The 53,298-nt window shown below is 69.0% G+C and carries 45 protein-coding genes, 2 tRNA genes, 1 other RNA gene and 2 pseudogenes (1 of these 50 cut by a window edge); 35 read left to right on the forward strand and 15 right to left on the reverse strand.

The features are described 5' to 3' along the window. From nirB to ACQR3U_RS15405, 4 genes are all read left to right on the forward strand, one after another. Positions 1-1,811, forward strand: the 3' portion of a protein-coding gene (gene nirB / locus ACQR3U_RS15390) for a nitrite reductase large subunit NirB (RefSeq protein WP_230810817.1). Its footprint begins 706 nt before the window's first position; only the last 1,811 of its 2,517 coding nucleotides appear in the window; its start codon lies off the left edge, out of view; its stop codon occupies positions 1,809-1,811. An 89-nt stretch (positions 1,812-1,900) separates the two neighbouring features. After that, positions 1,901-2,335 (forward strand): nitrite reductase small subunit NirD, encoded by a 435-nt coding sequence (nirD, locus tag ACQR3U_RS15395; protein WP_006550251.1) that lies wholly within the window; start codon positions 1,901-1,903, stop codon positions 2,333-2,335. Beyond that, complete coding sequence (locus tag ACQR3U_RS15400; protein ID WP_230810816.1) at positions 2,332-3,471, forward strand: uroporphyrinogen-III synthase; 1,140 nt, start codon at positions 2,332-2,334, stop codon at positions 3,469-3,471. Before nirD ends, ACQR3U_RS15400 begins: the two co-directional genes overlap by 4 nt. Then, a complete protein-coding gene (locus tag ACQR3U_RS15405; protein WP_024101478.1) occupies positions 3,468-4,196 on the forward strand; it encodes a sirohydrochlorin chelatase in 729 nt (242 codons plus the stop codon). Before ACQR3U_RS15400 ends, ACQR3U_RS15405 begins: the two co-directional genes overlap by 4 nt. A gap of 1 nt (position 4,197) precedes the next feature. Here ACQR3U_RS15405 and ACQR3U_RS15410 read toward each other — a convergent pair whose 3' ends face one another. Continuing rightward, positions 4,198-5,934, reverse strand: coding sequence for an NTP transferase domain-containing protein (locus tag ACQR3U_RS15410; protein ID WP_230810815.1), 1,737 nt, complete (start codon positions 5,932-5,934; stop codon positions 4,198-4,200). Between the two features lie 143 nt (positions 5,935-6,077). Here ACQR3U_RS15410 and ACQR3U_RS15415 point away from each other — a divergent pair, with 143 nt between their 5' ends. From ACQR3U_RS15415 to ACQR3U_RS15425, 3 genes are read left to right on the forward strand one after another with little or no spacing between them, the layout of a single operon-like run. Next, positions 6,078-6,491, forward strand: a complete 414-nt coding sequence (locus ACQR3U_RS15415) for a DUF6412 domain-containing protein (RefSeq protein ID WP_006550255.1) — start codon at positions 6,078-6,080, stop codon at positions 6,489-6,491. Beyond that, positions 6,424-7,077: an ABC transporter ATP-binding protein gene (locus tag ACQR3U_RS15420; RefSeq protein ID WP_230810814.1), complete on the forward strand. Its 654-nt coding sequence runs from the start codon at positions 6,424-6,426 to the stop codon at positions 7,075-7,077. Before ACQR3U_RS15415 ends, ACQR3U_RS15420 begins: the two co-directional genes overlap by 68 nt. After that, complete coding sequence (locus ACQR3U_RS15425) at positions 7,068-8,432, forward strand: DUF6297 family protein (protein WP_230810813.1); 1,365 nt, start codon at positions 7,068-7,070, stop codon at positions 8,430-8,432. The genes ACQR3U_RS15420 and ACQR3U_RS15425 overlap by 10 nt, the downstream gene beginning before the upstream one ends. On the opposite strand, the gene ACQR3U_RS15430 is transcribed toward ACQR3U_RS15425, so the two are convergent. Both ACQR3U_RS15430 and ACQR3U_RS15435 read right to left on the reverse strand, forming a co-directional pair. Further along, entirely contained in the window at positions 8,391-8,732 is a 342-nt protein-coding gene (locus ACQR3U_RS15430; RefSeq protein ID WP_006550258.1) for an MGMT family protein, read from the reverse strand. The two genes, ACQR3U_RS15425 and ACQR3U_RS15430, sit on opposite strands and share 42 nt — an antisense overlap. A gap of 3 nt (positions 8,733-8,735) precedes the next feature. Next, positions 8,736-9,521 (reverse strand): alpha/beta fold hydrolase, encoded by a 786-nt coding sequence (locus ACQR3U_RS15435; RefSeq protein WP_006550259.1) that lies wholly within the window; start codon positions 9,519-9,521, stop codon positions 8,736-8,738. Between the two features lie 154 nt (positions 9,522-9,675). On the opposite strand from ACQR3U_RS15435, the gene ACQR3U_RS15440 reads away from it, so the two are divergent. Next, complete coding sequence (locus ACQR3U_RS15440; RefSeq protein WP_372477645.1) at positions 9,676-13,002, forward strand: ATP-dependent helicase; 3,327 nt, start codon at positions 9,676-9,678, stop codon at positions 13,000-13,002. Further along, positions 12,999-16,355 carry an ATP-dependent helicase gene (locus ACQR3U_RS15445; protein WP_071935395.1) on the forward strand — a complete coding sequence of 1,119 codons (3,357 nt, stop codon included), beginning with the start codon at positions 12,999-13,001 and terminating at the stop codon, positions 16,353-16,355. Before ACQR3U_RS15440 ends, ACQR3U_RS15445 begins: the two co-directional genes overlap by 4 nt. Positions 16,356-16,362: 7 nt before the next feature. On the opposite strand, the gene ACQR3U_RS15450 is transcribed toward ACQR3U_RS15445, so the two are convergent. Both ACQR3U_RS15450 and ACQR3U_RS15455 read right to left on the reverse strand, forming a co-directional pair. Then, positions 16,363-17,427, reverse strand: a complete 1,065-nt coding sequence (locus ACQR3U_RS15450; protein WP_230810811.1) for an NAD-dependent epimerase/dehydratase family protein — start codon at positions 17,425-17,427, stop codon at positions 16,363-16,365. Between the two features lie 49 nt (positions 17,428-17,476). Then, positions 17,477-17,866 (reverse strand): DoxX family protein, encoded by a 390-nt coding sequence (locus ACQR3U_RS15455; protein WP_033097208.1) that lies wholly within the window; start codon positions 17,864-17,866, stop codon positions 17,477-17,479. A 121-nt stretch (positions 17,867-17,987) separates the two neighbouring features. Between ACQR3U_RS15455 and ACQR3U_RS15460 the strand changes: the two genes are divergently transcribed. Next, positions 17,988-19,076 carry a potassium channel family protein gene (locus ACQR3U_RS15460; RefSeq protein WP_230810810.1) on the forward strand — a complete coding sequence of 363 codons (1,089 nt, stop codon included), beginning with the start codon at positions 17,988-17,990 and terminating at the stop codon, positions 19,074-19,076. Between the two features lie 9 nt (positions 19,077-19,085). Further along, complete coding sequence (gene nudC, locus ACQR3U_RS15465) at positions 19,086-19,985, forward strand: NAD(+) diphosphatase (protein ID WP_230810809.1); 900 nt, start codon at positions 19,086-19,088, stop codon at positions 19,983-19,985. Positions 19,986-20,111: 126 nt separating this feature from the next. Here the strand turns inward: nudC and ACQR3U_RS15470 are convergent, their stop codons facing one another. Next, positions 20,112-20,366: a mycoredoxin gene (locus ACQR3U_RS15470; RefSeq protein ID WP_024101470.1), complete on the reverse strand. Its 255-nt coding sequence runs from the start codon at positions 20,364-20,366 to the stop codon at positions 20,112-20,114. A 112-nt stretch (positions 20,367-20,478) separates the two neighbouring features. On the opposite strand from ACQR3U_RS15470, the gene ACQR3U_RS15475 reads away from it, so the two are divergent. Both ACQR3U_RS15475 and ACQR3U_RS15480 read left to right on the forward strand, forming a co-directional pair. Then, positions 20,479-22,620, forward strand: coding sequence for an ATP-dependent DNA helicase UvrD2 (locus tag ACQR3U_RS15475; RefSeq protein WP_230810833.1), 2,142 nt, complete (start codon positions 20,479-20,481; stop codon positions 22,618-22,620). Between the two features lie 661 nt (positions 22,621-23,281). Beyond that, entirely contained in the window at positions 23,282-23,602 is a 321-nt protein-coding gene (locus ACQR3U_RS15480; protein WP_230810808.1) for a WhiB family transcriptional regulator, read from the forward strand. Positions 23,603-23,621: 19 nt separating this feature from the next. Here ACQR3U_RS15480 and ACQR3U_RS15485 read toward each other — a convergent pair whose 3' ends face one another. The 3 genes from ACQR3U_RS15485 to ACQR3U_RS15495 form a co-directional block, all read right to left on the reverse strand. Then, on the reverse strand, positions 23,622-24,947 hold the full coding sequence (locus ACQR3U_RS15485) for an ABC1 kinase family protein (RefSeq protein ID WP_230810807.1): 1,326 nt from the start codon (positions 24,945-24,947) through the stop codon (positions 23,622-23,624). Beyond that, the gene (locus ACQR3U_RS15490) at positions 24,944-25,834 is read right to left on the reverse strand and encodes a hypothetical protein (protein WP_230810806.1); all 891 of its coding nucleotides are present in this window, start codon (positions 25,832-25,834) and stop codon (positions 24,944-24,946) included. The genes ACQR3U_RS15485 and ACQR3U_RS15490 overlap by 4 nt, the downstream gene beginning before the upstream one ends. 85 nt (positions 25,835-25,919) lie before the next feature. Continuing rightward, the gene (locus tag ACQR3U_RS15495) at positions 25,920-27,365 is read right to left on the reverse strand and encodes a zinc-dependent metalloprotease (protein WP_230810805.1); all 1,446 of its coding nucleotides are present in this window, start codon (positions 27,363-27,365) and stop codon (positions 25,920-25,922) included. Positions 27,366-27,480: 115 nt separating this feature from the next. Here ACQR3U_RS15495 and ACQR3U_RS15500 point away from each other — a divergent pair, with 115 nt between their 5' ends. Further along, positions 27,481-28,506 carry a YlbL family protein gene (locus tag ACQR3U_RS15500; RefSeq protein WP_230810804.1) on the forward strand — a complete coding sequence of 342 codons (1,026 nt, stop codon included), beginning with the start codon at positions 27,481-27,483 and terminating at the stop codon, positions 28,504-28,506. A 63-nt stretch (positions 28,507-28,569) separates the two neighbouring features. Here the strand turns inward: ACQR3U_RS15500 and ACQR3U_RS15505 are convergent, their stop codons facing one another. Further along, positions 28,570-29,175 carry a PPA1309 family protein gene (locus ACQR3U_RS15505; RefSeq protein ID WP_006550273.1) on the reverse strand — a complete coding sequence of 202 codons (606 nt, stop codon included), beginning with the start codon at positions 29,173-29,175 and terminating at the stop codon, positions 28,570-28,572. Between the two features lie 192 nt (positions 29,176-29,367). Here ACQR3U_RS15505 and ACQR3U_RS15510 point away from each other — a divergent pair, with 192 nt between their 5' ends. Then, the gene (locus ACQR3U_RS15510; RefSeq protein ID WP_230810803.1) at positions 29,368-32,382 is read left to right on the forward strand and encodes a UPF0182 family protein; all 3,015 of its coding nucleotides are present in this window, start codon (positions 29,368-29,370) and stop codon (positions 32,380-32,382) included. A 95-nt stretch (positions 32,383-32,477) separates the two neighbouring features. Here ACQR3U_RS15510 and ACQR3U_RS15515 read toward each other — a convergent pair whose 3' ends face one another. Further along, positions 32,478-33,002 (reverse strand): transglycosylase family protein, encoded by a 525-nt coding sequence (locus ACQR3U_RS15515; RefSeq protein WP_006550275.1) that lies wholly within the window; start codon positions 33,000-33,002, stop codon positions 32,478-32,480. A 465-nt stretch (positions 33,003-33,467) separates the two neighbouring features. Here ACQR3U_RS15515 and ACQR3U_RS15520 point away from each other — a divergent pair. Next, positions 33,468-33,544: transfer RNA gene (locus ACQR3U_RS15520), tRNA-Met, on the forward strand. A 50-nt stretch (positions 33,545-33,594) separates the two neighbouring features. Here the strand turns inward: ACQR3U_RS15520 and ACQR3U_RS15525 are convergent. The 3 genes from ACQR3U_RS15525 to ACQR3U_RS15535 all read right to left on the reverse strand — a co-directional run bounded on the left by ACQR3U_RS15525 (position 33,595) and on the right by ACQR3U_RS15535 (position 38,157). Further along, positions 33,595-35,298 carry an acyl-CoA synthetase gene (locus tag ACQR3U_RS15525; RefSeq protein WP_230810802.1) on the reverse strand — a complete coding sequence of 568 codons (1,704 nt, stop codon included), beginning with the start codon at positions 35,296-35,298 and terminating at the stop codon, positions 33,595-33,597. Positions 35,299-35,519: 221 nt separating this feature from the next. Beyond that, on the reverse strand, positions 35,520-36,734 hold the full coding sequence (locus ACQR3U_RS15530; RefSeq protein ID WP_230810801.1) for an acyl-CoA dehydrogenase family protein: 1,215 nt from the start codon (positions 36,732-36,734) through the stop codon (positions 35,520-35,522). A 28-nt stretch (positions 36,735-36,762) separates the two neighbouring features. Beyond that, on the reverse strand, positions 36,763-38,157 hold the full coding sequence (locus tag ACQR3U_RS15535; RefSeq protein WP_230810800.1) for an acyl-CoA dehydrogenase family protein: 1,395 nt from the start codon (positions 38,155-38,157) through the stop codon (positions 36,763-36,765). Positions 38,158-38,323: 166 nt separating this feature from the next. Here ACQR3U_RS15535 and ACQR3U_RS15540 point away from each other — a divergent pair, with 166 nt between their 5' ends. Then, positions 38,324-38,557: a MerR family DNA-binding transcriptional regulator gene (locus ACQR3U_RS15540; protein ID WP_230810799.1), complete on the forward strand. Its 234-nt coding sequence runs from the start codon at positions 38,324-38,326 to the stop codon at positions 38,555-38,557. Continuing rightward, the gene (locus ACQR3U_RS15545) at positions 38,484-38,948 is read left to right on the forward strand and encodes a GyrI-like domain-containing protein (RefSeq protein WP_230810798.1); all 465 of its coding nucleotides are present in this window, start codon (positions 38,484-38,486) and stop codon (positions 38,946-38,948) included. The genes ACQR3U_RS15540 and ACQR3U_RS15545 overlap by 74 nt, the downstream gene beginning before the upstream one ends. A 46-nt stretch (positions 38,949-38,994) precedes the next feature. Here ACQR3U_RS15545 and hisN read toward each other — a convergent pair whose 3' ends face one another. After that, entirely contained in the window at positions 38,995-39,780 is a 786-nt protein-coding gene (gene hisN / locus ACQR3U_RS15550; RefSeq protein ID WP_006550344.1) for a histidinol-phosphatase, read from the reverse strand. 145 nt (positions 39,781-39,925) lie between these two features. On the opposite strand from hisN, the gene prfB reads away from it, so the two are divergent. From prfB to ACQR3U_RS15635, 17 genes and pseudogenes are all read left to right on the forward strand, one after another. After that, positions 39,926-41,044: a peptide chain release factor 2 gene (gene prfB, locus ACQR3U_RS15555; protein ID WP_006550345.1), complete on the forward strand. Its 1,119-nt coding sequence runs from the start codon at positions 39,926-39,928 to the stop codon at positions 41,042-41,044. Positions 41,045-41,065: 21 nt separating this feature from the next. Continuing rightward, the gene (locus tag ACQR3U_RS15560; protein ID WP_024101460.1) at positions 41,066-41,953 is read left to right on the forward strand and encodes a mechanosensitive ion channel family protein; all 888 of its coding nucleotides are present in this window, start codon (positions 41,066-41,068) and stop codon (positions 41,951-41,953) included. Continuing rightward, positions 41,950-42,456 carry a hypothetical protein gene (locus ACQR3U_RS15565; RefSeq protein ID WP_019288450.1) on the forward strand — a complete coding sequence of 169 codons (507 nt, stop codon included), beginning with the start codon at positions 41,950-41,952 and terminating at the stop codon, positions 42,454-42,456. Before ACQR3U_RS15560 ends, ACQR3U_RS15565 begins: the two co-directional genes overlap by 4 nt. Positions 42,457-42,511: 55 nt before the next feature. Then, a complete protein-coding gene (gene ftsE / locus ACQR3U_RS15570) occupies positions 42,512-43,201 on the forward strand; it encodes a cell division ATP-binding protein FtsE (protein ID WP_033097116.1) in 690 nt (229 codons plus the stop codon). 49 nt (positions 43,202-43,250) lie between these two features. Beyond that, a complete protein-coding gene (ftsX, locus tag ACQR3U_RS15575; RefSeq protein WP_006550352.1) occupies positions 43,251-44,156 on the forward strand; it encodes a permease-like cell division protein FtsX in 906 nt (301 codons plus the stop codon). A 69-nt stretch (positions 44,157-44,225) separates the two neighbouring features. Continuing rightward, positions 44,226-44,702, forward strand: a complete 477-nt coding sequence (gene smpB, locus ACQR3U_RS15580) for an SsrA-binding protein SmpB (RefSeq protein ID WP_024101458.1) — start codon at positions 44,226-44,228, stop codon at positions 44,700-44,702. Then, complete coding sequence (locus ACQR3U_RS15585; protein WP_230810832.1) at positions 44,699-45,556, forward strand: DMT family transporter; 858 nt, start codon at positions 44,699-44,701, stop codon at positions 45,554-45,556. Before smpB ends, ACQR3U_RS15585 begins: the two co-directional genes overlap by 4 nt. Positions 45,557-45,811: 255 nt before the next feature. After that, positions 45,812-46,180: a transfer-messenger RNA gene (gene ssrA / locus ACQR3U_RS15590) on the forward strand. Between the two features lie 409 nt (positions 46,181-46,589). After that, positions 46,590-48,218, forward strand: coding sequence for a phosphoglucomutase (alpha-D-glucose-1,6-bisphosphate-dependent) (gene pgm, locus ACQR3U_RS15595; RefSeq protein ID WP_230810797.1), 1,629 nt, complete (start codon positions 46,590-46,592; stop codon positions 48,216-48,218). Positions 48,219-48,278: 60 nt separating this feature from the next. Further along, entirely contained in the window at positions 48,279-49,496 is a 1,218-nt protein-coding gene (locus ACQR3U_RS15600) for an MFS transporter (RefSeq protein WP_033097228.1), read from the forward strand. A 26-nt stretch (positions 49,497-49,522) separates the two neighbouring features. Beyond that, a complete protein-coding gene (locus ACQR3U_RS15605) occupies positions 49,523-50,014 on the forward strand; it encodes a MauE/DoxX family redox-associated membrane protein (protein WP_024101455.1) in 492 nt (163 codons plus the stop codon). Positions 50,015-50,055: 41 nt separating this feature from the next. Beyond that, positions 50,056-50,805 (forward strand): DsbA family protein, encoded by a 750-nt coding sequence (locus ACQR3U_RS15610; RefSeq protein WP_006550359.1) that lies wholly within the window; start codon positions 50,056-50,058, stop codon positions 50,803-50,805. 146 nt (positions 50,806-50,951) lie between these two features. Further along, positions 50,952-51,024 (forward strand) — tRNA-Ala (locus ACQR3U_RS15615). Positions 51,025-51,186: 162 nt separating this feature from the next. Further along, positions 51,187-51,327: pseudogene (locus tag ACQR3U_RS15620) on the forward strand (IS256 family transposase); the annotation flags it as partial. Between the two features lie 220 nt (positions 51,328-51,547). Next, a pseudogene (locus ACQR3U_RS15625) lies at positions 51,548-51,751 on the forward strand (IS1634 family transposase); the annotation flags it as partial. A gap of 156 nt (positions 51,752-51,907) precedes the next feature. Continuing rightward, entirely contained in the window at positions 51,908-52,309 is a 402-nt protein-coding gene (locus ACQR3U_RS15630) for a hypothetical protein (RefSeq protein ID WP_230810796.1), read from the forward strand. 27 nt (positions 52,310-52,336) lie between these two features. Further along, a complete protein-coding gene (locus tag ACQR3U_RS15635; protein WP_033097161.1) occupies positions 52,337-52,822 on the forward strand; it encodes a hypothetical protein in 486 nt (161 codons plus the stop codon). Positions 52,823-53,298: the final 476 nt, after the last annotated feature.

A 53,298-nucleotide genomic window follows, 5' to 3' on the forward strand; every position in this document is an offset into this window, starting at 1 on the left:
CCGGGCTCGTGATCTTCTCCGCCGGCATCCGTCCCCAGGACGAACTCGCCCGCGAGGCCGGACTCGAACTCGGCGGCCGCGGTGGTGTGCTCACCGACCGCACCTGTCGGAGCATCTCGGACGAGGCCGTCTACGCGATCGGTGAATGCGCGGCCGTCGAGGGCACCTGCTACGGACTCGTCGCCCCCGGCTACAGCACCGCCGAGGTCGTCGCCGACCGGCTCGTCGGCGGCACCGCCGAGTTCCCCGGCGCCGACCTGTCGACGAAGCTCAAACTGCTCGGCGTGGATGTCGCGAGCTTCGGCGATGCCCACGCGACGACGCCCGGCGCCCTCGAGGTCGTGCTGTCCGACTCCGCGAAGGGCACCTACGCCAAGCTCGTCGTCTCCGACGACGCGAAGACCCTGCTCGGTGGCATCCTCGTCGGCGACGCCTCCGCCTACGGCACGCTGCGACCGCTGGTGGGCCGCGAACTGCCGGGTGATCCGGCCACGCTGATCTCCCCGGTGGGGGAGAAGCCGGGCGCCGGCGCGCTGCCCGACGACGCCGAGGTGTGCTCGTGCAACGGTGTCACCAAGGGCGCGATCTGCGGCGCGATCTCCGAGGGCGCCTGCGACATCGCGCAGATCAAGTCGTGCACGAGTGCGGGCACCACCTGCGGCGGCTGCCTCCCGAGCATCAAGCAACTGCTCGCCCAGTCGGGTGTGCAGATGTCGAAGGCCCTGTGCGAGCACTTCGAGCAGTCGCGCGCCGAACTGTTCGAGATCGTCCAGGCCACCGGCATCCGCACCTTCTCCGTGCTCATCGCGCAGTACGGAACCGGACACGGCTGCGACATCTGCAAGCCGGTGGTCGCCTCGATCCTCGCGTCCACCGACTCCGACCACATCCTGCACCCGAAGCAGGCAGGTCTGCAGGACACGAACGACCACTTCCTCGCCAACATCCAGAAGAACGGCACCTACTCGGTAGTGCCGCGCATGCCCGGTGGCGAGTGCACCCCCGAGCAGCTCATCGTGATCGGTGAGGTGGCACGCGATTTCGGTCTCTACGTGAAGATGACCGGCGGTCAGCGCGTCGACCTGTTCGGTGCCCGCGTCGAACAGCTCCCGCAGATCTGGAAGCGTCTCGTCGACGCCGGCATGGAATCCGGCCAGGCGTACGGCAAGTCGCTGCGCACCGTCAAGAGCTGTGTCGGCTCCACCTGGTGCCGCTACGGCGTGCAGGACTCGGTCGGGATGGCCGTCGCCCTCGAATTGCGTTACCGCGGACTGCGATCGCCCCACAAGCTCAAGATGGGTGTGTCGGGTTGCGCCCGTGAATGCGCCGAGGCACGCGGCAAGGACGTCGGTGTCATCGCGACGGAGAACGGCTGGAACCTGTACGTGTGCGGCAACGGCGGCCAGTCGCCCAAGCACGCACAGCTCCTCGCCGGTGGTCTCGACGACGAGACCCTCGTCCGCTACATCGACCGGTTCCTGATGTTCTACATCCGCACCGCCGACCGGCTCCAGCGCACCGCGCCGTGGCTCGACGCACTCGAGGGCGGTCTCGCGCACCTCGAGGAGGTCGTGTGCGACGATGTCCTCGGCATCGCCGACGATCTCGAGGCCGCGATGGCCAAGCATGTCGAGGGCTACAAGGACGAGTGGGCCGGTGTCCTCGAGGATCCGGAGAAGCTGGCGCGGTTCGTCTCGTTCGTCAACGCGCCCGAGCAGCCCGACCCCACGGTCCGCTTCGACGACAGCGGCCCCCGCAAGGTCCCCGTCCTCGTGGGTATGCCGGGCATCGGACCCGGAACCGGGGCGTGACGACCGCTTACCCCGAGGGAACGAGCGGGTAACGCGCTCGAAACACCCGGCACCCACACTTCAGGACAGCAGTTTCAAGGAGGACAGCGATGACCGTCATCGAGACGCACACCGTAGGGGGATCGACGCGCGACAGCGTGTTCGACGGGCGACTGGAATGGACCTCGGCCTGTCCGCTCAGCCATCTCATTCCGGGCCGCGGCGTGGCCGTGCTGCTGCGCGGCGGCGAGCAGGTGGCCCTGTTCCTGCTCGACGACGGAACGCTGCGCGCAGTAAGCAACTTCGATCCGTTCGGCCGCGCCGCGGTGATGTCCCGCGGTATCGTGGGCGACCGGGGCGGAGAGCCCACCGTGGCGTCGCCGCTGCTCAAGCAGGTCTTCTCCCTCGACGACGGCCGGTACCTCGACGATCCGTCGGTGCGTCTGCCCGTCTACGAGGTGCGCGTATGGGCGGGAGTCGTCCAGATCCACAGCCTCGTCCCCCGTGACCAGCGGCACGAGGGGCCGACCGGAGAGGGTTCGTGAGCGACGACAACGTGCCGTTGCGGGGATTCACCATCGGCGTGACGGCAGCTCGGCGTGCCGACGAGTTCGCCACGCTCCTCACCAGGCGTGGGGCCGAGGTCGTGCACGCCCCCGCCATCCGCATCATTCCGCTGTCCGACGACGACGAGCTCGAGCGCGTCACCCGCTGCATCGTCGCGCAGCCCCCGGACATCACGATCGCCACCACGGCGATCGGATTCCGCGGGTGGATGGGTGCAGCGGAGGGCTGGGGATTCGCCGACGACCTCGCGCAGGCGCTCGGCTCGAGCCGGATCCTCGCCCGTGGCCCGAAGGTCACGGGCGCGATCCGGGCCGCCGAACTCCGCGAGGAGTGGTCTCCTTCCTCGGAATCGTCCGCCGAGGTGCTCGAACTTCTGCTGAAGGAGGGGGTCGCCGGCCGCCGCATCGCGGTGCAGTTGCACGGCGAGCGCACCGAATGGGAGCCTGGGACCGACATGTGCGATGCGCTGCGCGCTGCGGGCGCCGACGTCGTGCCCGTCCCGGTCTACCGATGGACGGCCCCCGAGGATCTCACCGCGCTCGACCGGATGATCGAGCAGATCGTCGAACGCGGACTCGACGCCGTGAGCTTCACCAGTGCACCGGCCGTCGCGTCGATGCTCATGCGGGCCAAGGAGACCGGCTGGCTCGAGCCGATGCTCCGGTCGCTGCGGACCGGCGTCACCGCGGTGTGCGTCGGTCCCGTCACCGCGGCACCGCTCACCGAACTCGACGTACCCGTCAGCATGCCCACCCGATCCCGGCTGGGTTCGCTGGCCCGGCACATCGCCGAGGAACTGCCCCGGCGGGCTGTGCGCATCGAGGCCGGCGGTCACGTACTCAGTCCGCGAGGGCGCTGCGTGATCGTCGACGGCACCGTGCGGTGCCTTCCCCCTACCGGGATGGCCCTGATGCGCACACTCGTCGCGCGCGCCGGTCTCGTCGTCTCCCGCGAGGAACTCCTCGCGGCCCTGCCCGGCGGTGGCGGCGACACTCACGCCGTCGAAACCGCGGTCGCCCGGGTGCGCTCGGCTCTCGGCGCACCGGCGATCGTGCAGACCGTCGTCAAGCGCGGCTACCGCCTCGCCGTCGACCCGGAAGGAATGCATCCATGACCGGTACACACGCCGACCCGGCGCTCCTGCTCGTTGCGCACGGCACCCGCAATCCGCGCGGTGTCGACATGATCGCGGCGCTCGCCGATGCCGTCTCCTCCCGCGTCGGCCCCACCCGTGTCGCCTTCGTCGACGTCCTCGGACCGTCGCCCTCGGAGGTCCTGCGCGACACCGGCCGTCCGACCGTGCTCGTCCCCGCCTTCCTCGCCTCCGGCTATCACGTGCACACCGACGTTCCGCGCGAGGTCGCGGCCGGCGGGAACGACGCGGTGACGATCACCCCCGCGCTCGGTCCCGATCCTGCTCTCGCCCGTGTCCTCGTCGAGCGGTTGCGGCAGGCCGGCTGGGTCGAGGGCGACGACGTCGTTCTCGCGGCCGCCGGCTCGTCCGACCCTCGCGCCCGCCACGACGTCCACGTGACGGCCCGCATGGTCTCGTCGCTCGTGCAGACCCCGGTGCGCGTCGGATGGATCGCCACCGGAGAACCGCGGGTCGCGACCGTCGTGGACGAGGTCCGCGCCGGCGGCGCACACCGGGTGTTCGTCGCGTCGTATCTTCTCGCCGACGGTCTGTTCCACCACCGCCTGGCGGAGGTCGGCGCCGACGGCGTCGCTGCGCCGATCGGTGTCGCCGAACCCGTCGTCGACCTCGTGGCCCGGCGCTACCGCTCCGCGGTCGACGCGTTGCGCCTCGCTCCCGTGGGAGCGGCTCGCCACCGCGCCTGAATCAGCGGGGGAGCGGCAGCAATTCGACGCGGTCGCCGTCCACCGCTCCCGGTGGCACCACGGCGATCGCGCTGCGCCCGATGAGGCCGGCGAGATGCGCGGTACGAATCGTGTTGTCGCACAACCATCGTCCCTGCACGTCCTGGCGGGCGGGGAGCAACCGCGTGATGTCGCCGACGACCTCCGAGGCGTTCGCCAGCGGAGCGGTCACAGGAGTCGCCGGTGTGCGGAGGGTGCGGCCGTCGACGATCGCAGGCAGCAGCACCAGCAGCGTCGACACCGCCGCCACCGGATTCCCGGGCAGTCCCAGCGCGGCACGGCCGTCCGGCAGCGTCGCCGCGACCTGTGATCCGCCGGGCTTGCACCGCACCCGTTCGACGACCACCTGCGCGCCGGCCCGCGCCAGCGCACCGCGCAACTGATCGGCGGCGCCACCGCCCGTCGCGCCCACGATGACGATCGCATCGGCATCGGTGCCCGTGAACAACGCATCGAATCCGTCGGCGGTGTCGCGGAGATGCCCTTCACCGACCACCGTGGCGCCGCACCAGCGGACGAAGTCCGGGAGTACCGGACCCAGCGAGTCGCGCGTCTGCCCCTCGCGCAGAGGGCCGGTGCGTCGGATCTCGTCGCCGGTGAGCACTATATGCACCCGTAGAGGACCTCGCACCCGGAGTTCGGTGACCTCACCGCTGGCGGCCGCGGAGGCGACCGCCGGGCTCACGGCGGTGCCGGCCTCGGCGAGGACCGTCCCCGACTCCCAGTCCTCCCCGCGGCGCCGCGCGTCGTCGCGCACGGGCGCATCGGGCAGTCGACTGACGAGACCGCCTTCCATGCGGACGAACTCGTCGCGCACGACGGCGGTCGCGCCGGCCGGCAGGTGGGCGCCCGTCGCAATCCGGGCCGCTTCCCCGTCGCCGAGCGTGAGCGAGCCTCCGTCGCCCGCGTAGCGGATCTCGTTGCGCAACAACCACGGTCCGTCGCCCGCCACCACGTAACCGTCCATCGCCGAGGTGCGGACGCGAGGCAACGCCTCCACCGCGACGAGCGGAGCCGCCAATGTGGCGCCCCGCGCCTCCTCGACCGGAACGGTGCGGGAAGGCAACGGCGACAACGCTTCCCGTAGGATTCTCCGCGCCCGGTCCGGATCGGCGGCCACACGGGCGGTCGCGGATTCGGCGCGCGCCGCCTCCAGATCGGCAGGGGTGTCGCAGTCGGTCGCCTCGGACACCGAGACGGTGACGTACCGCTCGGGCAACAACGCCTTCATGGGCCGGTTCGCGACGTCTCCACCGAGAGAGTCCAGACGCGCGGCCAGCGCCGGTGTCCGCCACGCGGCGAGCAGGAACTGCACCCGGCCGGTGTCGTCCACCGCGAAGGCGGCCTCGGCCGTCGCATCCTCGTTCAGGGCCTCCAGCAGGGCCGCAACCGTCGTCGGTGTGACGAACGGAAGGTCGGCGGCGAGAGTGACCACGAGATCGGCGACCGGATCCGCCGCTGCCAGCGCCGCGACCGGACCCGCGCCGGGCGGTGTCTCCTGGATCTGCAGCACGTGGAGGTCGAGATCGTCGCGGTGCGGACCCACCACCGTCACCCGCGCGCACCCCTCGACCGCGCCCAGGGCGGTGTCGAGCATCCTGCGGCCGCCGACGGTCAGAGCGGGCTTGTCGACGCCTCCCATGCGGGTCGCGCGGCCTCCCGCGACGATCACGGCTTCGACGTGGGTGAGCGTGCTCATGTCTTCATGCTGCCTCATCCGCCGCGCTCGTGATCGTCTGTACTCGCCGTGTCCGGCACCGATCGCACTGCCGTGTTCGGCACCGATCGCACTGCCGTGTTCGGCACCGATCGCACTACCGTGTCGCGGATAGACTGCCGGGTATGTTCTTCGGCTGGCGGAACGGCGCGGCGGTGTTCGTCGTCCTCATGTCCTGGCTCGTCGCCGCGGTCGTTCCGGTCACCGCGGTCTCCACCGGCGACACCGCCGGATTGCTCCTCGGCCTGCTGGTGGTGGTCGTCGCAGCACTCGCGTTCGTCGGCGCCGCGGAGGATCCGCTGTTCGCCTTCGGTCGCAGCATCCGGGGCCCGACCTCCGAGGAACGACGTCTGCGCGGCGGGTTCCGCCGCCACTCCCACCCCGACACCGCCGGACGGCCACGTCCGCGCTCACCCGGTTCCGTCCTCGCCCTCGACACTCCGTCCGACGAGGAACACCGGGAGATTTTCCATGTTCGATCCCTATCCGCACGGCACACCCGCCGTGTCCGTCCGCAACGCCCACCGCTCGTTCGGTGACCTGACCGTCTTCACCGGGGTGAACGTCGACGTCGCCCCCGGCCGATGTTGCGCCGTGATCGGCGCGAACGGCACCGGCAAGTCCACCCTGCTCGGATGCGTCGTCGGCGTCGACCGACTCGACGAGGGCGTTGTCGAGATCCACGGCGTCCCCGTCGACGAGAGCTCGCCGACGCTGCGACGGCAGGTCGCCGCAGTCCTCGGCGACGTGGCGACATTCGCGCATCTCACCGCGCACGAACACCTGCAACTCGTCGCCAGCGGTCACGGCGTGACCGACCCGTTCGACGCGGCGACACAGGTCCTCGAGACGGTCGGTCTCGCCGCGTCGGCCGATCGACTGCCGCTGACCTTCTCGAGCGGGCAACGCCGCCGGCTCGCGCTGGCCTCCGCGCTGGTACGGCCCCGGCGGTTGCTCGTCCTCGACGAACCCGAACAGCATCTCGACGACGCCGGTCGCCGGTGGTTGGCGTCCACACTGGAAGCCGAGAAGCGCGCGGGCGGCACCGTGCTGATGGTCTCGCACGATGTCGCGCTGGTGGACGCGGTCGCCGACCAGGTGGTGGAGGCGGACCGATGGAGCTGACCGGAACCGTCCCCAGCGCGCGCGACCTCCGCGCGCTCCGTCACGCCTTCGAGCGCCGGCGCGCGCCGCTGGTGGATCGTCCGGCCCTCGCTGTGCTGGTCGTCCTCGGCTTGTATGTCGGCGGGGGACTGGCGTGGTGGTTGTTCTCCCTTCCGGCGACGACCTTCGCGTGCGGGGACCCGATCGTGCGCGATTCGGGGTGCACCTCGGCGTGGGGATGGGCCGTCGTCGCGATCGCGGTCGCTGCGGGGACGGCGTCCACCCGGGCCGCAGGTCCGGTGACGTGCGGTACCGAGACGGAGTTCTGGCTGCTGTCCACACCGGTGGATCGCGGTGCGGCACTCCGCCCGAGAGTCGCGGCGCTCCTGATCTGCGGTGCAATCGCGGGTGCTCTCGCGGGACGGTTCGCGACGTTCGTGACCACCCCGGAGGGGCGCGTCGCGTTCACATGTCTCGCTGCCGCTCTCGGTGTCGGTGCCGTCGCCCTTCCGATGCTCGTGCAGTGCCGGGTACTCGTGCCCGCGGTCGTGCGGGTCGTGGTCGGGCTGTGCCTCGTCGCCGTTCCGGGCGTGGTGACGGTCGCCGCCGTCGGCGTCGCGGTGCCACCGCCGGGACCGTTGTTCGTGGTGGGGGCGTGGATCGCCGTTGCGGCACCGGCGGTCTCGGCGTTGCGTCGATGCGACAGGATCGCTGCACCGGAGTGGAGGGTGGGATCGGACACCGCGGTCGGTGTGTCGGCGTCGTTCACGGCACTCGATCCTTCGCTGCTGACAGGCGTGGTCGAACGGAAGGCCTGGTTGCGCATCGGATCCCGCCGCTCGCGGGCCCTGCCGCGCCGCCGGATCGCGGCACTCGTCCGTTCCGATCTGCTCCGCCATGTCCGTAGGCCCACACCCGTGCTCGTCGCGTGCGTGGCGCTGCTCGGTGTCGTGGTGCTGATGTCGGTCGTATCGCCGCCCGCCGCTGTCGTGGTGCAGCTCGTCGCCGTCTTCACCGTGGCGACGATCTTCGGTGCGGGTCTGCGCGACGTGAGCCGCGATCCCGATTTCGCCGTCCTGCTCGGTACGAGCGACACGTATCTGCGTCGCGCACTCTCGGCCGTCCCGGGGTCGGCCGCGGTCGTCGCCGGTGCCGTGACGGGATTCGCCGGGAGTGCGTCGGTGGCGGGCGTCGTGATCGTCATCGTCGGTGGGTGCGCGGCCGCCTATCGGATGCGCACGCGACCTCCGATCGGGTACGACGGTCTGATCCTCGAGACGGCCGTCGGGCAGATTCCGGTCGATCTGCTCCGGCAGTGGGCGCGGGGACCGGACCTACTCGTCGTCTGCGCGTGGCTCGCCGCCGTGCTCGCCTGAGCCCGGCGGGAACCGGTGTCGAGCACGGGTGAGATCGATCCGGTCGCCGGAGATCGGGACGCCCTCGAGTTCGAGACGCGCGAGTTGCCGGCGCGCGAGGTGCGAGGCCGGTCGCCCGGACGCCGGGACCACGCGGTGCCACGGCAGGTCGGCGGAATCGGTCCGCATGATCCATCCGACGGTGCGTGCACTCGACAGGCCCGCGGCACCGGCGATGTCGCCGTAGGTCGCGACCCGGCCTGCGGGCACGGAGGCCACGAGTTCGCGGACCCGCTCGATCTGCTCGTCCGTGGTGACCACCGGCTACACCATCCGGGCCACGAGTTCGGCGGTCTCGGCGGGACGCGCCTGGTCGATCATGTGGTCGCAGTCGAATTCGAGCAGGGTCAGGTCGTCGCCGAGTCGTTCCGCCAGGTCGCGACGGAAATTTGACGTGGTGTACGGGGGTTGCACCTTCCCGGCCTGCACGAAGATCGTCGGGATACCGGCCGGCGGCAGGACGGGTCCGCGGGCCAGCTCGCCCCACGAGGTCACCAGCGCAGGTACGCAGATCCGCCAGTTGACACGCCCCGAGTCGAGTTCGACGAGGTGCTCGGCGATCTCCTCGTCGAGCAACTCGGGGGCCACCTCGCCCCAGTCGCCGTGGACCTTCTCGGCCCGCGCCTCCGCCTCGTCCGTGTAGTCGGGGTTGTGGAGGGTGAGGTCGGCGATCTCGAGCATCCGGTCGGCCGGGAGGCCGATCGCCGGATCGAGGAGTACCAGCGCCCGCACCCTGTCGGGCACCGCGGCGGCGAGATGCAGCGCGAGGGCACCACCGAAGGAGTGGCCCACCACGGTGACGGGACCGGTGGTGTGTGCGTCCAGCACGGCCTTCAGGTCGGCGATGTGCGCCTCGCACGACCACGGGGGAGTCCACGGCGACCGGCCGTGACCCCGGAGGTCCGGAGCGACGAACCGCAGGTGGGGCAGGTGTCGTTCGGCGAGGTTCCGCCAGCGTCGGCCGTGACCGGTGAGTCCGTGCAGGGCGAGGACCTCCGGTCCGTCGACGGGGCCGAACAGATGGGTGTGCAGAAGATCCGTGGCACTCACGCCGACCACTATCCCAGTCGTGACTCCGCGGTGTGCCACGGACGCTGTCGTACCCGTCTGGTGGGATGGGGTCATGCTCGACGTCGATACCGGCATCCCCGACCTGCACCCACCACGGGCGCAGGTCACCGACCTGCCCGCCACCGTCTCGCGCATGTCCGAACCGCAGATCCCCGATCGCGTCCGCCGCCCGGCCGCGCGCCTCGTGCGCAGGCCCGCCGAGGCGCCGGTGGCCCGCGAGTGGCCCGACGACGTGCGCGTGCTGTTCGACGACGCCCCGCCCTCCCTCCGCTGGCGGCCGTGGCAGGTCCTCGGCGGTCCCGGCACGGGCAAGACGTCCCTGCTGGTCGACCTCGCGGTCCACCGCATCGCCTCCGGCGCCGATCCCGAGTCGGTGCTCATCCTCACGCATTCGCGGCGGGCCGCCACCGCCGTGCGCGAGGCGATCACGGCCGGTCTGATCGCGCTCGGCGACGGCGCAGTGCCCCGCGCCACCCGCGAGCCGCTCGTCCGTACCGTCCACTCCTACGCCTTCGCGGTGCTGCGGTTGCAGGCCTCGGCGCACGGCAATCCGCCGCCCCGTCTGATCACCGGCGCCGAACAGGACGCCGTGCTGCGCGAACTGCTGCGCGGCGACATCGATGACGGCGCCGGGATGTGGCCCGAGCGGTTGCGTCCGGCACTGGGCATGACGGGCTTCGCCGTCGAACTGCGCGACCTGATGTTGCGCGCCAACGAGCGCGGTCTCGGCCCGGAGGATCTGGTCGCGCTCGGGGAGCGCCGCAATCGGCCCGAATGGGTCGCGGCCGGGCGTTTCGCGGAGCGCTACGAGCAGGTGATGCTGCTTCGCGGTGCCGTCGGTCTCGAAGCTCCGGAGGCCACCGCTCCGGCACTCGACGCGGCCGAACTCGTCGGCGCGGCGCTCGCGGCGTTCGCGACCGATCCCGATCTGCTGGCCGCCGAGCGCGGCCGCATCCGCCACCTGCTCGTCGACGACGCCCAGCATCTCGATCCGCAGGCCGCCGACCTGGTCCGCGTGATCGGTACCGGCACCCGCACGAGCACGATCGCCGGCGACCCCGATCAGGCCGTCTTCGGCTTCCGCGGCGCCGACACCTCCTTCCTCGAGAGCCTCGGCGAGGCCGACGGATCGCGCCGCATCGTGTTGGGTGTCAACCATCGTGCCGCTCCCGAGGTGGCGTCCCTCGCCGACGGGATCACCCGCAGACTGCCGGGCCTGCCGCCGCACCGGGGTATGGCCGGGCACCGCGTCGAGGAGGGCGATCCGGGGCAGGTCCGCGTGGCGGTGTGCTCGTCGCAGGCCAAGGAGGCGGCACTGGTCGCCGACACCCTGCGCCGGTCCCATCTCGTCGACGGTGTGCCGTGGTCGCGCATGGCGATCGTTGTCCGGTCCGTGCCGCGGGTACTCGCGCCGCTGCGTCGCGCGCTGCTCGCGGCGGGCGTCCCGATGACGACCGCCGCCTCCGAACTCCCGCTGGCCCGCCAGCACAGCGTCGCGGGACTGCTGCTCGTGCTGCGCGCGGTATCCGACAGTGGCTTCGGCGGGGACGAAGCACTTGCCCTGCTGTCCGGGCCCATCGGCGGTGCCGAACCGGTCGCGCTGCGGAGACTGCGGCGTGGTCTGCGGCGGGTCGAGCTAGCATCGGGCAACGACCGCGACTCCGCCGAACTGCTGCGCATCCTGCTCACCGAGGGCGACGACACCGCCGGGAACTCGCATCTGATCCGCGGGCTGACCGACGTCGAGGCCGCACCGCTGAGGAAGGTGCTCGGTGTGCTGCGCAAGGCCCGCTCGGCGGCGCTGCGCGGGGGCGGTCTCGAGGACGTGCTGTGGGAGGCATGGCAGGCCACCGGACTCGAACGGCGATGGGCCGCCGCGTCGGCCTGGGGTGGGCCGATCGGGGCGCAGGCCGACCGCGATCTCGACGGCGTCGTCGCTCTGTTCGACGCCGCCGCCGACTACGTCGACCGTCTGCCCCGCGCACACATCGCCGGGTTCGTCGACTATCTCACCGAGCAGGAGATCCCTGCGACGGCTCGCACCCGTGTCGCCGCCGAATCCGAAGCGGTCACGGTCGTCAGCGCGCACTCCGCCGCCGGTCGCGAATGGGACGTCGTGGTGGTCGCCGGTGTCCAGGAAGGGCTGTGGCCGAGCCTGCGCGCCCGCGGCACCCTGCTCGGCATCGAGGCCCTGATCGACGCGGTCTCCGGTGCCGACGGCGGCGACGAGGCCGGTGCGCGGCTCTCCCGCACCGCACCGCTGCTCGCCGAGGAGCGGCGCCTGTTCCTGGTGGCGTGCAGTCGCGCCCGCACCCACCTTCTGGTGACCGCCGTCGATTCGGTGAGCGGCGACAGCGAACTGGTCCGGTCCCGTTTCGTCGACGAACTGCGCGGTGTCGGCACCGACGACCTCGACGCGCCCGACGACCTCCTGGCCGAACCGGTGCCCGACGAGGTCCGCACCCGCGTGCTGGCCCTGCCCGCCCTCGTCGCCGAACTGCGCAGCGTGGTCTGCGATCCCGAGATCGCCGAGACCGAACCCGAACGACAGCAGCGAGCCGCCCAGCAACTCGCGCGGCTCGCGCTCGCCGGGGTGCGCGGCGCCCACCCCGACGACTGGTACGGCACGGCCGATCCCAGCACCGCCGACCCGCTGTGGGATCCCGACGACGACGCGGTGCGATTGTCGCCGTCCACGGTCGAACAGCTCACGACGTGTCCGCTGCGGTGGATGTTCGAGCGCCACGGCGGTTCCGACGGCGAGAACAGCCATGCCGTCACCGGCACGCTGGTACATACCCTCGTCCAGGCGCTCGCCGGGCGGATCCCTCCCGACCGCATCGACCAGGCCCTCGAGAAGGCATGGGACTCGGTCGATCTGGGTGCCGAATGGTATGCCCGCCGCGAGCTCGAACGCACCCGCCGCATGCTCGACACCTTCTCGACGTGGCTGCAGGGCACACGCGGAGAGCTCACCGAGATCGGCGTCGAGATCAAGGTCGACGGCATCCTCGAACCCGATTCCGACGACAAGCCCCGCGTGCGGCTCCGTGGTCGCATCGACCGGCTCGAACGCGACGCCGAGGGCCGCCCGGTCGTCATCGACGTCAAGACCGCGAAGAACCCGGTGTCGAAGGACGCCGCGCGCGATCATGCCCAGCTCGCCGCCTACCAGGTGGCCGCGGCGGCCGGCGCGATCGAGGGCGAACCGGCATCGGAGCCCGGTGGCGCGCGCCTGGTCTTCGTGGCGAAGCCGCACAACAAGGAAGGCGCGACGCAGCGCGTGCAGCTGCCCCTCGACGAGGACGGTCTCGCGCAGTGGCGGGAGATCATCCACGACGCGGCGGCCGCGACCCGCGGCCCCCGCTTCGTTGCGAGGGTCAACGACGGGTGCCGGCACTGCCCGGTGCTGTCGAGCTGCCCGGCACACGACGAAGGCAGACAGGTGACAGGGGAATGAGTGCACCACGGGTGAGCGCGAAGCGCCTGGCGGAGGCACTGGGACAGTTGCCGCCGACGACCGAGCAGGCCGCCGTCATCGAGGCCCCGCCCGGCCCGATGCTGGTCGTCGCCGGGGCCGGTGCCGGCAAGACCGAGACGATGGCCGCGCGGGTGGTGTGGCTCGTCGCCAACGGTCTCGTCGAACCCGAGCAGGTGCTGGGCCTGACCTTCACGCGTAAGGCCGCGCAGCAGCTCACGGCCCGCATCCGGGCGCGCCTGGCCAAGCTCGCCGGATCGGCGCTCCTGCGCGACCTCGATCCGAGCGGCGGGTTGCGCGCACGGATCCTCGGCAGCGAACCCGAGGTGAGCACATACCACGCATACGCCGGTCGTCTGCTCACCGAGCACGGTCTGCTGCTGCCCATCGAACCGTCGGCGACGCTGCTGTCCGAGACCGAGCTGTGGCAGGTCGCGCACCGCGTGGTCAGCTCGTGGGACGGCGAACTCGACACCGACCGCAATCCCGCATCGGTGACCGAGGCCGTTCTCGCCCTGTCCGGCCAGCTCTCCGAGCACCTCGTCGAGCCGGATCTGCTGCGCGACGCCCACGTCGAACTCGAACAGCTGGTGCATACCCTCCCGCCCGGCCCGGGGCAGCGCGGAGCACCGTCGAAGACGCTGCTCGGCTACCTCGAGACCCAGCACGCGCGGTTGCAGTTGCTTCCGCTCGTCGAACGGCTGTCCGAGACACTGCGTCGCGAAGGTGCTCTCGACTTCGGGAGCCAGATGTCGCTCGCCGCGCGGGTCGCCCGCGATCACCGCGAGGTGGGAGCCGGGGAGCGGGAACGATTCCGGGCTGTGCTGCTCGACGAGTACCAGGACACCGGGCACGCCCAGCGCGTGTTACTCGCCGCCCTGTTCGGCGGTGGCGCCGATCCCGGTCTCGCGGTCACCGCGGTCGGCGATCCCATGCAGTCCATCTACGGCTGGCGCGGCGCGTCGGCCGCCAACCTGCCGCGGTTCGCGACCGACTTCCCGGCGGCCGACGGCGAGCCGGCACCCACCCGCGAACTGCTCACCAGCTGGCGCAATCCGCCGCAGGCCCTCGAACTGGCGAACGTCTCGTCCGAACCTCTGCGCGATCGCGGGGTGTCGGTCAGCCGGTTGCGTCCCCGCCCCGACGCGGCCGCCGGCGACGTCCGCCTCGCGTTGCACTCCGACGTCGCGGTGGAACGCGACTGGGTCGCCGACCGGATCGCCGACGAGTACGCCGCCGCCCGCGAGGCCGGACGCACACCGCCGACCGCTGCGGTCCTCGTCCGACGCAACGCCGACGCCGCTCCGATCGCCGAGGCGCTGCGCGCCCGCGACCTTCCGGTCGAGGTCGTCGGCATCGGCGGGTTGCTGCACACGCCCGAAGTCGCCGACGTGCTCGCGATGCTGCGCCTGGCGGCGGATCCGCTGGCCGGGAGCGCAGCTGTGCGGGTGCTCACCGGCGCCCGCTGGCAGCTCGGTGCCGCCGACCTGAAGGCACTGTGGGAGCGCGCCCAGGAACTGGCCATCGCGGGACGCTGGGGTGTCGCCGGGGCGGTGACCGATCCCGACGCGCTCGAGGACGCCCTCGATTCGGCGCTGCCCGGTGAATATGCCGACCAGGCCGGTCTCGCTGATGCGATCTCCGATCCCGGCGACAGCAGCCGCTATTCGAAGTTCGGCTACGCGCGCATCGTCGCGCTCGGTCGCGAGCTGACCTCCCTGCGCGAGCGGCTCGGCCAGCCGCTCACCGAACTCGTCGCCGAGGTCGAGCGTGTGCTCGGTATCGGCATCGAGACCGAGGCCCGCGTGGGCCGCCGACGCGGTGTCGCCGGCCGCGAGCATCTCGACGCCTTCGCCTCGGTCGTCGCGTCCTACGCGGGGCGGACCAACGCGACCCTGCCCGGTTTGCTGTCCTATCTCGCGGCGGCGGAGGAGATCGAGCAGGGGCTCGCGCCCGGTGAGGTGGAAGTCGACCCCGACCGCGTGCAGGTCCTCACCGTCCACTCCGCGAAAGGCCTCGAATGGGAGGTCGTCGCCGTCCCACATGTCGCTGCCGGGGTCTTCCCATCCTCCACCGCCGCCGCGACCTGGCTCGGTTCGACGACCGAACTTCCCCCGCACTTGCGGGGCGACCGGGTGCTACCCGCCGACGATCCGGGCAGCACCGACGGTGTGCCCGTGCTCGAGCTCGACGACCTCTCCGATCGCAAGATGCTCGAGCGGGCCATCGACTCCCACAAGGACGCGCTCAAGCGCCGCAAGCTCGACGAGGACCGTCGGCTGTTCTACGTCGCTCTCACCCGCACCGAACGAACACTGTTCGTCTCCGCCCACCACTGGGCAGACACCGGATCCGAACCGAAGGGACCCTCGCAGTTCCTCGAGGAACTGCACGAGATCGTCACGGCCCGGCCCGAACTCGGTGCGATCGACCACTGGGCTCCGGAACCCGAACCGGAGGAGGAGAACCCGCTCACGGCCTCACCGCGCAGCGCACTGTGGCCGCGCGACCCGCTCGGTGCCCGGCGCACCGAGGTCGAACGCGGCGCGGCACTGGTCCTCGCCGAGTTCGACCGGACCGACCTCCCGACCGAATACGACGACGATCCCGACGAGTGGGCCACCGACGTCGATGCGCTCCTGGCCGAACGCGAACAGCGCGCCGAGCAGAGCGCCGAGGTGGTGCTGCCCGCACAGCTGTCAGTCAGCCAACTCGTCGATCTCGCCACCGATCCCGACGCCCTCGCCGCGCGTCTGCGTCGTCCGTTGCCGTTCCGGCCCAATCCGCTCGCGCGTCGCGGCACTGCCTTCCACGCGTGGCTCGAGCGCAGATTCGGCGCGACGCGCCTGCTCGACCTCGACGAGCTTCCCGGTGCCGACGACGAGGACGGCGACGATTCGCACTTCGACCGGCTCCAGGAGGCATTCCTGCGGTCGAAGTGGGCGTCGCGCAACCCCGTCGAGGTCGAGGTGCCGTTCGAAACGGCCCTGGGCGGCACCGTGATCCGCGGACGTATCGACGCCGTCTTCGAGGATCCGGACGGCGGTTGGACGGTCATCGACTGGAAGACCGGCGCCGAACCGGAAGGCGAGAAGCTCGCCGCGGTGGGTGTGCAGCTCGCCGCCTACCGGCTCGCCTGGGCCCAGTTGATGGCAGCGCGGACCGAGCGGCTCACCGGCCGACCGGCCGAACTGCCGCTGCACAAGGTCCGAGCGGCCTTCCACTACGTCCGCACCGGACGCACCGTCGCGCCCGAGGAACTGCCGAATGCGGCGATGCTCGAACGCCTCGTGCTCGAGGCGGGGAATCTGCGAGGGCGTGCCGACGGCGAGTGACGCAACCTCAGGGGCGCTGCCCGATACCGGTGGCCACTTCGTGTGCCCGGCGTCCGGCGGTATCGGGTGCACGGGGAGCGGTGGGCATCCCGGCTCCCTCCCGCAGTCCCGACAGGAATTCCTCGAGGATCTCGGGCGGCGAATACTGCGGTTCCCAGCCCAGTTCTGTGCGGGCGCGCGTGCTGTCGAGCAATGGAAGTTGCAACACGGTGTCGAGCAGGCCGGGGGAGGCCGGAACGAGATGCGCGTGCCAGGCCGCCCGCACGGCCTTGCGGAGTGCTGCACGCGGTACGGGGATCTTCCTGGCGGAGAACATCTCTGCCAGGAACGCGCCGTCCACGGGCGGTTCCGTGGCGAGGTTGAACGCGCCGCGGACGGGCCGGACGGTCGCACGGACGAAGGCGTCGGCCACGTCGCTCGTGTGCAGTACCTGGGCACGCAGATCCTCGACCAGCGGCATCACGGGGAGCAGTCCGCTGCGCAGCAGGTTTCCCGGGAGCAGGGGGCCGACGAACAGGCGTCGCTGTGAGGTCGCCGATTCGCGCTTGAGGAGGAAGTAGGGCCGCATCCGTACGATGCGCATCTCCGGCGCCCGCAGTTCGAGGGTGTCGAGAAAACGTTCCAGATACGACTTCTCGCGGGGATAGGCGGCACCCGGCCACCCATGTGTGGGCCAGTCCTCGGTGACGCGATCCGTCGAGCGTCCGGGCGAATAGGCCGCGACCGACGACGAGTAGATCAGCGCGGGAACCTTCTCCGCGGCAGCCGCCTCGAAGACAGAGATCGCGCCGAGCACATTGTTCTCCCAGGTCACCTCCGGGCGGTGCGTGGGTTGGAACAGCCAGGACAGGTGGATCACCGCGTCCGCGCCCCGCACGATGGGGCGGAAGTCGTCGGTGGTGGTGTCGGCGACCGTGAAGGTCGCCTTGGGGGACGTCCATTCCGTCGGTCGTCGCGCGACGCCGACGATCTCGGCGACGTCGGGTTCGCGTCCGAGCGCCTCGACGATCCCGGTTCCCAGATTTCCGGTCGCGCCGACGACGACCACCTTCAGACCACGTGCGGTGTCCATACCGACGCATACCCGCTCGCTGTGACCTCACTCACCGCGTGTGGTCAGCTCAGCGGGAGGATGTGCGGCGGACCTTCAGTGCCTCGGTGACGAGCGGGACCTGCAGCGGAAGCCGGGCGAGCGACACCGCCTTGGCGGCGGGGGAGAGCTTCGGGCTGCGCAGCCACGTCACGGCCATCTGCACGTTGGCGGGGAAGACCGCCAGGAACAGCGCCGCGGCCAGGGAACCGCCGAGGCGCCGGGTGCGGGGCACGGCGAGCGCGCCGGCGACGGCGATCTCCGCGACCCCCGAGGCGTAGGTGTACGTGCGGGCATCACCCGGCAGGGCGCGGGGCACCATGCCGTCGAACGGTTCCGGTCGCACGAAGTGCAGGACCCCCACGCCGAGAAGTAGACCTGCCAGCCGGATCGCAGAGCGCTGCGACGCTTTCGTGGACATGCGTGCCACACTAGCGCGCCGCGGTACGCTGCGATCCGGTACCGGGCGCAGTTCGTTCGGTACCGCGACGACCGAGGGTGGCCACCAGTGGAGGCCGACAGCAGGAAGGTGGGACACCGCGATGCCCGGGAGGTTGCGTGCGCGGTTCAGCCGCTCCGATCAGCTCACCGAGCGCCCCGACTTCGCGCTCGTCGGTGTGCTGCGCGTACCCCAGGAACAGACGAGTCCCGGACTCGCGATCGCGCGTCGCATCGGCTACGCGTTCGCGGCGCTGTTCCTCGCGGTCGTCGTGGTCTACCTCGATCGCGATGGCTACCGCGACGCCCAGGGCGACGAACTGTCGCTGCTGGACTGCGTCTACTACGCCACGGTCTCGCTCTCGACCACCGGCTACGGCGACATCACCCCGTTCACACCCGAAGCGCGCCTGATCAACATCTTGCTGATCACCCCGCTCCGGGTGTTCTTCCTCATCGTGCTCGTCGGTACCACTCTGTCGGCACTGACCGAGAGTTCCCGGCAAGCATTCAAGATCCAGCGTTGGAGGCGCCGCGTGCGTAATCACACCGTCGTCATCGGTTACGGCACCAAGGGCCGTACCGCAGTCGACGCGATGCTCGGCGACGGGGTACCCCCGTCCGAGATCGTCGTGGTCGACACCGATCCGGTGGTTCTCGAGTCCGCGGCCGGCCAGGGCCTCGTGACGGTCCAGGGTTCGGCGACGAAGTCCGATGTGCTCCGGCTCGCCGGGGTGCAGCACGCGTCGGCGGTGATCGTCGCCGCGAACCGCGACGACACCGCGGTGCTCGTGACCCTCAGCGCCCGCGAGATCGCCCCGCGCGCGAAGATCGTCGCCGCCATCCGCGAGTCGGAGAACACCCACCTGCTGCGTCAGTCCGGTGCCGACTCGGTGGTCATCTCGTCGGAGACGGCGGGGCGACTGCTCGGCATCGCCACGACCACGCCGAACGTTGTCGAGATGATCGAGGACCTGCTCACCCCGGAAGCCGGGTTCGCCATCACCGAACGCGATGTCGACCCCAGCGAGGTCGGGGGATCCCCGCGGCATCTCAAGGACATCGTGCTCGCCGTCGTCCGCGACGGGCGGATGTGGCGGATCGGTTCGCCCGAGGTCGAGGCGCTCGAAGCGAACGACAAACTGCTCTACATCCGGCTGGTGGGTTCGTCGCCGGGCGCCATGCGTGGCTAGGGTGCTGATGTGACCGGTTTCGCTCTGTCGGGTACCCCGCTGCTCTCACGTACCGTCGTCGACCGGGCGGAGGAACTGCGTTCGGACGAGGACGCCCTGCGCGCCGGCTGGGCCGGTGCGAAACTCCTGCGGGTCGATCGTCGCAACCAGGTCCGTGTCTCCGACAACGCGCTCGTGCTCGGTGAGGCGTCCGAGCTCGGTCCCGAACCGGTCGAGGGCGCGATCTTCCTGGGTATCCGCGACGGACACCACGTCTGGGCGTCTCGCGTCCTGGCGCAGACGGGCACGGTGGCCGATCTGCGGCGCATCGGCGAGCGTCTCGACGATGCCGACGCCGATCTGATGGTCAGCGCGGTCGCGTTGCTGAACTGGCACGACAACGCCGGCTACAGCGCGGTCGACGGCTCGCCCACCCGTCCGACGATGTCCGGCTGGTCGCGGATCAGCACCGAGACCGGACACCAGGAGTTCCCTCGCACCGACCCGGCGATCATCTGCCTCGTACACGACGGACACGACCGGGTGCTGCTCGCCCGGCAACCGGTGTGGCCCGAGCGGCGCTTCTCCGTTCTCGCAGGCTTCGTCGAAGCCGGTGAGTCGCTCGAATCGTGCGTGGTGCGGGAGATCCGTGAAGAGGTCGGTATCGAGGTGCGCGACGTGCGGTATCTCGGCAGTCAGCCCTGGCCGTTCCCTCGATCGCTCATGCTCGGATTCGCGGCGATCGCCGATCCCGAGCAGGCGCTGGACTTCCGCGACGGGGAGATCACCGAGGCGCGGTGGTTCACTCGTGACGAGGTCCGTGCGGCGCTGGCGACTGGCGACTGGGCGTCCGCCGAGGACGCCCCGCTGTTGTTGCCCGGTTCGATCTCCATTGCGCGCGGGATGCTCGAGGGCTGGGCCAAGGAGTAGCAGGCCGTGCGGTAGAGGGCACTGCGGGAGAGGGCACTGCGGTAGAGGGCGCAGGATCGAGTCGGGCCCGGACACGGGAGAGGCCGGCCGCGACGAACGCGACCGGCCTTACCGGAAGAGCGGGAGCTACAGACCCAGAGCGCGCTGGACCTCGGCGAGCGACGGGTTGGTCGCGGTGCTGCCGTCGGCGAACTTGACGGTGGGCACCACGTGGTTGCCGTTGTTGACGCTGCCGACGAACTCCGCGGCGGCCGGATCCGACTCGATGTCGATCTCGGCGTATGGGATGCCGTTCTGGTCGAGCTGGGTCTTCAGCCGCCTGCAGTAACCGCACCAGGTGGTGGAGTAGACGGTGAGGGCGGGTGCGTCGGTGGGCGTCATGTCTTCGAGAACATCACAGCCGCCGAACATGTTCCACGACGGGGTGAGCTGTGGTCCTCACCACACCGGGTGATCTCGCCGGTGGGCTGCGCTGTCGGCGGTCGCTGTCATGATGGAGGCCATGTGTGCGGATGTGGTGGACGGTCTCGACCCCGAGCAGGCAGCAGCGGTGCTCGCCCCACGCGGGCCGGTCTGTGTACTCGCCGGCGCCGGTACCGGCAAGACCCGCACGATCACCCGCCGCATCGCCCATCTCGTCTCGGCCGGTCACGTCTCCGCGAGCCAAGTCCTCGCCGTCACCTTCACCGCCCGCGCGGCAGGGGAGATGCGTTCCCGCCTACGCGCCCTGGGCATCGGTGGCGTCGGTACGCAGGTGCAGGCCCGCACCTTCCACGCCGCTGCGCTGCGGCAGCTGCGGTACTTCTGGCCGCAGGTGGTCGGCGACACACCCTGGCAACTGCTCGATCGCAAGTTCGCGGCGGTCTCGCAGGCGGCGCACCGGTGCGGCTTCCCGACCGACACCGACACCGTGCGCGACCTGCTGTCCGAGATCGAATGGTCCAAGGGCACGCTCGTCGCGCCCGAGGACTATCCCGCCGCGGCCGCCCGCGCCCACCGCACCCCACCGGCCGATCCCGAGCGGGTCGCGCGTGTCTACGAGACGTACGAGCAGCTCAAGACCCGGTCGGGCGACGGGATGTATCTCGACTTCGACGACCTGCTGCTGCACACCGCCGCGGCCCTCGAGGACAACCTCGCGGTGGCCGAGGAGTTCCGCGACCGCTACCGCTGCTTCGTCGTCGACGAGTACCAGGACGTCACGCCGCTGCAGCAGCGCGTGCTCGACGCGTGGCTCGGCGCGCGCGACGACCTCACGGTGGTCGGCGACGCCAACCAGACCATCTACTCGTTCACGGGCGCCACCCCGAAGCATCTGCTCGACTTCTCCCGCCGGTTCCCCGACGCCACGGTCGTGCGCCTCGAACGCGACTACCGCTCCACGCCGGAGGTGGTCGACCTCGCCAACCGCGTGATCGGTGCGGCGCGGGGCCGCATCGCCGGCACCCGGCTCAAGCTCATCGGTCAGCGTCCGTCCGGGCCGGAGCCCACCTTCGCCGAGTTCGACGACGAACCCGCCGAAGCGCAGGCGGTCGCCAAGGCCGTCGCGAAGCTGATGGGCAAGGGGGTCCCGGCGGCCGAGATCGCGGTGCTCTACCGCATCAACGCCCAGTCCGAGGCCTACGAGCAGGCGTTCACGCAGGCGGGTATCCCGTACCAGGTGCGCGGCGGTGAAGGTTTCTTCAACCGCGCGGAGGTCCGGCAGGCGGTCAACGCCCTGCGTCAGGTGGGTACGCGCGACGACCTGCCGGAGGATGCCGGTCGCGGTGCCGGGCTGCGCAGCCTCGTCCGGGCCACCTTGGTGCCGCTGGGCCTGACCGACACCGAACCGGTGGGTGCGCAGGCACGCGAGCGCTGGGCGTCGCTCGTCGCGCTCGTGCAGCTCACCGAGGAACTGCTCGAGCACGAACCCGATCTCGATCTGCAGGGTCTGTTGCGCGATCTCGCGGCCCGTGCCGAGGCGCGCCAGCCACCGACGGTCCAGGGCGTCACCCTCGCGTCGCTGCATGCGGCGAAGGGCCTCGAATGGGACGCCGTCTTCCTCGTCGGACTCACCGACGGCACCCTGCCGATCACTCATGTCACCGGCGACAAGGACACACCGCCCGACGAGGCCGGCATCGAGGAGGAACGGCGGCTGCTCTATGTCGGTGTCACCCGAGCCCGTGTGCACCTGCAACTGTCGTGGGCGTTGTCCCGCACGGCGGGCGGACGTCGGTCGCGGCGACGCTCTCGATTCCTTCACGGGCTCATCCCCGACAGTTCACCCGCGTCGAAGATCGCCGAACCGTCCTCCCCGCGGAAGAAGCGCCCGCAATGCCGCGTCTGTGGCAAGCCGCTCATGGGCACCACCTCGACCATGCTCGGCCGCTGCGAGGGTTGCCCATCCGATCTCGACGAGAATCTGCTGGTCGCGCTCAAGGAATGGCGCCGGGAGCGTTCGAAGGAGATGAAGGTTCCGGCCTACGTCGTCTTCAGCGACAACACCCTCGTCGCGATCGCCGAACAGCAGCCGCGCGACGATCGTGCGCTGGTCGCCATCCCGGGGATCGGGGCGAAGAAGCTCGAGCAGTACGGTGCCGACGTGCTCGCCCTCGTGCGGGGGGAGCGCACCGTCGACACCCTCGACCTCTGACGACTACCCGACCGTGTTCATTCGGCGCACAGGCAGAAGTAGTGCCCGGCCGGTCGCGGAACACCCGGAAGGTGCTTTTGTTCGAGCCGTCGTCGGCGCGCAACGCATCGAGCCCGAGGACGAGGCGTTCGGCCTCGTCGAGGTCGGGCAGGAGTCTCGTGGTCGCGAGGGACATGCCCTCCGGCTTTGGTGCGGGGACGAAGAACGCGGCACGAAACCGCAGGTAGAAAATAACTTGTGCCGATCGTGCTCACGAATCTAGTCTGGATGACGATGTCACGGGAGACGGTCCGTGCGCGACGAGAAAGTGAGGTGGCCCCGATGCTCGGTTTCGATGCTTTTGCAGCGGCAGCGGCCCCTCGTGTCGCTGGGGCCGCCGCTACCACTCGCACCGCCACATCTGTGGCACCCGCAGTGGCAGCCGCGCCGCGTGCACGCCGACGTGTGCACGCCGCCGCCGTCTCGTCCGTGGTCGGAAGTGGATCGGGAGCTGTTTCCCGGTAGACCTTTCGTCTCCTCCAGGCCACGGACCCCGCCCAGCGGACCGTGGCCTTTCTCGTTCTCCGGCCGGGTTCGCATCGCATTCCACCGAACCAACGAAGGAGCTCACGTGCCGAGCGAATACCCGTCGAGCCTGCCGAACCGAACGGAAGGAGACGAGATGCGTTGTACCGACATCCTGTCGCGCAGCGACACTTTCGCGGTCTCCCGCAACGACCGCGACACGCTGCCGTGCCACGACAACGACCCCGATCTCTGGTTCGCTGAGACCCCGGCCGATCTCGAGTACGCCAAGACGCTGTGTGCGGGCTGCCCGGTGCGTGCCCAGTGTCTCGACGCCGCTCTCGAGCGGGAGGAACCCTGGGGCGTGTGGGGCGGGGAGATCATCGACCGTGGTGTCGTCGTGGCCCGCAAGCGGCCGCGGGGCCGGCCGCGGAAGAATCCGCTGCCCGAACCCCGCAAGGAACTGGTCTGTGCGTGAATACGGTTGCCCGGCTTTGTCACTCCTCGACGAAGCCGGGTAGCCATTCACTGAGGATGCGCATGTACGGTGCCTCGGCGTCGAGCTGAGCGCAGATGCCGACCGAGCCGAGCAGCACCCGGAACACACTCACGTACTCGGGCGGAAGATTCAGCGTCCGAGCCGTCTTGAAGGTCGAACTCGAGAAGTCCGTGGCCGTGCCCGCCACCCGCTGCAGCCATGTGCGGGTGAAGTGGAACGACTCGGTGTGGATCGGGTCGGTGAACGGCCGGAGGTAGTCGGCGATCTCCTCGTCGGTGACCGTGCGGCCGGGCAGGACGAACTTGTTGTCGTAGAGCAGCCGGGTGAGTTCGTCGAAACGTTCCTCGAGGGCGAGTCGGACCATCCGTCCGAGCACCGGCGGGAAGCCGTCGGGCATCGACGCCGTGGCCCCGAAGTCGATGACTCCGAGACGGCCGTCGTCGAGAAGCATGAAATTGCCCGGATGCGGGTCGCTGTGGAGCAGACCGGCGCGCGCGGGCGAACAGAAGTGGAACTCCGCGAGCAGCGCACCGGCCCGGTTGCGCTGCTCCCGCGTGCCACCGCTGATGATCACAGACAGCGGAGTGGCCGAAAGCCATTCGGTCAGGACGACTTTCGGGGCGCTCGCGACGACACGCGGGATCACGAACTTCTCGTCGCCGGCGAAGGCCTTCGCGAAGGCTCGCTGGTTGTCGGCCTCGATCCGGTAGTCGAGCTCTTCCTCGGTGCTTGCGGACAACTCGTCGAGCAGCGCACGCACATCGGCACCCGGCATCATCGTGGCGAACAATCCGGCGAACCGGGACAGCGTGCGCATGTCGGCGCGCAGAGCCTCGTCGGCGCCCGGGTACTGGACCTTCACCGCGACCTCGCGTCCGTCCGACCACACGGCCCGGTGCACCTGGCCGATACTGGCCGACGCGACGGGCACGTCGTCGAACGACTCGAAGCGCTCACGCCACTTCGTGCCGAGTTGCTGGTCGAGCACGCGGTGCACGGCTTGGGCGGGCAGTGGAGGGGCCTCCGCCTGCAGTTTGGTGAGCGCCTCCCGATACGGCTCGGCGAACTCCTCCGGGACGGCGGCTTCCATCACGCTCAGGGCCTGGCCGAACTTCATGGCGCCGCCCTTGAGTTCGCCCAACACACTGAACAACTGTTCGGCGGCCTTCGCCGTCATCTCGGCGTCGATCTCCTCCCGATCTCCACCGGCGAGTCGACGGCCGAAACCGACAGCGGCGCGCCCGGCGATTCCCAGAGGAATGCTCGCGAGCTTGGCAGTGCGGGACGAGCTTCTGCGAGGGATGTCTGGCACGCCCCCCATCATGCCTGACCGACCCGAGCGATGGCCGAGCAGTCGCACCAGGGGTGACGGAACCATCGGCGCGTGACGATTCGGTGGGTTCGCAGGTCCAGTTCGAGTGTGCGGTCGACCGCCGGGGTCACGGACGGATCTGCGGAGAGGAACGCCTCGATCTGGCCGACGGCCATCGCCGCGGTCGCCGACGTCACCGCCCTGCCGGCGTGGCCCTGCCGCCCGTACAGCTGACTCGCCAGTCGCGGCCAGGACGGATCGAGATCGGCCCGCACGAGATCGGCGCAGCGCAGACAACTGCTCCGGCCGGGGAGTACGAACGGGCCGACGATGCCGCGTCCGTCCCTGATCCGCACCGCGAGATGGGGGACACCGGCCCGCACGAGCATGTTCACGAGATGGGGGTCGGGCACCTGCCCGTCGGCGAGGACGACACAGTCGGCCGGGTCCTGCAGTTCGTCACCGGACGACGAGCGCACCCACCGCACATCCCATACCGGGAGATCCTCGACGATCGCCGAAGCGAGCGGACCCGAGCCGTGGACCCGCACCCGCCGCGGTCGCGCCGGGCCGGGCGACGCGGGGACCTGCCGGACCGCACCCGTCGCGGTGAGCTCATCGAGCACCTGCCGGACCCGTCCGGACGGAAGCCCGCGCTCGGCTGCGACGTCCAGCACCTCGTCGAGGGTGAGCCGGCCGTCGAGCAGTCGGACGAGAACGCCGAGGTCGAAGCTGTCCATGCCCTGGGGTGGCAGGACGACGGTCGCGGTGCCGGGACCCCAGCCGAGCTGGAGCGAGCCGTCGGACCGCTCGAGCACGGCCAGTTCCGGATCGACCCGGAGAACCGCAGCCTCGGCCGGCGCGGGATTCGTGGTCGTCTCGCGCGATGCGGTGATCATGGAGACAGACTGACAGTATCCGCGCCCGTGGACGGTTCACGAGGAGCAGTTTGTCCACAGGCGCGGGTGCCTCTATCGGGTCGTTCTAGGAGGTGCTGTCGTCCCCGGGCCGGTCCTCGCCGGATGCGTCCTCGGCCGCGCGATCCCGTTCGGCCTGCTCACGTTCCATGGTCGCCTGAAGCTGGGCGATCGGATCCTCGAAGGCTCCGGTGCCACCGCCGATCACACGATCGACGAAGGCCGTCGGGTTGTCGAGATCCGACGAGTCCGGCAGCAGGTCGGGATGCGCCCACACATGGTCGCGGGCCTCGGTGCCGGCGTCGGTGGTGAGGCGTCGCCACAGCGCAGCGGCCTCGCGCACCTTCCGGGGCCGGAGCTCGAGGCCGACGAGCGTAGCGAAGGTCTGCTCGGCCGGTCCGCCCGTGGCGCGGCGACGGCGCAGGGTCTCGGTGAGGGCCGAGGCACCCGGGAGCCGCTCGCCGAGCGCGTCGGCGACGACCGTCTCGACCCAGCCCTCGACGAGCGCGAGCATCGTCTCGAGTCGTTCGAGTGCGGCCTTCTGCTCCGGGGTGGTCTGGGGTTCGAACGCGCCCTGCTTGAGGATTTCCTCGAGCTTGGACGGGTCGGTGAGTGCCGACGGGTCGAGTCCCTGGGCGAGATCCTCGATCGACGACATGTCCATGCGGATGCCGCGTGCGTACTCCTCGACGGTCGCCAGCATCCGCTGACGCAGCCACGGCACGTGGCTGTAGAGGCGCTGGTGGGCGGCCTCGCGTGCGGCGAGGAAGACGAGCACCTCCTGACCGGGCTGCTCGAGTCCTTCACCGAAGCTCTCGACCGCGGCCGGCAGGAGAGCGGCGGTGCCCTCCGGGCCGAGGGGGAGACCGATGTCGGTGGAGGTGAGCACTTCCTTCGACAACTGGCCGAGGGCCTGGCCGAGCTGGGAGCCGAAAGCAACCCCACCCATCTGCGAGAACATCCCGAGCATGGGCCCGGCCATCGCACGGGCCTCCTCGGGCAGACCGTTCAGCATCATGCCGTTGACCTGCTCGGCGATCGGATCGCACAGGCGCTTCCACGTCTCGAGCGTGTTGTCGAGCCAGTCGACGGGCGTCCACGCCACGACCTTCGACGCACCCGCGGGCAGCGTGGTGGCCGCGTCGAGCCACAGTTCCGCGAGGCGCGCGGCGTCCGTCACGGCGTCGGCGGTACGGGGCGAGACCGGGTCGACGGACCCGATCTGCTGACGTGCGAGCTTCGTCGCGATGTCGTAGTTGACCGGACCCGAGCCGCCGCCGGAACCCATGGCGCTGCCCATACCGGCGAGCATCTGGCCGAACTGGCTGAGCATCTGACCGAACTGCGCGGGATCGAAGCCCTGACCGCCGAACGGGTTGTCGCCCCCACCGCTGCCGGGGAGTCCGAATCCGAAGGGCATGCCGCCACCGGCTCCGCCGCTACCGGAACCCTCGTCCTTCCTACGGTCGGGGTCGTCGTCGGGATTCGAGAATCCGAAGGGCGTGTCGCTCATGTATCCAACGGTACAAGGCGTCCAGGGCGGGGACCGGCGTCGTGGTCACGCTCATGGCGAACACGACACGGTCGTGGTGTGAAGGGGGTGGTCGGGCGACCGTTACCCTGGCCGGGTGAATCGTCGCTACGTCCTGCCGCTCGCGCTCGTGCTCCCGATCCTCGTCATTGTGGTCGTGGCGTTCAACGTCCGGGCGCCGTACGTGGCGCTCGGCCCCGGCCCCGTCTTCGACACGCTCGGGGAGATCGAGGGCACCCCGGTCGTCGCGCTCGAGGGGATCGAGGCGGACGAGACCGAGGGCAGTCTGTTCATGACGACCGTCGGGGTCACCGACAATCTCACCCTCGCGCAGACCTTCACCGCCTGGATCAGCGGGCGCTACGGCGTGGCGCCGCGCGAGCAGGTCTACCCGCCCGACCGCAGCAAGGACGAGGTCCAGGCCGTCGACCAGGCGCAGTTCGCCCAGTCGGAGCGGTCCGCCGAACTCGCCGCCCTGCACTATCTCGACCTGCCGGTGACCCTGCGGATCGCCGAGGTGGGCCAGGACGCCCCTGCCGCCGGGTTGCTCGAGGCGGGCGACCGGATCGTCGCCGTCGGCGGCGAGAAGGTGCGCACGGCCGGCCAGGTCCAGCGCGCGGTCGGCGACGTGCCGCCCGGTGAGTCGGTGGACGTCACCGTCCGGCGCGGCGATGCCGAGGAGTCGTTCGACGTTCCCGTCGGTTCCCGGCCCGGCGACCCGGACAAGGGCTTCCTGGGCATCGCCACCGAGGAGGTTCCCGAGGTGCCCTTCGAGGTCACCTTCAACCTCGCCGACATCGGCGGGCCGTCCGCCGGCCTGATGTTCAGTCTGGCCGTGGTGGACAAGCTCAGCCCGGGCCTGCTCAACGGCGGTCTGGACGTCGCCGGTACCGGCACCATCGACTCGGACGGGATGGTCGGTCCGATCGGCGGGATCACCCACAAGCTCACCGCGGCGTCGGAGGACGGCGCGACCGTCTTCCTGGTGCCCGCCGAGAACTGCGCGGAGGCGCAGAGCGGCGCCCCCGAGGGTGTGCAGCTCGTGAAGGTCGAGACGCTCGAGGGTGCGATCGACGCGCTGGCAGCGATCGCGGACGGACGCGACGCGCCCGCCTGCAGCTGATCCCGCCCGTCGGCAGCCGATCCCGCGCGCCGCACGGGGGCCGGCAGTGCGGTGATCGCCCTCTCAGTAGTCGTCGTCGCTCGCCTCGAGGGTCGCGTACAACGCGGCCACGACGTGCGGGGCGAGGTTGTCGTAGGTCCGCAGTTCAGTGCCCGCGAACGGATCGTCGTCGTCGAGGGGGCGCAACTGAAGGAGCGAGAGTGACGGCCCGTCGCGCAGGACCGCGGAGATGAGGCGGGCGGCGCGTCGTTCCGGGTGACTGTGCGCTGCGAGCCGGGCCGCCTCGTCTGCCGCGTGGGCGTCGGCGAGCAATGGCGTGAAGGCGTCGTCGAGTTCGTTCTCCGCGCTCGGCGGCAGCACGACCACCTCCTGCACGAGAGCGCACCCGGCAACCGATCCGGGCCAGGTGGTCGTGGCGAGGAACTCCTCGAGTGCGGGACTGCCGCCCTCGACGTCGTCGGGGAAAGATTCCTGCGCGATCGGGGTGTACTCGTGTCCCTCGTCGAGCTGGTCGGCGAGGGCGGGTTCGGCGGCTGCGAGAAGCACGGTCGGGACGAGCGCGAACATGACGGGAGGGCGGTCCCAACCCTCCGCATCCGCGAAATCGATGATCTCGTGGACGGCGCGCGCGAGTCCTTGTTCGGAAGGTACGGGAAGACGTTGGTTCACCGGCCTATCCTGGCACCCGTACGCGGGTGTGCGCTGCCGGACCTGCGTCGTGCGACCCCCTGTACGAGGATTCCGTAGAGTGGGGCGAAACGGTCACTCCGTGAGAACGAGGCGTGCTCGCACGCTTTCGTCGAGCGCGAGATGTACAGATGCGGTGCGATCGCGCCGCCGGACGAGTTGGGAGCGTGGCACGTGGGCATGAGGCCCCCGACCGGAGTACCTACATTGTCGAAGCGGAGCAGAGTTCTGCTGATCCTGGCAGTGGTGGCCGCAGTGCTGCTCCTGCTCGGACCACGGTTGGTGGACACCTACACCAACTGGCTCTGGTTCGGCGAGGTCGACTTCCGGGACGTATACGTCAAGGTTCTCCTGACCCGGATCGCACTGTTCCTGGCGGTCGGGTTGTTCATCGGCGGTGTCGTCTGGCTGGCGATGCTGCTCGCCTACCGGTCGCGCCCGGTCTTCGTGCCGACCACCGGACCCAATGATCCGGTGGCGCGCTACCGCACCACCGTGATGACGCGCATGCGCGCCTTCGGGATCGGTATCCCGGTCGTGCTCGGTGTGCTCTCCGGTCTGGTCGCCCAGGCCGGCTGGGTCACCGTCCAGATGTTCTTCAACGGCGGCGACTTCGGCACCACCGATCCGCAGTTCGGTCTCGACGTCGGCTTCTACGCCTTCGACCTGCCGTTCTACCGCTTCCTGCTCAACTGGTTCTTCGTCGCGATCGTGCTCGGGTTCATCGCGAACCTCGTCACCCACTACATCTTCGGCGGCATCCGCCTCGCCGGTCGCGGGGGAAGCATGTCGACGGCCTCGCGTGTGCAGCTCGCGGTCCTCGCCGGCCTGTTCGTCGCGTTCAAGGCGTTCGCCTACTGGCTCGATCGGTACGAACTGCTGTGGAGCAGCCGCAAGGAACCCACCTTCACCGGCGGTGGCTTCACCGACATCAATGCGGTGTTGCCGGCCAAGCTCATCCTGCTCGCGATCGCCGTCATCTGCGCGATCGCGTTCTTCGCCGCGATCTTCCTGCGCGACCTGCGGATCCCCGCGCTCGCGACGGCGCTGCTCGTGCTCTCGTCGATCCTCGTCGGCGCGGTGTACCCGCTCATGGTCGAGCAGTTCTCGGTGCGCCCGAACGCTGCCGACAAGGAGAGCGAGTACATCGAGCGCAACATCGCCGCGACCCGCGAGGCGTACGGCATCACCGACGACAAGGTGGCGTACGAGGACTACCCGGGTGTGGGCACCACCTCGCCCGAGAACATCCCGGCCGACATCACCACGATCGCGAACGCCCGCCTGCTCGACCCGAACGTGCTTCCCCGCACGTTCACGCAGCAGACGCAGCTGAAGAACTTCTACGGCTACCCCGAGTCGCTCGACATCGACCGGTACGAGCTCGACGGTCGTATGGAGGACTACATCGTCGCGGCGCGTGAGCTCTCGCCGACGAGCCTGACCGGCAACCAGACCGACTGGATCAACCGCCACACCGTGTACACGCACGGCAACGGTCTCGTCGCGGCGCCCGCCAACCGCGTGAACGCCGCCGCGAGTGCCTCGGCGGAGGAGGCCGCCAACAGCAACAGCGGCTATCCCGTCTACTTCGTCAGCGACCTGGCGTCGCTCGCTGCGGAGAACCAGGTCATCCCCGTCGAGCAGCCCCGCATCTACTACGGCGAGGTCATCGCCGAGGCCGATCCGGACTACGCGATCGTCGGCAACAGCGCCGACTCGTCCGGTGCGCGCGAGTACGACACCGACACCGAAAAGTACACCTACACCGGCTCGGGCGGCGTCGACATCGGCAACTGGTTCAACCGGCTCGCCTTCGCCGCGAAGTACGGCGAACGCAACATCCTGTTCTCGAGCGCCATCGGCAGCGACTCGAAGATCCTGTTCAACCGCGACCCGCGTGAGCGCGTGACGAAGGTCGCGCCGTGGCTGACGGCCGACGGCGACGCCTACCCGGCCGCGATCGACGGCCGCATCAAGTGGGTCGTCGACGCGTACACCACGCTCGACTACTACCCGTACGCGCAGCGCGCGTCGCTCGAGGGCCTCGTCGAGGACAGCATCGACCAGAACACCGGCCGGTTGCTGCCCCGCAAGGAGGTCTCGTACATCCGCAACTCGGTGAAGGCGACGGTCGATGCCTACGACGGCACGGTGACGCTCTACCAGGTCGACGATGAGGACCCGGTCCTGAAGGCGTGGATGGGTGTCTTCCCTGATGCGGTGACCCCGCAGGACCAGATCTCCGACGAGCTGCGGGCGCACTTCCGGTACCCGGAGGATCTGTTCAAGGTGCAGCGCGAGATGCTCGCCAAGTACCACGTCGACGACCCGCGCGAGTTCTTCACGAACAATGCGTTCTGGTCGGTGCCGGCGGACCCGACGGTCGACACCAGCGCGAACCAGCCGCCCTACTACCTGCTCATGGGCGATCGCGAGACGGCGGATCCCCGGTTCCGTCTGACCTCGGCGATGGTGGGTTACAACCGGCAGTTCCTGTCGGCGTACATCTCGGTCGAATCCGATCCGGAGAACTACGGGAAGTTCACGATCCTGCAGTTGCCGACGGATACGCAGACCTTCGGTCCGGAGCAGACGCAGAACGCGATGATCTCCGACACCCGAGTGGCTTCGGAACGGACCCTGCTCGAACGGTCCAACCGGATCCAATACGGCAACCTGCTCACCCTGCCCATCGCGGACGGCGGCATCCTGTACGTCCAGCCGATGTACACCGAGCGCAACGCGACGGCGGGTAGCACGTCGACCTTCCCGCAGCTGTCGCGCGTGCTCGTCAGCTACCGGGAGCCGGGTGCCAGCGGTGGCGTCCGGATCGGTTACGCACCGACTCTCGCCGGTGCGCTCGACCAGGTGTTCGGTCCCGGCGTCGGCGACGCGGCCACCGCTCCCGGTGGCGAGGCGCTGCCCACCGCCGAGGTGGAGGACGAGACGCGGGGCGAGGTGATCGAGGGCACCACGGACGAGAACCAGCCTTCCGATCAGCAGCAACAGCAGCCCACCTCGCCGGCGCCGACGACTCCCGCGAATCGCGATGCCGCGGTCGCGGAGCTCGATTCGGCACTCGCGGAGCTGGCCAACGCGCAGACCAGCGGCGATTTCGAAGCCTACGGACGGGCGCTGCGGCGGGTGCAGCAGGCCGTCGATGCCTACGAATCCACTGGCGGCTGAATCCACCGGCGGCTGATCCGGTAACGGAAACCGACACGACGAAGGCCCGCGGTTCGCACCGCGGGCCTTCGTCGTGTTCGCAGAGACGGTCTGCGTCAGCGACCGGCCAGCGTGATATCGACGATCTGCGCGAACTCGGCGCCGAAGCCGTACTGCTGGGCGAGCTGGTTCGCGGTATCGACGGCCTGGGTGACCTCGGCCGGCAACTCGGGGGCGGCCGGAGCCGCGGGTGCCGGAGCCTCGGGTGCCGGTGCGGGCGCCTCGGGTGCGGCGGGAGCCGGCGCGGATTCGGTTGTCAGGTACTGACCGCAGACGGGCCACGCGCCGGGGCCCTGCGTCTGCAGGACGTTCTCGGCGACACGGATCTGCTCCGCCTTCGAGGCTTGGTCCGCGCGGCCGCTGCCGCCGTTGGCCTCCCAGGTGCTCTGCGAGAACTGCAGGCCGCCGTAGTAGCCGTTGCCGGTGTTGATGGCCCAGTTGCCACCGCTCTCGCACTGGGCGACGCCGTCCCAGTTGTGCTGGGCGGCGGACGCGGTGCCGGTGGCGAGCGCGAACGGAACCGCGGCGAGTGCACCGGTGACGACGGCAGTGCGGAATGCACGCGTGCTGAAGTTGGTCATTCTGTGGAGTCCTTCCCGCGCTCGCGGAGCGCGACGGCCCTCGTCGATCTCGGTCGACGGAGAAATGTCTCCGTCCGGATCGGGGACCACGTCGGTTGCGTCCCTGCCCCTCGGGTCTTCGTAGGCACCGGATCCCGCGGGGCAGACTGGCGGCGACGGGCCGGTGGTGGCTCGGCTGTTTCGAGCCGGGACCGACAGTACAAAGCGCTCCGCGGCGCGTCATCCCCCGCCGGGAGAGGTGTTTGTCCACCTGATGGGATGGGACGATTGAGTCTTCGCAGCTCAGGAAGGTGATAACGGGGGTCGATGCAAGATCGTTACACCGCCGTTATGTGGCGATAGTCATGGTGGAAATGTGAACCGAGACACCTCGGGGTTGCGATTTCGGTTGTCGTCGAGGCTCATCCGCGTCCGACGAGGCGATTTGCATTCCGTTTCCGTGCTCGTGTAGGTTCATTCATGCAACGCGGGGTGGAGCAGCTCGGTAGCTCGCTGGGCTCATAACCCAGAGGTCGCAGGTTCAAATCCTGTCCCCGCTACCACCACGAAGGCCGGTCGTCTCGGACGACCGGCCTTCGTTCGTTCGAGGGGGTCACCCCCGGGCGGTGGTGTACCCCTTCTCGGGATCCTCGGGCAGATCCATCTCCACCAGCACCCGGCGCAGCAGCTTCCCGGTGGCGTTGCGCGGCAGCTCGTCGAGGAAAACCACCTCGCGCGGAACCTTGTACCGGGCGAGATTCGACTTCACGAACGCCTTGATGTCCTCGGCGTTGCGGGAGGAGTCGGGGGAGGGAACCACGAAGGCTCGCAGCCGCTGCCCGAACTCGGGATCGGGGACACCCACCACGGCGGCGTCGAGTATGTCCTCCCGCTCGGCGAGCAGGTTCTCGACCTCGAGCGGATAGACGTTCTCGCCGCCGGAGACGATCATGTCGTCGTCGCGACCGTTGACGAAGAGCAGGCCGTTCTCGTCCCAGTGCCCGACGTCGCCGATCGACAGCAACCCGTCGATGCGTTCCTTGTCGCGACCGTCGGTGTAGCCGGCGAAGGACAGGCCGCTCGAGACGAAGATGCGGCCGGGGACGTGCGGCTCGGTGATGCGGTTGCCGTCGTCGTCGAACAGCACCACCCGACACGTCACGGGAGGGCGACCGGCCGTGCCGGGGGCCTGCCGGATGTCGTCGGGGGTCGCGACCGTCGCGACGGCGCATTCGGTGGAGCCGTACAGGTTGTAGAGCACGTGTCCGAACGCCTCCGTCGTCCGGCGACACACGTCGGGCGAGAGCGACGAACCCGCGGAGAAGACGATCTTCAGGCTCGAGGTGTCGTACTCGGCGATCTTCTCCGGTCCGAGGTCGAGGATCCGCTGCAGCATCGTCGGGACCACCACCAGCACGATCGCTCCGTGCTGCTCGACGAGGCCCAAGGTGTCGACGGGGGAGAAGCGCCGCATCATCACCACGGTCTGACCCAGTGCGAGGGCGAGCGCGAACTGCGAGACGCCGGTGCCGTGGAAGGCCGGGGCGGCCATGAGCATCGTCTGCCCGGGGCGCAGCGGAACCCGATCGAGGAACTGGACCGACGCGAACGGTGACGTGCGGCCGCGCGGCGCGCCCTTCGGGGTGCCGGTGGTGCCGCTGGTGAGCAATACGAATCCACCGAAGACCTCCGGCGCGGGCAGGGACGAGCCGTCCAGCCCTTCGATCGACTGCTCCAGCGTCGGGATGCCGGGGACCTCGTCGTCCGCCCAGGAGACGTACCGGCGCACGTCGTCGGGGAGCGCGGCTGCGACCTCGGCGAATTCGCTGTCGAAGACGAACGTCGAGACCTGTTCGCGCGCTGCGACATCGACGAGTTGCCGCGGCGCGAAACCGGTGTTCATCATCACCAGTCGCACACCGAGCTTGGCGGTGGCGAGCATCGTCAACACGAGACCGCGGTGATTCCGGGCCATGATGCCCATGACCGATCCCGGCTCCACCCCGGCGCGTTGCCACGCACGCACGAGGGCATTGGAGCGGGCCTCGAGTTCCTTGTAGGTGACATCGCCGGCCTCGTCGATCAGGGCGACGGCGTCGAGACCGCGTTCGGCCTGTGCGTGCACGGCGCCGGCGAAGGGGCCGTACTTGTTGGCCGCCATGATCGTCCCGATGCTGTGGTCCACGCGCGGAAAGTGCAGCAGACCTGCGCGATGGAGTACCGCGAGTGATCCGATGGTGTCCTTGACCTGGCCGATCGTGTCGTCGAGCGTGATCCGCCCACTCGTGATCCTGCCGAGAATGTCCTGACCGAGCATCCGTCCCCCTAGCTGTGTGTCGGCGTCAGCACACACAGTAGCCGTGACGTAGCTCACATTCCAGGCAATCTTCCACGGATGATCTTCCTGGAACGGGTAGGGCCCTCGCCGCACCTGCGGCGAGGGCTCTACCCCGATGGATCCTCCGACACGTCCGGTACCGTGCGCAGACACCGGTCCCATCCTTCCGGCGCCCGCGGACGGACCCCATGCCCCGAGCGCTATTTCAGTTCGGAGGACGACTTTCCGAGCACCCGCCGAGCGACGATGAGCTGCTGGATCTGCTGGGTGCCCTCGAAGATGTCGAGAATCTTGGAATCGCGTGCCCACTTCTCGAGCAGCGGCCGCTGCGAATACCCGTAGGTTCCGGCGAGTTCGACGGCCTTGAGCGAGACCGCGGTGCCGGTGCGGCCGGCCTTCGCCTTCGACACCGACGCCTCGAGGGAGTTGGGCGTCTTGTTGTCGGCCATCCACGTCGCGCGCAGCGCGAGCAGGTAGGCAGCCTCCCAGTCGGCCTCGAGCGCGAGGAACTCGGCGGCCGCGGCATGCTGGTTGTTCGCGGGGATGTCGTAGGAGACCTCGACGCCCGCCTCCTTCAGGATCGTGCGCAGTTCCTCGAGTACCGCACGACCGAGACCCACGGCCATGCCGGCCACGATCGGACGCGTGTTGTCGAAGGTCTGCATGACCCCGGCGAACCCCTTCTCGGTGTTCACCTCCGGGGAGCCGAGGATGTTGTCCTTCGGGATGCGGCAGTTGTCGAGCACGAGCACCGCGGTGTCGGATGCCTTGATGCCGAGCTTCTTCTCGAGACGCGCGACCGAGAGTCCGGGAGCCTCGCGCGGCACGACGAACGACTTGATCGCGGCGCGGCCCTTCGACCTGTCGACGGACGCCCACACGACGATGTGCGTGGAACGCTCACCGGCGGTGACGAAGATCTTCTCGCCGTTGAGGACCCACTCGTCGCCGTCGAGCACGGCCGTGGTCGTCACGGCCGCCGAATCGGATCCGAAACCGGGCTCGGTGATTGCCATGGAGGCCCACACCTTGCCGAAGCGTTCGAGCTGCTCGTCGGTGGCCACCGCGGCGATCGCGGAATTGCCCAGGCCCTGGTAGGGGATCGACAGGGTCAGGCCGACGTCGCCCCAGCACGTCTCGATGACATTGAGGAGTCCGGCCATGTTGCCGCCGTTGGCATTTCCGGCGGGGCCGTCCTGCTTGGCCTTGCTGTCGCGGCCGAGCGCGGCACCCGCCGCGCCCTGGCCGGAGTCGTTGAGCCCTTCGACCATCGCGGCCATGGTGTCGAGTTCGACGGGGTACTCGTGCTCGGCGAGGTCGTACTTGCGGGAGATCGGCCGGAAAATCTGCGCGGCGACCTGATGGGCCTGGTTCGCGGAAGCCTTGAGCTTCCGGGGAAGTTCGAGATTGATCATCACAGGTTCCTTGTTCGGGTCGGGCCGATCAGACGAGGACGACGCCCTCGGCGACTCCGATTGCTCGCAGGTCGCGGTACCAACGTTCGACGGGGTGTTCCTTGGTGTAGCCGTGGCCGCCGAGCAGCTGGACGCCGTCGAGGCCGAACTGCATGCCCTTGTCGGTGGCGAGCTTGCGGGCCAGGGCCGCCTCGCGAGCGAACGACAGGCCCTGCTCGGCCCGCGACGCACCGCGCAGGGTGGCCAGACGTAGACCGTCGAGCTCGATCTTGATGTTGGCCACCATGAACGCTACCGCCTGCCGGTGGCTGATGGGCTCGCCGAACGCCTCGCGCTCGTTGACGTAGGGGACCACGTAGTCGAGCACGGCCTGACCGGTGCCCATCGCCAGAGCTGCCCAGCCCAGGCGCGACAGGCGCACGGCGTCGGCGTACTGCTCGGCGCGGACGTCGGCGTCGTCGTCGCCGAGACGTGCCGATTCCGGCACCGCGACGTCCTCGAGCAGAAGGCGGCCCAGTCCGGCGGCGCGCAGGCCCATGCCCGGATCGGCCTCGATCACGACGCCCTTGCTCTTCGCCTCGACGAGGAAGAGGGACGGCTTACCGTCGAGTTCGGCTGCCACGACGAACAGTTCGGCGCTGCCCGCCGCCGGGACGAACGACTTCACGCCGTTGAGCCGGTAGCCGCTGGGGGAGCGCACCGCCTTGGTCTGCAACGCGAAGGGATCGAACAGGGCGCGCGGCTCGGCGACGACGACCGACGCCTGGGGGACATCGTCGCCGGCGAAGGCCGGCAGGTAGGTCTTCTGTTGGTCCTCGGTGCCCCACTGTGTGAGCGCCACGGCCACACCGCTCGGCGCGAGGATCGGCAGGGCCAGGCCCATGTCGCCGTGCGCGAGGGCCTCGGCGACCAGCACGTTGGTGACCACGCCGCGCTCGTCGGCGGCGCCGTCGAACGCCTCGGGTACGTTGACCATGGTGATGCCGAGTTCGGCTGCGCGCGCGAGCAGATCGGCCGGGGCCGCGGCGGCCTCGTCGGCGTCGTGCGCGGCGGGGCGCAGGATCTCGGCGGCGAACTCACGCACCGTCTCCGTGATCATCTGCTGATCGTCGGTCGGGGTGAGATCGAAGAAGTCGGCGTTCTTCGCGGTGGTGAGACGCTGCGGGCCGCTCGCGCCGCCGGACATCTTCTTGAAGGTGCGCGTGGCGGCGCCGAGGGTCTTGAAGCCGGTTTTCGTGGACTGGTACGTGATCCGGTCGATCGTCTCGCGGATCTTGTACCGGTCGGCCAGTTCGGAACCCGTGATCCGGGTGAGCACGCGCATGGCAGCACCTATGGCGTCGCGTTTGATCGGATTGAGGCCGACGGCGGACGTGTCGCGAGGCGTGTGGCGGCCCACGCTGTCTTGCTTGCTCATGATCACCAGAAGTCTCTCGATGCGGCAGCGGACACTCCCGATCTTACTTCTGAGTAAGGTCACTGTCTACCGCGCAGTAAGTTCCGCGGTGGACGCGTGTCGCCCAGCATCGTCCGCTGTGTCGCGAGCACGAGTTGACTCTCACACCGTGTGAGGTCGCAGACTCGGCGCCATGGCCGACACCACCAGGTTGATGTCCATCGGAGAGTTCTCGTCCCTGACCCGGATCAGCGTGCGGATGCTGCGGCACTTCGACTCGCAGGGAGTGCTGATCCCCGCCGTGGTCGACGAGGTCAGCGGTTACCGCCGATACCTCCCCGAGCAGACCGCCGATGCCGCGCGAGATTCCGCCGCAGACCTACGTCTGCCTCCGCGGCACCGTCGCCGACTACTGGGCCGAAGGTGAACTGTGGCAACGCTTCATGCCCGCCCTGCAGGAGCAGGGCATCGTCCCGACCGGACCCGGCGGATGCATCGAACACGACGGCGAGTTCCGTGAGTCGGACGTCGACGAATCGGTGTTCCTGCCGGTGGCGCCGGGAACCACGGCCCGCGAGCCGCTGACGGTCCACGAGTTCCCCTCACGCCGGGCGGTCGTCGCCACCGTGACCGGGCCGTACGCCGAATCGATCCCGCGGGCCCACGAGGCGATCGCCGAATTCCTGACCGAACACGGCCTGTCCGCGGCCCGGGTCGACGACGACGTGGCCACCCACCACTTCAACGTCTATCTCGATGATCCGGGCGTCACGGACGAAGCCGACCTCGAGACCGCTGTGCATCTCCCGGTCCGCTGACGAACCCGGCCCCCCCGCGTGACCATCCGTGCGTGGGGCCGGCCACTCACTTCAGTCGACCGAGCACCTCGTCGTGCAGCGTGCCGTTGGTCGCGACCGCACTGCCGCCGTGCGGACCGTCCGCACCCTCGAGGTTCGTGAACCGTCCACCTGCCTCGCGCACCAGCACGTCGAGCGCGGCCAGATCCCACAGCGAAACCTCGGGTTCGAGCGCGATCTCGAGGGCGCCCTCGGCGAGCAGGCAGTAGGAGAAGAAGTCGCCGTAGGCGCGCACCCGCCACACGTCGTCGGTCAGGGCGACGAAACGATCACGGATGCCACGCTCGTGCCAGCCGCTCAGGCTCGAGAAGCTCAGCGACGCCGACGCGAGGTCGGTCACCTCCGACACCGAGATGCGCCGGGGCTCGGCACCGTCGTGCGACACCCAGGCGCCGCCGTCCGCGGCCGCCCACCACCGACGGTTCAGTGCCGGGGCGCTGACCACGCCCACGACGGGCACACCGTCCTCGAGGAGCGAGATCAGGCTCGCCCAGACCGGTACGCCACGCACGAAGTTCTTCGTGCCGTCGATCGGATCGACGACCCACTGCCGCCCGCGGAAGACCGCGTCGCCACCGAACTCCTCGCCGAGCACCGCGTCGTCCGGTCGCTGCTCGCCGAGCATCTCGCGGATGGCGCGCTCGACGGCGAGGTCGGCGTCGGAGACCGGACTCAGGTCCGGCTTGTCGTCCACCTTCAGGTCCAGCGCACCGAAGCGGTCGCGGGTGATGGCGTCGGACGCGTCGGCGAGTCGGAGTGCGAGGTCCAGGTCGGCGGTGTAGTCGGTGGTCATGGCGGAAACGCTAGCCGCCGTCGTCCGGGGCCGAGCAGCTTGCCGTCCACTCCGGGGTCGGCGCGGTGCTCGACCCGACCGGGCCCTGCCGTGTCGATCGCTGCCCACGGCGGGCCGGTTCGTCGCTCCGGTAACCTGTTGAATCGTGCATCCCGATGTTTCCGCAGCCCTGACCGAGCTCGACACGACCCTCCGCACCGTGGAGTCGGTCCTCGACGTCGAGGAGCTGCGACGGCGCATCGACGAACTCGAACACCAGGCCGCCGACCCCGAGCTGTGGAACGACCAGGACCACGCCCAGAAGGTCACCAGCGAACTGTCGCACGCACAGGGTGAGCTGCGCCGGGTCGAGGGCCTGCGCCAGCGGCTCGAGGATCTCCCGGTTCTGTACGAGCTCGCCGAGGGCGAGGAGGGCGAGGCCCGCACCGCCGCCCTGGCCGACGCCGAGGCCGAACGCGAGAGCCTGCGCGCCGACATCGAGGCGATGGAGGTGCGCACGCTGCTGTCCGGCGAGTACGACCAGCGCGACGCGCTCGTCAACATCCGCGCGGGCGCCGGTGGCGTCGACGCCGCCGACTGGGCCGAGATGCTCATGCGTATGTACATCCGCTGGGCCGACAAGCACGGCTACGGCGTCGAGGTCTACGACACCTCCTACGCGGAAGAGGCCGGCATCAAGTCCGCCACCTTCGCCGTCAAGGCGCCCTACACCTACGGGACCCTGTCGGTCGAGATGGGCACGCACCGTCTCGTCCGCATCAGCCCGTTCGACAACCAGGGCCGCCGCCAGACCTCCTTCGCCGAGGTCGAGGTGCTGCCCGTCGTCGAGACCACCGACCACATCGACATCGACGAGAACGACGTCCGCGTCGACGTCTACCGCTCGTCCGGCCCGGGAGGCCAGTCGGTCAACACCACCGACTCCGCCGTGCGCCTGACGCATATCCCGACCGGCATCGTCGTCACCTGTCAGAACGAGAAGTCGCAGTTGCAGAACAAGGTCGCGGCCATGCGTGTCCTGCAGGCCAAGCTCCTCGAGCGCAAGCGCCAGGAGGAGCGCGCCGAGATGGATGCGCTCAAGGGCGACGGCGGCAGTTCGTGGGGCAACCAGATGCGCTCGTACGTGCTGCATCCCTACCAGATGGTCAAGGACCTGCGCACCGAGTACGAGGTCAACAACCCCTCGGCGGTGCTCGACGGCGACATCGACGGATTCCTCGAATCGGGCATCCGCTGGCGTATGCGAGAAGAGCAGAAATCGTGATCGGAAACAGGAGAGGGGCCTGTGCCGTTTCTTCCCGGAGCTAGACTGCTCGACTGGTTGTCGACGAGCGGGCTGCTGATCGCACTCACGATTCTGGGTGCGGTTCTGATCGCCCGGTTCGTCTCCTGGATCGGCAGCCGCATCACGCGCCGCATCGACGAGCGCTACACGCAGTCCGACGACCTCGTGCGGTCCGAGGCGACGAAGCATCGCCATTCGGTCGCCCAGGTGGTCACGTGGATGGCGATCTCGTTCGTGTACATCGTTGCGACCCTGAAGGTGTTCGACTATCTGCAGCTGCCCATCGGCAGCCTGGTCGCGCCGGCGACCGTGCTCGGCGCGGCGCTCGGCTTCGGTGCCCAGCGCATCGTGCAGGACATCCTCGCGGGGTTCTTCATCATCACCGAACGGCAGTACGGCTTCGGCGACACCGTGCAGATCTCCGTGACCGGTGCGTCCGAGGACGCGATCGGCACCGTCGAGGACGTCACGTTGCGCGTCACCCGGGTGCGTAGCACGGCGGGTGAGGTCATCACCGTCCCCAACGGGCAGATCAACAAGGCCGTCAACCTGTCGAAGGACTGGGCGCGCGCCGTGGTGGACGTGCCGATCCCGGTGACCGCCGACATCGCCGACGTCACCGAGATGCTGCGCGAACTGGGTGTCGCCGCATACAAGGAACCCCGCCTGCGGGAGCTGTTGCTCGACGAACCGAGTGTGATGGGTGTCGAGAGCCTCGAGGTGGATCAGCTCAGCGTCCGCATGGTCGCGCGCACGCTGCCCGGCAAGCAGTTCCAGGTGGGCCGTCTGCTGCGTGCGCGGATCGCGCGAGCACTGCGTGAACAGGGCATCACCGTCACGCCCCAGCTCGACACCGCCAGCGTGGTCGATCGAGTGGAGGCACAGTGACACCGGGTGGAGGGACGTCGGGTGGGGGCGCGGCCACCGAGCCGGAGGAGAAGCACCGCAGGCGCATCCCGTCGCACCTCCTCGGTGGGCGGATCAGGACCACGACCTTCGCGTTGTGCACCCTGTGGCTTGCGCTGTGGGTGACCTACCTGTTCCTCAACCCGCCCGAGGACACCCCCGATGCGCCGTCGACCGCCGTGATCATCTCCGAGACGCCCTACGTGCCGTACGTGCCGCCGGCGACCACGGCCCCGCAGGAGAAGTCCGTGCCGGAGACCACCGACACGCCCTATCCGCCGACGACCTCGTCGACCTTCCCGCCGACGACGGCGACCGGCGTGCCGGGCAGGGAACAGGGCGGGACGCCGCCGCAGGATGCCACGACGACTGCGCCCCCCACCACGACGAACAGGCAGTTCCCGTTCGACCTGCCCACGATCCCCGGACTGAACGACCAGCAGGATCCGACGGTGACCGAGGACACCGACGCTCCGTCGTCGTAGAGCACCGACGAGCCGGTGCCGTAGGTCACCGTCCGGTAACGGTTAGCATGTCCACGTGATCCGGCTGGAGAATGTGTCCAAGTCCTACAAGACGTCCACGCGTCCCGCGCTCGAAGGGGTCTCGGTGCACGTCGAGAAGGGCGAGTTCGTCTTTCTCATCGGTCCCTCCGGATCCGGGAAGTCGACCTTCCTCCGGCTGCTCCTGCGAGAGGAGAAGCCCACCACCGGCGACATCCACGTGGCCGATTTCCACGTCAACCGGCTGCCGGCGCGTCGCGTACCGAAGCTGCGCCAGAATCTCGGATGCGTCTTCCAGGACTTCCGGTTGCTCCAGCGCAAGACGGTCGCCGAGAATATCTCGTTCGCTCTCGAGGTGATCGGTAAGCCGCGCGGAGTGATCGAACGGACGGTGCCGGAGGTTCTCGAGCTGGTGGGACTGTCCGGCAAAGCCGACCGGTTGCCCGCCGAACTGTCCGGCGGCGAACAGCAGCGTGTCGCGATCGCGCGTGCGTTCGTCAACCGGCCGCTCGTGCTGATGGCCGACGAACCGACCGGCAACCTCGACCCCGAGACCAGCCAGGACATCATGCTGTTGCTCGAACGCATCAACCGCACGGGCACGACGGTGCTCATGGCGACCCACGACCACCACATCGTCGACTCGATGCGGCGACGGGTCGTCGAACTCGATCTCGGACGCGTCGTGCGCGACGAGGCACGCGGCGTCTACGGCGTCGGCCGCTAGATCCCGTCACCCGAGCATCCCCACCAGGCAACCGAAGGAATCCCACCCGATGCGTGCCAGCTTCCTGTTCAGCGAGGTCACCACCGGCCTGCGCCGCAACCTCACCATGACCATCGCGATGATCCTCACCACGGCGATCTCCCTCGCGCTGTTCGGTGCGGGGCTGCTCGTGGTCCAGATGGCGGGCAAGACGGAACGGATCTTCCTCGACCGGGTCGAGGTGCAGGTGTTCCTGACCGAGGACATCTCCTCGCTCGATCCGGAGTGCGAGCAGGATCTCTGCTCCACCCTGCGCAGCGACCTCGAGAGCACCGACGACGTGGTGTCGGTCCAGTACCTGAGCCGCGACGACGCCGTCCTCGACGCCACCGATCGTGTCTTCGCCGATCAGCCCGAACTCGCCGAACTCGTGAGTGCCGACAGCTTCCCTGCCTCCTTCAAGATCAAGATGTCCGATCCGGATCGATTCGCGGCGATCCAGGACGATTTCGGTACCCGGCCCGGCGTCGACAGCGTGCTCAACCAGCAGGATCTCGTCGAGCGTCTGTTCGGCGTGCTCGGCGGCATCCGCAACGGCGCGTTCGCCATCGCCACGATCCAGGCGATCGCGGCCGTGCTTCTGATCGCGAACATGGTGCAGATCGCGGCCTTCACCCGCCGCACCGAGGTCGGCATCATGCGGCTGGTCGGCGCGACCCGCTGGTACACGCAGCTGCCCTTCCTCCTCGAAGCGGTGATCGCCGCGATCGTGGGTGCCGCACTCGCCATCGGCGGACTCTTCGTCGCCAAGAGTATGTTCGTCGACGACATGCTCACCGAGGTCTACGACGCGAACATCGTCGCCCGCATCACCGACAGCGACATCCTTCTGGTCTCGCCGTTCCTGGTCCTCGTGGGCGTGGGAATGGCCGCTCTCACCTCGTATGTGACCTTGCGTCTGTACGTGCGTGAATAAGGTGTCGTGCGAGGTTCCTATGCTGGACGGTGTTCTGTTCGATCGATCGTGGACCGGAAAGGCCTGCACGTGAAGGAAAAGGGCCGGAAGGTCATCGCGACCAACCGGAAGGCGCGCCACAACTACACCATCCTCGACACCTACGAGGCGGGCATCGCCCTCGTCGGTACCGAGGTCAAGAGCCTGCGGGAGGGAAAGGCCTCCCTGGTGGACGCATTCGCGACCGTCGACGACGGCGAGGTGTGGTTGCGGGGTCTGCACATTCCGGAATACGGGCACGGCACGTGGACCAACCACGCTCCGCGCCGCACCCGCAAGCTGCTGCTGCACCGTCGCGAGATCGACGCGCTCGTCGGCAAGACCCGGGAGGGCAACCAGACCCTCGTGCCGCTGTCGATGTACTTCTCCGACGGCAAGGTCAAGGTCGAGCTCGCGCTCGCCAAGGGCAAGCAGGACTACGACAAGCGTCAGGATCTCGCCCGCCGGACCGCCGAACGTGAGGTGACCCGCGAGCTCGGCCGGCGAGTGAAGGGCATGAGCCGCTGATCGCGGTCGCGCTTGCGCTTCTCGCGGCGGTCGGGTACGGCCTCAGCGATTTCGCCGGGGGTGCCGCCTCCCGTCGCGCGAGCGCACTCGGCGTCGTCGCCGTCACCTACCCGGCTTCGCTCGTCGTGTCCCTGATCGCCGCGTCGATCGTCGGCGGCGACCTCACCGCGGCGTCCCTCGCGTGGGGTGCCGCAGCGGGCGTGGCCGGCGGCATCGCCGTCTGGTGGTTCTACCTCGCACTGGCGAACGGGCCGATGTCGGTCGTCTCACCGGTCACCGCTGTCGTCGTGGCCGGAATCCCCGTGCTGTTCGGGATCGCGACGGGGGACCGGCCCGGTCTGCTCGCCTATCTCGGCATCGTCGTCGCGGTGATCGCGGTGGGGCTGGTCAGCCGCGAATCCGACGAGACCGTCACCGGTGTCGGACACCCGCGCTTCACGTCGAGGATCGCGTGGTGGACGGTCGGATCGGGTATCGCCTTCGCGTTGTCGTTCATCGGCCTCGGTCAGGTCGGCACCGGCACCGGCCTGTGGCCGCTCGCCGCCTCCCGCGCGACCGCCACCCTCGTGGTCTGGCTGGTGATCGCCTTCTCGTGGCGCACCGTGGTGTGGCCGATCCGGTCGCTCCTGCCGATCCTGATCGGGATCGGCGTGATCGACGTGATCGCGAACGGTGCACTGCTGTTCGCCTACCAGCACGGCCTGCTGTCGCTGGTGAGCGTGATCGCGGCGCTGTATCCGGCGGTGACGGTGCTACTCGCCGTCATCGTGCTCGGAGAGCGCGTGAGCCGGGTGAAAGTGCTCGGCCTGCTCGCAGCCGGACTGGCCGTCGCACTCGTCAGCCTGCCCGGCTGATCCGGGGTGGGGTGGGAAGAACACGAATCCTGGAGGCGCTGGAACCGGCATCGTGGAAAGCGCGTCACCGGACGGAGCGCTACGGGTGACACCCGGCGACGCCGGACTCGGGTCACCCCGACCCGGTTCCGTTGCCGGTGAGCGGCGGTGTGAGTAGGCTCATCACCCGGCAACGAATCGTTTTCGAAAATGGGAATGACATCGGGCCTTCGGGTCGTTACAGTAGGTAGTCCTGCGAAGGTCGCAGGCGCGTACGGGGCTGAACGGTTTCGACTGCGTACGTTGAGCAAGGGGAAGCGTGTCGGTGCAGGCAAGAGACCACCGTAAGCGTCGCTGCAACCAATTAAGCGCCGAGTCCACTCAGCGCGAGTACGCCCTCGCTGCCTAAGCGAGCGCGTCTCTGTCAGCCCGGGTTTGCTCTCGACCCGGATCCTGGCATCGACTAGAGAGCTCTACCGTACGGCTCGGTCGCGGAGACGTGCGGGACAACAAACAGCGACTGGGATCGTCATCTCGTCTTGTTCGCGAGAACGGGAGATCCGAGTAGAGACATAGCGAACTGCACACGGAGAAGCCCTCGCGAGGCGGCGGAGGACCCGGGTTCGATTCCCGGCAGCTCCACCATCGACCCGGGTAGGTGATCGACCATCGATCACCTACCCGGGTTTCTTGTTGTCCGGGTGAGCCTGATCGGCAGTCTCGGGAAACGGCAGTGCCCGCCGTCGAGACTCAGAGTGTGAGTGTTCTCGACGACGGGCACGGTCGCTGTCGGTCCCGGAGACGTCGGAGACGGCGCCGAAACAGCGAGAGCGAAACGAAGAAATGTCCTCCCCGGCATCGTCTTCATTTCGTTCACTGAAGTTAGCCACCTAATTGTGAACGCCAATACTACTTTCGGGTCAGAAACTTTGGTCCCATGGCCGTGATGACCTTTTCGTCAGTATCCGTACCGACGCGCGGATCGGGGTACTCATCCCGCGCGTGCCGCGGATCGGCGGCAAGATGAGAACACCACCATCGACGAGGAGAGCACATGGCGCACGAACGAGCGGGACAGCCGGCCACCGCGGCGGATCTCGAAGATCTCGCACACCTTGTCACCGCCTACTACACCGTGCAACCGGATCCCGAGAACGCCTCGCAGCAGGTGGCTTTCGGCACGTCCGGTCATCGCGGCTCGAGCCTCGACGGTGCGTTCAACGAAGCCCACATCCTCGCGACCACCCAGGCCATCGTCGAATACCGCGCCCAGCAGGGCACTTCGGGCCCGCTGTTCTTCGGCCGCGACACGCACGCCCTGTCCGAACCGGCCTGGGCGAGCGCGCTCGAAGTGCTCGTCGCGAACGGCGTCGAAGTGGTCGTCGACTCCCGCGACCGCTACACCCCGACTCCGGCCGTCAGTCACGCGATCCTGCAGCACAATTCCGGCTCCGGTGCCCGCGCCGACGGGATCGTCGTCACCCCCTCACACAATCCTCCGCGCGACGGTGGCTTCAAGTACAACCCCCCATCGGGTGGTCCGGCCGACAGCGACGCGACGTCGATCATCGCCGCTCGCGCCAACGAACTGCTCGCCGCCGGACTCGACGGGGTGAAGCGGGTGCCGCTCTCGTCGGCGCTCGCGTCCGCCGGACGACACGACTTCCTCGCCGCCTACATCGACGATCTGCCGAACATCGTCGATCTCGACGTCGTCCGTGCTGCCGGGGTACGGATCGGCGCCGACCCGATGGGCGGTGCGAGCGTCGACTACTGGGGCGAGATCGCCGAACGGCACGCCCTTGACCTCACCGTCGTCAATCCGCTCGTCGACGCCACCTGGCGGTTCATGACGCTCGACACCGACGGGAAGATCCGCATGGACTGCTCGTCGCCGAACGCCATGGCATCGCTGATCGGCAACCGCGAGGCATACGACCTCGCGACCGGCAACGACGCCGACGCCGACCGGCACGGCATCGTCACCCCCGACGCCGGTCTGCTCAATCCGAACCACTATCTCGCCGTCGCGATCGACTACCTGTTCCGCAATCGCCCCGGTTGGGCGGAGTCGAGCAAGGTGGGCAAGACGCTCGTGAGTTCGTCGATGATCGACCGGGTCGCCGCCGGCCTCGGCCGCGACCTGCTCGAGGTGCCGGTGGGCTTCAAGTGGTTCGTTCCCGGGCTGAGCGACGGTTCGCTGGGCTTCGGCGGGGAGGAGAGCGCCGGTGCGTCCTTCCTCCGGCGCGACGGCTCGGTGTGGACGACCGACAAGGACGGCATCGTCCTCGCCCTGCTCGCGGCGGAGATCACCGCGGTGACGGAGAAGAGCCCGTCCCGCTACTATGCCGAACTCGTCGATCGGTACGGCGACCCCGCTTACGCGCGCGTGGACGCCCCGGCGACGCGCGAGCAGAAGGCGGTGCTGTCGAAACTGTCGTCCGAGCAGGTCGGCGCCACCGAGCTCGCCGGCGAACCGATCACCGCGACGCTCACTGCGGCACCCGGCAACGGTGCCGCGATCGGTGGCCTGAAGGTCACCACCGAGAACGCGTGGTTCGCCGCCCGCCCGTCCGGCACCGAGGACGTCTACAAGATCTACGCCGAATCGTTCCGCGGCCCCGACCATCTCGCCGAGGTCCAGCAGGCGGCACGCGAACTCGTCTCGTCCGTCCTGTCCTGAGCCCGCTCGCCCACCGCGCGACCGGGCGAGGTCGTGCGCCTCGCTAACATCGTGGGCATCATGCGGACACGTGATGCGGCTTTGCCGCGGGAAATCTGGGTTCTGGTCGTCGCGAGTTTCGTGATCGCGCTCGGCTTCGGTCTCGTCGCTCCCGCGCTGCCCCAATTCGCGCGAAGCTTCGACGTCGGTGTGACGGCGGCGACGGTCGTCGTGTCGTCGTTCGCGGCGATGCGACTGCTCTTCGCACCCGCGAGCGGGTCGCTGGTGCAGAAGTTGGGGGAGCGGCCCGTCTACATCACGGGCCTGCTCATCGTCGCCCTGTCGACGGGCGCGTGCGCATTCGCGGCGAGCTACTGGCAGCTGCTCGTCTTCCGGGCCCTCGGCGGCATCGGGTCGACGATGTTCACGGTGTCGGCGCTCGGTCTGCTCGTGCGGATCGCGCCCCCGGACGCCCGCGGGCGTGTGTCCGGCCTGTACGCGACCAGCTTCCTCATGGGCAACATCCTCGGCCCGCTCTTCGGCGGTGCCCTTATCGGACTGGGGCTGCGCGCACCCTTTCTCATCTACGCCGTGGCGCTGCTCGTCGCGGCCTCGGTCGTGGGGATCAGCCTGCGCTCGTCGGAACTCGCCCGTCCCGACAGTGGGGACGGCGTGCCCGTCATGCGCCTGCGCGACGCGCTGCGCTCGCCGGTCTACCGCGCGGCGCTGGGATCGAACTTCGCCAACGGCTGGGTGGTGTTCGGGGTCCGCGTGGCGATGGTGCCTCTGTTCGTCGTCGAGGCGCTCGACGAGGGTGAGGCGTTCGCGGGTGTCGCGCTGACCGCCTTCGCGGTGGGCAACGCACTCGTCCTCATCAAGTCGGGCAAGCTGTCCGACCGGTTCGGGCGGCGACCCTTCGTCCTGGCCGGTCTGGTGGTGTGCGGGGTCAGCACGATCGCCATGGGATTCACCGAGAGCGTCGTCTGGTTCCTCATCACCTCGTTCGTGGCGGGTATGGGGTCCGGGCTGTCGAATCCCTCGCAGCAGGCCGCCGTCGCCGACGTCGTGGGCAGCAAGGCCCGGGGCGGGCCGGTGCTCGCGACCTTCCAGATGGTCGCCGATGTCGGCGCGGTGATCGGTCCGGTCGCCGCAGGCTTCCTCGCGGACCGGTTGTCCTACTCGACGGCCTTCGCGGTCACGGGTGTGATCATGCTAGCGGCGACGCTGCCGTGGTTCGTCGTCGGACGCCCCCGGGTCGTCGAGCAGGCGACACAGGTGACCGACGACACGGCGCGGTGAGACGACCGCCCGGTATCGTCGCCGGCATGTGGGTCGGTCTCGTCTCCACGCTCGCCCGATACGGTCTGGCGGCGGTGTGGCTCGTCTCCGGTTGGGTGAAGTTCTCGGATCCGACGCAGACCGTCGTGGCGGTACGGGCGTACCAGATTTTGCCCACCGGCTGGGTGCGGCCGTTCGCCGCCGCCTTCCCCGTTCTCGAACTGGCCCTGGGCCTGGTCCTGCTCGTCGGTCTCGCGACGCGCTTCGCAGCGCTCGTCAGCGCCTTGGGGCTGGTCGCGCTCGTCGCCGCGATCGCCTCGGCGTGGGCGCGCGGCCTGTCGATCGATTGCGGCTGCTTCGGGGGAGGAGGTGTGGTCGAGGGCGTCGACGGCCGCGACTACGCGATCGAGATCGCCCGCGACGTCGGCTTCCTGGCGATGTCGATATGGCTGGTCGTCCGGCCGCGCACCTGGTTCGCGCTCGGTCCGGGTTCATGTGCTTCCCTCTCAGCGGCCCCTCAGCCGTCGATGGCAGAGTGAGATCGTCCTTCCCCACCGACGAGCAGTAGAGGGCAGCATCCGTGAGCGCGAAGAAGGTCTCATCCGGCAAGTACACACCGCAGCCGACGTCGAACAGGGTCACCTACATTCTCGGCGGCATCGCGATCCTGGTGATCGGTGCGCTCGTCATCGGTGGTGTCCTGTGGTCGTCGGGCAGCGGCGATCCCCGCAACGATGGTTACGGCTCCGTGCAGAACGGCGCGGTGGAAGTGTCGATCGAGGACGACGGCGCAATCCTGCTGGGCCGCCCCGACGCCCCACGGACCGTCGACCTGTTCGAGGACCCGCTGTGCCCCTACTGCGCCGAACTCGAACACAAGCACTCGCAGGAGCTCGCCCAGGCGATCGACGACGGCCAATTGGCGATCCGGTACCGGATGCTCGCTTTCCTCGACCGGGCGTCGAGCAGCGGCGACTACTCGACCCGCGCGGTGGCGGCGGCGCAGTGCGTCGCCGAGAGCGGCGATGCCCGCGCGTTCTCCGCATTCCACGACGCCCTGCTGTCGCCCGACAACCAACCGGCCGAGGGTGGCGACGGTGACATCGACAACGCGGGTCTCGCGCAGATGGCGCGCGACGCGGGTGCCTCCGAGGACGTCGCGCAGTGCATCACCGACGGCGCCCGGATCGATCAGGCCTCGGCCGACGCGGAGGCGGGACGCCGTCTGCTCGCGACGACCGGAGCGGCCGGCACGCCGGCTGTCGTGTACGAGGGGACCGTTATCGACGCCCTCGGCGACGAGAACTGGGTGACCGAACTCGTCGGATAGACGGAGCGGTGGCGGGAGCTGCGCACGGTGCGTGCTCCCGCCACAGTCACGCTGTCTACCAGCCGATTTGTTGGCGTCGAGCGCGATGGTGTAGTTTTCTTTCAGCGCGAAGGGGTCAACCGGAGCGCAACGGTACAACCGAATACGGGGCTATGGCGCAGCTGGTAGCGCACCACACTGGCAGTGTGGGGGTCAGGGGTTCGAGTCCCCTTAGCTCCACGTAAGTTGAGAAAATCGAAACCTGCCCCGCCTGAGTGCGGGGCAGGCTCGTTTCTGCGGTCACCGGATCGGGATGTCGGTGTTGACGTGATCCGGGTCGGCCTGACACGCCGAGCAGCGAGCTTGGCGGAAGGATCGACCATGACGGAAACACTGGAGCCCATGGCGGACGAGATGAACCAGCTGGAGTTGGCGCAGCAACTACTGGCCCAGGCCGAGGAACAAGGCGTCTAACTGATGGGCCCGAACGGACTGCTCGGGCAGTTGACGAAGACCGTGCTCGAAACCGCACTCGACGCTGAGGAACGAGCCGACGAGAGTGTCGACGCGGTCGAGGTTCAGCCCGGCGACGAATTCGTCAAACGGGTGCAGGGCATCAGCGAGGATCACCCCGTGTCATACCTGAGTTCCACAAGTTGACGTCGTTTCTAGCCAATTCGTTAGGATCGCTGCAGGTCACGAGTTCGAGCATGTGGCGCGCGGGTCACTAATCGAGCGGAGTATGGAGGTGGTGGATCTGTACGTGGTGCAGTCCAAGACCGCCTCCGGGGCCATCGGCGTGCAGATCTGGGAGAAGATCCGCGGTCGGCGCCAGATGATCGCGCACATCGGCTCGGCTCACACGCCCGGCGAGCTTGCGGCATTGATCGAGATTGCTAACCAACGAATCAACGCTAACCAGCACGAACTCGATCTCGGGCTGGAGGATCGAGCCTCGGCGGTGGTCCGAGGTGAGATAGTTTTGAGCCACCCACCGGATGGCTCTCGGGCATCAGAAGTTACCGTTGGATACAGTTCACTTGGCCCCCCGAAACCACAACCGAGAGATTCAAAAACGAGGCAGGCCAGACGTTTAGCCGATCAAAGATAAAGTGATACAGCAATGCCAACCACATTGACAGTTGATAACGAAACAGTCGAAGCTCTTGTCGAGAAACTCGCCAACGACCGCTATTTTCTCGCCGAATATCCCGCAGACCACGCTGCCTTTATCCTCTTTTACGAGTCAAACACAATAAAACTCCTTGCCGCCGCTGATGGGCCTCAGCGTGAGGATAACGTCGGCGACATCCACCCCAAGACGTTTGGGATTCTAAAAGCGGTAGTCAACAACACTTGGCTCGACAACCGGGAAGACCAACCCGGCGAACCTGTCGCAGGGGTGATCCAGTGCGACCTCGAGGCGAAGTCCGCAACCGTGACCTACCACCTCGGCAACGAAGCCGAGGCCTGGCGCTTCAACGATGACAACTCCATGGAGCTTCGAGCCGCGCTGGCCCCCTGACCCGACCCCCACTGAGAGGACTTGGCAATGCCCGCTCCCCAGACGACTGACCCGACAGCGCTGCTCGGCCGGTGGGAATTGACCGGCTTCTCCGAACAGGACGCCGGACACCGCTCGGGCAGCTACGCGATCATCTTCCGCGACCGTTCGCTCTACACCCCGGAAACCATCTCCCCCGCCGGAGGCGAAACGCTCGAGATCACCGACTCCGACGGCGAGGTCCACTTCTCGATGCGAGGCGGCGCCAAGGTCCCCTGGACCTCCGCCGAGAAGGAGCAGGGCGTCCTGACCGACTCGATCGAGGACCAGGACGGACGCATCGTCAGCAGCGTGGCGCCATACCTCCGCATGGAGCGACTCGTGGACGGCACCTGGGTGAGCAAGTACTCCGACAGCGACCTCGACATGAACAGCAACCTGTTCACCGACGGCCCCGACCTCATCCTGATGGTCACCACCATCGTCGACGAACTCTACGTCACCAAATACTTCTACCGCTTCTCCCCAGCCTGAGCATTCCGTGCGACCAGTACAGGCTCTTCCCAGATGACGGTGTAGGTCGGCCGGGCGCGTCGGTCCGCAGATAGACGTCGAGGTCTCCCGACGATGGAGGTTCCTACGCCATCCATCCGAAAGACCTCGACGTGTCCGACGCTACCCCGCCGGCCGGCTTCGGCCGCGCTGACCGCCTTCGCGGCTCATCCCAATCGACCCTGATCGGGTCTGCTGACCCCCTCGACGAGAACGCAGCGACACCACAGCCACCCAACCCGACCGTCCGCGAAGCCGGGGCACGTCACATGGCCTGTGCTGCGGGCGTGTCGAGTGGGTCGTCCAGGGGCGACGCAGGAGCGTCGACGCGACGTGCTGAGAGGTGGTTCCAACCGAGCGCTAGGACACCGGCTACAGGCATGGCGATAGGTCAGGAACGGCGTCGCTCCCTGCGCAGGAGGGAGCGCAGAGTCTCGGCGTTCGCGTAGCCGACCCGT

The organism is Rhodococcus sp. IEGM1339 (assembly GCF_050321925.1).
Classification (GTDB): Bacteria; Actinomycetota; Actinomycetes; order Mycobacteriales; family Mycobacteriaceae; genus Rhodococcus; species Rhodococcus pyridinivorans.

Bases quoted from the DNA above. Each gene is read 5' to 3' on its own strand.
- nirD (WP_006550251.1), top strand. From the start codon at position 1,901: ATGACCGTCATCGAGACGCACACCGTAGGGGGATCGACGCGCGACAGC.
- ACQR3U_RS15405 (WP_024101478.1), top strand. From the start codon at position 3,468: ATGACCGGTACACACGCCGACCCGGCGCTCCTGCTCGTTGCGCACGGC.
- ACQR3U_RS15410 (WP_230810815.1), bottom strand. From the start codon at position 5,934: ATGAGCACGCTCACCCACGTCGAAGCCGTGATCGTCGCGGGAGGCCGC.
- ACQR3U_RS15415 (WP_006550255.1), top strand. From the start codon at position 6,078: ATGTTCTTCGGCTGGCGGAACGGCGCGGCGGTGTTCGTCGTCCTCATG.
- ACQR3U_RS15420 (WP_230810814.1), top strand. From the start codon at position 6,424: ATGTTCGATCCCTATCCGCACGGCACACCCGCCGTGTCCGTCCGCAAC.
- ACQR3U_RS15425 (WP_230810813.1), top strand. From the start codon at position 7,068: ATGGAGCTGACCGGAACCGTCCCCAGCGCGCGCGACCTCCGCGCGCTC.
- ACQR3U_RS15440 (WP_372477645.1), top strand. From the start codon at position 9,676: ATGTCCGAACCGCAGATCCCCGATCGCGTCCGCCGCCCGGCCGCGCGC.
- ACQR3U_RS15445 (WP_071935395.1), top strand. From the start codon at position 12,999: ATGAGTGCACCACGGGTGAGCGCGAAGCGCCTGGCGGAGGCACTGGGA.
- ACQR3U_RS15450 (WP_230810811.1), bottom strand. From the start codon at position 17,427: ATGGACACCGCACGTGGTCTGAAGGTGGTCGTCGTCGGCGCGACCGGA.
- ACQR3U_RS15455 (WP_033097208.1), bottom strand. From the start codon at position 17,866: ATGTCCACGAAAGCGTCGCAGCGCTCTGCGATCCGGCTGGCAGGTCTA.
- ACQR3U_RS15460 (WP_230810810.1), top strand. From the start codon at position 17,988: ATGCCCGGGAGGTTGCGTGCGCGGTTCAGCCGCTCCGATCAGCTCACC.
- ACQR3U_RS15470 (WP_024101470.1), bottom strand. From the start codon at position 20,366: ATGACGCCCACCGACGCACCCGCCCTCACCGTCTACTCCACCACCTGG.
- ACQR3U_RS15475 (WP_230810833.1), top strand. From the start codon at position 20,479: ATGGAGGCCATGTGTGCGGATGTGGTGGACGGTCTCGACCCCGAGCAG.
- ACQR3U_RS15480 (WP_230810808.1), top strand. From the start codon at position 23,282: ATGCGTTGTACCGACATCCTGTCGCGCAGCGACACTTTCGCGGTCTCC.
- ACQR3U_RS15485 (WP_230810807.1), bottom strand. From the start codon at position 24,947: ATGATGGGGGGCGTGCCAGACATCCCTCGCAGAAGCTCGTCCCGCACT.
- ACQR3U_RS15490 (WP_230810806.1), bottom strand. From the start codon at position 25,834: ATGATCACCGCATCGCGCGAGACGACCACGAATCCCGCGCCGGCCGAG.
- ACQR3U_RS15495 (WP_230810805.1), bottom strand. From the start codon at position 27,365: ATGAGCGACACGCCCTTCGGATTCTCGAATCCCGACGACGACCCCGAC.
- ACQR3U_RS15515 (WP_006550275.1), bottom strand. From the start codon at position 33,002: ATGACCAACTTCAGCACGCGTGCATTCCGCACTGCCGTCGTCACCGGT.
- ACQR3U_RS15525 (WP_230810802.1), bottom strand. From the start codon at position 35,298: ATGCTCGGTCAGGACATTCTCGGCAGGATCACGAGTGGGCGGATCACG.
- ACQR3U_RS15530 (WP_230810801.1), bottom strand. From the start codon at position 36,734: ATGATCAATCTCGAACTTCCCCGGAAGCTCAAGGCTTCCGCGAACCAG.
- ACQR3U_RS15540 (WP_230810799.1), top strand. From the start codon at position 38,324: ATGGCCGACACCACCAGGTTGATGTCCATCGGAGAGTTCTCGTCCCTG.
- ACQR3U_RS15545 (WP_230810798.1), top strand. From the start codon at position 38,484: ATGCCGCGCGAGATTCCGCCGCAGACCTACGTCTGCCTCCGCGGCACC.
- hisN (WP_006550344.1), bottom strand. From the start codon at position 39,780: ATGACCACCGACTACACCGCCGACCTGGACCTCGCACTCCGACTCGCC.
- ftsX (WP_006550352.1), top strand. From the start codon at position 43,251: ATGCGTGCCAGCTTCCTGTTCAGCGAGGTCACCACCGGCCTGCGCCGC.
- pgm (WP_230810797.1), top strand. From the start codon at position 46,590: ATGGCGCACGAACGAGCGGGACAGCCGGCCACCGCGGCGGATCTCGAA.
- ACQR3U_RS15600 (WP_033097228.1), top strand. From the start codon at position 48,279: ATGCGGACACGTGATGCGGCTTTGCCGCGGGAAATCTGGGTTCTGGTC.
- ACQR3U_RS15605 (WP_024101455.1), top strand. From the start codon at position 49,523: ATGTGGGTCGGTCTCGTCTCCACGCTCGCCCGATACGGTCTGGCGGCG.
- ACQR3U_RS15630 (WP_230810796.1), top strand. From the start codon at position 51,908: ATGCCAACCACATTGACAGTTGATAACGAAACAGTCGAAGCTCTTGTC.
- ACQR3U_RS15635 (WP_033097161.1), top strand. From the start codon at position 52,337: ATGCCCGCTCCCCAGACGACTGACCCGACAGCGCTGCTCGGCCGGTGG.